The following is a 46,419-nucleotide window of genomic DNA, read 5'->3' as shown; positions in this document are numbered from 1 at the left end:
GAATCAGCGCCATCGCCACCTTCGGATGCTGATAAGGGGCAAACAGGGTGTAGAAGATATGGTCGCGCAGACGCACCGGGATCATTTTGGCGTTATAGGTCTGGTTTTGCTTCAGGCTAAAGACCTGCGAGGTCCCGGACTTCGCCGCGATCTGATACGGCGCAGTATGAAACAGCTTATAGCCGGTGCCGTTGGGCTGATTCGCCATCCCATACATGCCGTTGCGCACAATGCCCCAGTACGGGGATTTCGGGTCACCCACCTGCGGCAGGTTCGCCGGCTGCTGATAACGTTCCACATGGTTGCCCTGCTTCATCGAATAGAGCAGATGCGGATCCTGTACTTTACCATTGTTCAGCAGAGTGGTAAGCGCCTTCACCATCTGGATCGGGGTGGCGATCCAGTACCCCTGGCCGATGCCGACCGAGATGGTGTCCCCCTGATACCAGGGCTTTTTATGCACCCGCTGTTTCCACTCCCGGCTGGGCAGCACCCCGGCGTACTCCTCATTAAGGTCGATGCCGGTGGACTGGCCGTAGCCGAACTTGCTCAGCCACTCATGGATCCGGTCGATGCCCATCTCGAAGGCGACCTGATAGAAAAAAGTGTCTGCTGACTCTTCGATGGCTTTAGTCACGTTGAGCATGCCGTGGCCGGTTTTCAGCCAGTCGCGGTAGCGGCGTTGTGTGCCCGGCAGCGTCCACGTCGGCGCCCCGAAGAAGGTGGTGTTCGGGGTGATGACCCCAGCGGAGAGCGCCGACAGCGCCATATAGGGTTTGACCGTCGAAGCCGGAGGATATAGCCCCTGGGTGACGCGGTTGATCAGCGGCCGGTCCGGATTCTCCAGCAGCGATTTATAGGCCTGATAGCCGATACCTTTGACGAACGGATTAGGATCGTAGCTGGGACTGGAGACCATCGCCAGCACGCCGCCATCCCGCGGGTCGACCACCACCACCGCCGCCCGCTGTCCCTTCAGCACCGACTCAATATACTGCTGGAGATGAAGGTCGAGAGTCAGATAGATGTTTTTTCCGGCCACCGGCGGCACCTCTTTCAGTAGACGCACCACCCGGCCGTGGTTATCCACCTCCACTTCCTGATAGCCGGTGGTGCCGTGGAGCGCTTTTTCATAATAGCCCTCGATGCCCTGCTTACCGATATTGCGGTCGGCGGCGTAGTTCTCCTCTTCGCCGTTTTTCGCCAGCCGCTGCAGATCGCTGTCGTTGATTTTCGACACATAGCCCACCACGTGCGCCAGCTCTGCGCCGTAGGGGTATTCCCGTTGTTGGTAGCTCTCCACCGTCACGCCGGGGAAACGGAATTCGTTGACCGCGAAGCGGGCCACCTCCACATCGCTGAGGTCTGACTTGAGGGTGACCGCTTTGTAGCGGCTGGTGTGGTGCATATCGTCGCGAAAGCTGGCGATGTCGTCCGGCGTCAGGTCGACGATAGGCGTCAGCTGCTGCAACAGCGCGGCCATATCGGGAATTTTGCTCGGGATCACCTGCAGGCGATACAGGGTGATATTCTGCACCAGCGGAATACCGTTGCGATCGAATATCAGCCCGCGGCTGGGGGCGATGGGCAGCATTTTGATGTCGTTCTGGTTTGACCGGGTCTGGTAAAAATCGTGCTGCTCCACCTGCAGATGGTAGAGGTTAACGATCAGCACGCCAAAGCAGACCACCACCAGCAGAAAAGCAATTGCGGCCCGGCGGATAAACAGCATCTCTTCCGCGGAGTGGTCGCGAATTTCATCTCTCAAAAGGGGCATTAGCGGTACATCACCTGAATCACTGGAAAAGCCAACGGCGTAACGGCCGGGAAGCATAGCCTTATCGCAGCGTCAGCCCTACTGAAAGGTTGCTAATGATCTGGCAGAAATGTTTCAGCATGTTAGAGGGATCGTTATTCTTAACCTTGCCCATGACGCGTCAGGCTATATTCACGATGCCCGACGCGTCGGCGCAGCTCACTGTTCTGCGCGGGCCGACACGTGGGAGGTAGCCGACTTCCCTGAGGTATAGATTAAGTACAGCGCGAGGGCCAGACATATCACCGCCGCCAGTCGCGCCGGCGAGAACACCATCGTGCTGTTGCCCAGCCAGCCAAAGTTGTCGATCAGCAGGCTCATCGTCAGCTGGCCAAAGATCACCGCCACGGTGGCCGTAGCGGTGCCTATCCGCTGCACCGCCAGCACCATAATGACGATGTAGGGCACGCCGCAAAATGCGCCCAGCAGCTGCCACTTAGGCACCTGTATCAGGTTTACCGACGTCGCTGGAGCAAAAAACAGGATCAGCAATCCCGTCACCAGCGCGCCGGTGGCGAAGGTTAAAAAGGCGCTGCGCAGCACCCCCACCTGGCTGCCAAGACGGCCATTTATCGCCGCCTGGACGCTAAGCAATGCGCCGCCGCACAGTGCCAGAATGATCACTATCGTATCCATTTCCCCTCCTTAACCCAGAGCCACCAGCAATAACGCCGCCATAATCAACATCAGCGCCATGGCGCGCCGCGGATCGATTTTGCGCCGTGGGCTGCCGAATAACCCGTAATGGTCGATCGCCAGGCTTTTCGCCACCTGACCCGCCAGGATGCCGATCATGGTCATGGCAATACCAATCACCGGCGTCGCCATGGTCAAGATCACCACGTACCCCGCCCCCAACAGACCGCCGGTGAGTTGCCAGCCGGGCAGAGAAAAGAACGACGGGCTGCTACGCGGGCTGAAAAAGAGCATCAGAAAAAAGGTTAACACTGCGCCAATCCCAAAGATGCTCATGGTTGCCCACAGATCCCCCACCTGGCTCGCCAGCGGCCCCAGCAGGCCGGCCTCGACCGATAATCCCATGCCGCCGGCAATCACTAATAAAATGAATAATAACGCCATTACTGCGCCTCCTCTGTACAACAGGCGGCTGAGGATAAAACAGCGTGCTGATGCGATAAACGGTATAATGCAGAAAACACTATTGCAGGAATTGCACAGATGGCCGATGCCAGCAGCGTCGATTTTCGCGCCCTTCAGCTTTTCATCGCGGTTTACGATAACCAGAGTTTTTCCGTAGTGGCCCGCCGCGAAGGGGTCTCTCCCTCGCTGATCTCGCGAACCATCCAGCAGCTGGAAGATGCCCTCGGGCAGCAGCTGTTCTACCGCAACACCCGTGCCGTGGTACCGACCGAAGCAGGACGCCTTTTCGCAGCGTCCGCCCGGGAACTGCTGGGACAGTACGCCGACGCGCAACGGGCGTTACAGGATCGGGCACAGGTCCCCGGCGGACTGGTGCGGATCAATGCGCCGGTCTATTTTGGTCAGCGGCATATCGCCCCCTGGCTTCCGGAACTGGCGGCCCGGCATCCCAAACTGCAGTTTGACCTGATGCTGACCGACGATTTTATCGATCCCCATCGCGATGCGACGGATATCCTTTTTCGCATCAGCAGCCTGCCGGACGCGGGCTATCACGCCAGAGTGTTTGGCAGCCAGCGCTATTACCTGACCGCCTCCCCGGAGTATGTTTCACGGTACGGCAGCCCGACTTCGCCGGAGGCATTGCATCAACATCGCACGCTGGTGTATGGCGGTTCGCAGGGAGCCAACCGCTGGCTGTTTCGCCAGCGCGAAGAGGCATGGGGGCACTATCCGTTGACCCCGCTCATGACCTCGAACAATGCCGATGCCCTGCTCACTTCAGCCATCGGCGGGATGGGGATCGTGTTATTTCCCGACTGGATGGTCAGCGAAGCGCTGCACAACGGGACATTAGTCACGCTGATGGATCGCTATTCGGCGGCCATCAGCCACACGCCATCGTATATCGCGGCGATTTATCCTTATACCCGCCATCCCTCTCTCAACGTGCGGACAGTGATTGACTATTTTGCCGACGTGTTTGGATCGCCGCCCTACTGGCAGCGCTAATGCGAGTTTCGTAGTAAAACTTGTCATATCTCAAACAATTAGCATTCCTTCGCCCAGCTTGACGCGGATCGTTTCCTTTGCCGCCTCGTTACGGCTATGGTTACTAATGAGGTTAATCTCAATCTCCAGGCCGACACGGTCCCACCAGGGGGTTGCCTAACCCTTCATTGAACGGAAATAGCTATTAAATCCGTAGATTCATTCAAATATCGCTTATTGGTAGCAGTGTATATCGTAACGGCATTCACAAAAGCAAACGGAGCCTGATATGAGCACGTCTAACGACCCATCCAACAATGCATCCGCCGGGAAGTGCCCTTTCCACGCCGAGACGCCAAAACAGAGCGCCGGCAGCGGCACCGCCAACCGCGACTGGTGGCCGAACCAGCTGCGTGTCGATCTGTTAAACCAGCACTCCAATCGCTCCAACCCGTTGGGTGAGAATTTTAACTACAGGGAAGAGTTTAAAAAGCTCGATTACTCCGCGCTGAAGGCTGATCTCAGAGCGCTGCTGACCGATTCGCAAGAGTGGTGGCCGGCAGACTGGGGTAGCTATATTGGCTTGTTTATTCGTATGGCCTGGCACGGCGCCGGCACCTACCGCACCGTTGACGGTCGCGGCGGCGCAGGTCGTGGACAGCAGCGCTTTGCCCCACTGAACTCCTGGCCTGACAACGTCAGCCTCGATAAGGCCCGCCGTCTGCTGTGGCCGGTGAAACAGAAATATGGCCAGAAAATCTCCTGGGCCGACCTTTACATGCTGGCGGGTAACGTCGCTCTGGAAAACGCCGGCTTCCGCACCTTTGGCTTTGGCGCCGGTCGCGAAGACGTCTGGGAACCGGATCTCGACGTCGACTGGGGCGATGAGAAAGAGTGGCTGGCCCACCGTCATCCGGAAAGCCTGGCGAAACAGGCCATCGGCGCCACCGAAATGGGTCTGATTTATGTCAACCCGGAAGGTCCGAACGCCAGCGGCGAGCCGCTGTCCGCCGCGGCGGCCATTCGCGCCACCTTCGGCAATATGGCGATGGACGATGAAGAGATCGTCGCGCTGATCGCCGGCGGCCATACGCTGGGCAAAACCCACGGCGCCGCAGAAACCAGCCACGTCGGCGCCGAGCCGGAAGCCGCGCCGCTGGAAGCGCAGGGTCTGGGCTGGCACTCCAGCTACGGCAGCGGCGCAGGCGCGGACGCCATCACCTCCGGTCTGGAAGTGGTCTGGACGCAGACGCCCACCCAGTGGAGCAACTACTTTTTCGAAAACCTGTTCAAATACGAATGGGTGCAGACCCGCAGCCCGGCTGGCGCGATCCAGTTCGAAGCCAAAGACGCGCCGGAGATTATCCCGGATCCGTTTAACCCGGAGAAAAAGCGCAAACCGACCATGCTGGTCACCGACCTGACCCTGCGCTTCGACCCGGAGTTTGAAAAAATCTCCCGTCGCTTCCTCAACGATCCGCAGGCCTTTAACGAGGCGTTCGCCCGGGCGTGGTTCAAGCTGACCCACCGTGATATGGGGCCAAAATCCCGTTACCTCGGGCCGGAAGTGCCGAAAGAAGATCTGATTTGGCAGGATCCGCTGCCGGCAGCGACCCATCAGCCGAGCGCGGAAGATATCGCCAGCCTGAAAAGCGCCATCGCCGGCGCCGGCCTGTCGGTCAGTGAGCTGGTCTCGGTCGCCTGGGCGTCCGCCTCCACCTTCCGCGGTGGCGATAAACGCGGCGGCGCTAACGGCGCGCGTCTGGCGCTGGCCCCGCAGAAAGACTGGCCGGTTAACGCCATCGCCAGCCGGGTGCTGCCGACCCTGCAGGCGATCCAGCGCGCCTCCGGCAAAGCGTCGCTGGCCGATATTATCGTGCTGGCCGGCGTGGTCGGCGTTGAGCAGGCGGCCGCTGCCGCCGGCGTCAGCGTCAATGTGCCGTTTACCCCAGGCCGCGTCGACGCTCTGCCTGAGCAGACCGACGTCGAGTCGTTTGATCTGCTGCAGCCGCTGGCGGATGGCTTCCGCAACTATCGCCGTATCGAAGGCGGTGTCTCGACGGAAACCCTGCTGATCGATAAAGCGCAGCAGCTGACGCTAACCGCCCCGGAAATGACCGTGCTGGTCGGTGGCTTGCGCGTACTGGGCGCGAACTACGATGGCAGCAAACACGGGGTGTTTACCGACCGCGTCGGCGTGCTCAGCAATGACTTCTTCGTCAATCTGCTGGATATGGCTACCGTCTGGAAAGCGGCCGATGATAACGCGGAGCTGTTTACCGGCAGCGACCGTAAAACCGGCGAAGCGAAGTACAGCGCCACCCGCGTGGACCTGGTGTTTGGCTCCAACTCGGTACTGCGCGCCCTGGCGGAAGTGTACGCCTGCGCCGACGGGCAGCAGAAGCTGGTGCATGACTTCGTTGCCGCCTGGACCAAGGTGATGAACCTCGACCGCTTCGATCTGTAATCCCCTCGCCCCGGCTCCCGCCGGGGCGTTTTTCTTATACCGCCCGCGGCAGCTGTTGCAGGCGACTCCGCGTTCGTTGAATATCCTCCAGTTCCACCCCTGCCACCAGCGTCTCCAGGTCGCAGCGGGTCACCAGCAGCAGGCGGATCTGCTTTTCATACAGCACATCAATCACATTGATAAAGCGCTGCTGGGCCGCCGGCCCCACCGTAGCCAATGGCGGCACCTCGTCCAGTAGCCAGACGGCATAGCTTTCGCAGAGCGTCAGATAGTCCATCACCGCCGTGGCGGCCTGACAAAGCTGGGTAAAGGTGAAGTGCAGCAACGCGGGCGACGCCGCGGCCGCCAGCAGCGTGCGATAGCCTACCGTCAGCGAAACCGGTTCGCCAGGCAGCGACGGCAGGTCATACAGCTGACGCTGTTGTGCATTCGGATTAACCCACATCCGCCCGCTGCAGAAGGCGTTATCCTGGCTCAGATGCCGTTCGCGATAATCCTCCTCGCCGTTCAGCGCCACCACCGTTAGATGGGCGCGGATCAGCGCGATCGACGGTAAAAAGCGATCGTGATACAGCGGATTGGGCAGCAGCATCTCCGGCGGGTAGTTTGAGGTGGCCAGCAGCACGATACCGTGTTGAAAGAGGTGTTCCAGCAAGGCTTTAATCAGCATGGCGTCGCCGGGGTCGTGTAGATGAAATTCGTCGAAGCATAGCAGGCGGCAACCGGATGTCATCTGCCTCATCACCGTCTGCAAGTCGGGCGCTCCGGGGGCATTCAGCCGCTGGTGCAGTTCGCGGAAGAAGTGATGAAAATGGACCCGCCGCCTGGCGGCGAGCGGCAGGCTGGCGAAAAAGTGGTCGAGGATAAAGCTTTTCCCTCGCCCGGTACGTCCCCAGACGTATACCCCCTGCGGGCTGCCTGTCGTGGACACCAACTGCTGACCGAGGGCGTCAAGGCGGGCGATGAGTGACAGCTGATCGTCGTCCAGCGTCAGACGCGCCCGCGCCGCCTGCTCGGCCATCACGCGGGTAAAACGAAAATCAGCCGTCACCTCTGTGGGACCAGATTCCGAGGGTACACACCCATTATTTAACATTCTTATAACCTCCTGCGAGGAGGCCATTCTAGCCGCTTTCCCGCGGGATGGCGAATCGCGCGACGAGCGGCCGTTTCCGCTGCTCCGCCGCCAGCCCCTACGCCTCTCCGACACGCCAGTGCACCGATGTGACGTTCTGCTGAACGCCCATCTGCGCCATAATTTGCGCCAGCGTTTTTTGGTGCTGCTTATGGCTAATCAGCTGCGCGCAAATCTCCAGATGGTCCGCGGTGTCCGCCGCCGCCGACTGCAATCCCTGCAGGGTAAACCGCTGCTGCTGCGCAATATTCAGCAACAGCTGACGCACGGCATTTTCATGTTCGCGCAGACAGGTGACGCGTAAGACATAGCGTTTCTCTTCGTCACCGGCCCCCGGCAAGGCATGAATGCGCTGCGCCGCCTCGCGCAGCAGGATATTGGCGCACAGAATAATCAGCGTAGCCGCCGTCGCGTTCCAGAACTGTCCCAGGCCGCAGAGTACGCCGATCCCGGCCGAACACCACAGCGTGGCGGCGGTATTGAGGCCGCGGACGTTCATGCCATCGCGCATAATCACCCCTGCCCCAAGGAAGCCGATACCGGAGACGATCTGCGCCGCAATACGCCCCGGGCTGTCCGGCGAGGCCGACATCGCGCTGAGAATAAACACCGCCGCGCCGGTGGCCACCAGGGCATTGGTGCGTAAACCGGCCATACGTTGCCGCCACTGTCGTTCCGCGCCGATCAGCGCCCCCAACAACATTGCCGCGAGTAAATGAGTCATATAAGGAAATACCATCGCGCCTTCCTCCAGAAAACAGAAAGCCAAAAATTACAGATGTAGCGCTCAGCCGCGCCGGGCGATTAGCCGGTGGATGATGGTGGAGGAAATAAGGGTCTGGAAAACATAAACATAACGCTGCCTCTCGCGCTCAATGGCGCATAAATTATTGAGGGAGGCAATCCGGAACTGAGAGATTGCTGCCCGCCGGGACGGCAAGCAGCGAAATGATCGCGTTAGCTTGCCGGAAAATCGCAATAAGGGTGACTGTCCAACGTATGACTCCTGAATAAAAGTGGGCACATTATAGCCCGGGGTAATGATGGGTAAAGCACGAAAACGCCGCCGGTGACGATTCGTTTAGTTTGTCTTTCGCGGGTCCTGCGTAGCGTGACATCGCCAGGCGACTAAAATGCCGTCAGCGGTGATTTACTTCAATTCCGTCGCTGGGATGCGGCGAAAACCAGCATGAATATCAACTTTATGTCTCCCCAGCGCGATCTTACGCTAAAGAATGTCGCTAAGGCTAAGGATTAAAAATTTAAAACTATTAACAATCAATTAACATTAGCAGGCAAACCATTCTTCCTGAGGAACACAACACCATGTCTACCACCCAGGTTCTCGGCGAAACGCCCTATGCTTCGCCAGGACAACCGCACGCCAGCTTAACCGGACGCATTGATGCGCTGCCCGCCTCATTTGGGTTATGGTCGTTTATTACCCTGCTCTCACTTGGCGGCTTCTTTGAGCTCTACGATCTCTTCCAGACCGGGTATATCAGCGCGGGCCTGCTGGCGGAGGGCATTTTCCACACCGGACAGGCGGGCATCTTCGGCATCGCCGACCAGGCGGCCTTCGCCTCCGCCACCTTTATGGGGCTGTTTATCGGCGCCAGTCTGCTGGCGCCGCTGGCGGACAAACTGGGCCGCCGCCTGACCTTTATGGTGGCGCTCGCCTGGTACGGTCTTTTTTCGCTGCTGATGGCGACGCAGAGTAGCGCGGAAGGGGTGATCTTCTTCCGCTTTCTGGTGGGGATCGGCCTCGGCATTGAGCTGGTGACCATTGATACCTACCTCAGCGAATGGGTGCCAACCCATCTGCGCAATAAAGCCTTTGCCTTTGCCTTCTTCATCCAGTTCCTCTCGGTTCCGGCGGTGGCGCTGATGTCCTGGATGCTGGTGCCGACCACCCTGTTCGGCCTCAGCGGCTGGCGCTGGGTGATCATCTTTGGCGCACTGTTCTCGCTGGCGATCTGGTTTATCCGCAAAAAGCTACCGGAGTCAGCCCGCTGGCTGGAAAGCAAAGGGCGGCATGATGACGCGCATACGGTGATGTGTGAGATGGAAGCCCGCTGCGGCCTGACGCCGTCGCCAAAGCATGCGCATGCGGCACAGAGCGTCGTCAAACGCGGCACCTTCCGCGAAATCTGGGCGCCGCAGTATCGGCAGCGCACCCTGATGCTGATGGTGATGAACTTCTTCCAGGCGATCGGTTTCTTCGGCTTTGGCAACTGGCTGCCGGCGCTGCTCTCCGGTCAGGGCGCCAGCATCACCCATAGCCTGCTGTACGCCTTCTTTATCACCCTCGCCTATCCGCTGGGCTGCCTGTTCTGCACCCGCTTCGTGCATCGCTTTGAAAACAAGTGGCAGATTGTCCTCTCCGCGCTGATGACCGTTATCTTCGGCACCCTGTTCGCCCTGCAAAACAACCCGATTCTGCTGGTGATTTGCGGGTTTATGATCACCTGGTCCAACGCCTGGCTGACCATCAGCTATCACGCCTACCAGGCCGAGGTCTTCCCGACCCATATTCGCGCCCGCGCCGTCGGCTTCTGCTACTCGTTCAGCCGGCTCTCGACCGCGGTGACCAGCATCCTGATCGGCATTATTCTGCAATACGCCGGCACGCCGGGGGTGATTAGCTTTATCGTCGTCAGTATGCTGATGGTGATGCTGTCGGTAGGGATCTTCGGCCCGAGAACGCGAGGCATTCGTCTGGAGAATATCTGATGGCGGTCGCCGCCGAAGGTGCCGGCGGCGACATATTTTATCAGTTGCGATGTTGCAGCTGGCGCTGAACCTCAATAAGCTCCGCGATCAACTCCCGCGCGAGCATAGAGGTCATTATATGATCCTGGGCATGTACCAGAATAAGATTAACCGGTACTTTGCCACAGCCCTCATCCATACCGATAAGCATGGTTTGTACATCATGCGCGCGTTTTGCGGCATCTGCGGCGTCCTGCATCAGCCTATCAACGTCCTGCCACACTCCTTTTCTGGCGGCTTGCAGCGCCTGCATCGCCAGACTGCGGGACTCACCGGCGTTAATGATGAGTTCCATGACGGTTGCTTCCATATCCATACGGTTTCCCTACTTGTTAAGTGAAGGTTCATCCAGCAGCGCCAGCGCCGCAGCAAGAATTTTATCGCCACGCATCATGCCGTAATCCATGCTATCGATAACGGCGACTCTCTTGCCCACCGCAGCGGCCTTTTTGTTAAATTCTTCGAATTTATATTTAATCTGCGGCCCTAAAAGACAGCAATCGTAATTTGGTAACGTGCGATCAAAATCATCCATTGAAACAGCAATAATATCGACAGCAATGCCTTGCGCCGCGGCCGCTTGTTTCATTTTATTCATTACCATGCTCGTTGACATGCCGGCAGCGCAGCACAAAAATATTTTTTTCATCTTATTTACCTGTTCCTGTAACGTATTATTGATGCTTATCTTTGAGATTTTGGTCTAAAAAATTAATAATAATTTTTGATACTTCAGGCTGATACCACATCAAACCTGCGTGATCCGCCCCTTTCACCACGTAATGGGTGGACGGTATTTTTTTCGCTACCAGCGCCTCGTGTAAAAGCGTTGACTGGCTGGGTGAAACCACATTGTCGGCATCGCCGTTCATTAGCAGAAAAGGCGGCGTTTTATTCGAAATCCAGGTGATAGGATTAGCCCGTTTCGCCTTTTCGGGATAGGCGGAGATCGCGCCACCGCCTTGCCAGGGAATACCATTAACCAGCATCGCCTCTGGTATGGCCGGTGACTGATGCGCTTTTTGAATGTCCGCGGAAAAGTCAGCCCCGACTTTCGTCAGATCGGACAGACCATAGAGATCAACCACCGCCTGCACATCGCTGCTTTGATTTGAATACTCTCCCTGGTCGAATTCCTTATGGCCGCTGGTGGTACCCACCATGGCGGCTAAATACCCACCCGCCGACTCGCCCATCACAGCGATATGGTTGGGATCGATGCCTAATTTTTCAGCATTGGCGCGTAAAAATCTGACCGCCGTTTTCGCATCTTCAACCATGCCCGGGAAAGTCACATTGGGTACGACCCGATAGGTAATGCTGGCGACGACGTAACCGGCCCGGGCAATATCGACCCGCTGACCGATGAATTTTGATTTGGGCGCATCGAGAAAGCCGCCGCCGGTAATAAATACTACTGCGGGTAACGGTTTATCAGCATAAGGCTTGAGCAAATCCATCGTTAACTGGAGCGGTCGTCCCATGATATTTTGCGTAAATGAATAGGCAATATCAGGCACCATCTCGACGGCCAGAGCGCTGGGTTTAATAACGATAGTTTTGCTGTCTGTTAAAGGTGTTTGCGCAAAAGCAGACGGAATAATAAGCATCGTCAGCATAGCAGCGACGTGTTTGTTCATAGGGTAATATCCTGTAGTGATGTAGTAATGATTCAGAACCAGACTTCCATTCGATACCCGACTCGCCACTCCGAGTCTTCCGGCAATAACGTGACCTCTTTGTCCCCGCCTGCGTAGGTAACCGTCAAACTGAGAATCGGCGCGACATACGGTAAAACATCCAGTTGCAGGGCCGGGCCGGCGGCAATTTTGTAGCCGACGCCGCTGGCACCTTCGACGCCATTTTTATTGATAGTGTTATTCACCATGACTTCATACAACATGGAGAGATTTTGGTGATGAATATTTTGTTTAACGTTTACGCCGGTAAAGATCCCGGTTTCATTTGCGGAACCATAGGTCATGTCCCCCCCTGAATAACCTGTATCAGGTATAAAGGTGGTTCGGTCAGCAGTTTTTTCACGCTTGGTATATTCATAGATGAAAGCCGGCGAGACGGCAAAATCATCAAATAACGTCAAGTTTCCGTCGGTGGAAAAACGCATTGAAGAATCGCCCTCTTCGCTAAGGACGGTAATACGACTGGTGTTCAGATAAGGAGCAATAACCCCTTTACCATACTGTAATTTGACTGTCGATTGTCCCTTTGCCACTCCCCAAAAAGACGGCATGCTGTATTTCGCGGAAAAACTAATTGCTTTCTGCTTGCCAGTGCCCAATGGGTCATCAATTTCTTTAACATAGGTCATACCCAGCTCTGTCTGATCGATACGATAAGCCATATCAACGATGCGCCGCGAGCCTTCTATCGCCTGCGGCGCGGTATCGCTGGACCAGTCGATCTGGTCGGTACCAACGTTCAAATCAAAATTCTTACTGTTATAACCGAGGCCGGAATCAATATGTACTTCTTTGGTATTGTAAGCGAAGATATTAATACGTTGATCGAGGTAACGACGCCCAGCCCAAATGTTTGCGCCCTCGGGAAGAAAAGAGAGCCCACCAAAGCGCCCATAATTCTGTGCCGTTTCTACCGTTTTATCGCCGTACCCCACCATTTCATAGGTGTAATCAGCCCATTGCTCGGGAGAAGCCAGCCCCTGCCATTTTTTAGTGATAGCCAGCGATGTCCAGTAATCGTGCCAGAAACTGTTTCCCAAATCGCCCATTTTGCCACGAGGATCCTGATTAGGCCCGGTGGGATCGGTATGCAACGACATGTTTTTGGGACGGTTTAGTTCGCTCTGAAAATCTCCAGCCACCATGCCATATCCATTTAACTGGAAGCTGCCGTCGTCGCTTAGATTGGCCGCATGGCATAAGGTCGCAGGCAGAAAACATGAGATAACACCTGAAATAATAATTCTGGGGTTCATTCTTCAGACTCCATCGGGTAAGAGATATAAAATAAATAAAATTATTATTTTTATTGCTTATCTGATTTTATTTAAAGAATGCCACCCGTGTTATAACCCAGCTTGCCTTTTTATATATCGGTTGTTGCCGATTTTACTTATTACAAAAACATGCAATAGCATGAACGCTGTGAGCCAACTTACTATTCAGGAGTTCAGATCACGATACTCCTTAATACTCATATTATATTTCTCTTTAAATACCTTATAACAATGCGAGGCGTTTTCATAACCCGTCATATTAATAACATCAATAATAGAGTGATTAGTATGCTTAAGGAGATGGATCAACACATCCAGGCGTTTTTCAACCAACAAATCGCTAAAGTTCTTACCAGTGAAGTCTTTTATCAGTTTACTCACCTTATAATTAGGCTGATTTAAACGACAGGAGATCTCTTTCAGGCTGGCAGTTTTATAATCTGTATCAATATATCTCAACACGGCCATAGCAAGTGATTCATTGTAACTGCCGTTGATATGATAATCGCTGGCTTGCACATTCGAGAGCAGTTCGGTCATCAACAGTCCCACCAGGAAATTGACGCGTATCTCTTTTAAGTGGTTATTACTGTAGATCTCGCTAATGATGACATGCATAATGTTTTGAATTGCGTCGATTTCCCCCACTTTAAAGTGAATATGTTCTCCATGTTTTTTTCTGCCATTAATTGCTGAAAGGATAAAACGGGAAATGATGTTATTTTCGTCAAAAAGTGACATGAGTCGACCGAAAAATTCGGTCTTAATAATAAAATTGATGATAATATCATTCTGCCCTGCGGCTTCAATTTCGTGTCTGGCAAACTGGTTGATAAGCAGGATCTCACCCTTACCTAAAGTGAGACTTTCTTCATTAATCTTCTGATGCATTTTACCCTGATATATATAAATAAGCTCGATAAAGCCATGAGAATGCAACGGAATTTTAGTAAATCGGGTCTGCTTTTCAATATGAATGTAGTTGTCTTTGAAAAACCTTCGCTCCATATGGCTTTTGAATTTATGACACAGTTGATAGTTAGCGCGAAGCAGTTCGAGTTCTCTATCGGTATAAGCCAGTAGCTTTTCATGAATATCATGGTGTAACATAAAAGTACCTAACTGGAGCGAACGTTTGGGTATGCACTATCATTACAATAGTACTTTTATCTCACCTGCATCGGTAATGTCATAAAAGTGATGATAGGTATCACAGTCTATCGGCGCAGGTAATTGTTTATTAAGTTGATACACTTTTGGTAATTTAAGGGTGCATTTTTTGAGGTTAAATGGCACTTTGATGACTAATTCAATGCCTTTTTTATAGCGCCGCCAGCGACACTCAATACGCCCTCTGATGGTTTGATGCCAGCAATCCACAAAGTTAATCGTGTCAGTAAAGGATGGACTGATTAAAATAACATCAGCACCAACCGCCTCCTCAGCGACGGTAATGCCGCCCAAAGCCTGAAACAGCCAACTGGAATAAGAACTGAACATCGCATGATTATTCGAACCATTCAGGTTATCACCGAAAAATTCCTTCAATGTGCTGGCATCATTTTTAAGCATTTTCTTGAATCCGGCTTCGACTCTTAACCATTCAAGGATTAATTCATTATGACCATAGCGATGAAATATTTCATAGGCAAAACTTTGGCCAAAAATCCCACAAGTGATAACATTTTGCTCTTTTTTGATGAGATCGATCAATGCATTCAATGAACTCTCGATATCATCACACAAATCGAAGTAGATTGCAAAAACAAAGCTGGTCTGACTGCGATCGGCAAAGCTGCCATCCGTATTCTTATAGAGTGATAAAATTTTCTCTCTAATTTTATTGGCCTTGCCAATATATTTTAGCCATTTTTCTTTAAAGCCAAGATCATCACATATTTTTGCGATAATTAACAAATGATAATAATAGAAACAAGCACTGGTGAAATGGAGAGCTGGCGAGCCATTTTTGTAATTACGCATATCATGAACGCGGCTTCCCCAGTCACCCAGGCAGCAGGTCACCAGGTCATCAAAGTCGCGCATTTCCAGGGAGAGGATCTGCTTCTCAAGAAATGGCAAGCTTTCGGCCAGCAGATTGACATTGCCATAATGTCGATAGTGAATGGCTATCAAATAAGGTAATACCAGTTGCCAGCCCAGGGGGCCCGTTTCCCCGCCGACTCCATTAGTCTTAATTCCCATAAATGGCGCAGTTTCCGTCACACCACCACAGGGACGAATATCATTGATAAAATCAAAGATAGTTTTCTTATAAATAGCGGCAGAGTCAAACTGATACACTTGCGACCGGGCCAACGCGACAATGTCTCCACCATAGGCGAAACGTTCGCGGGCACAATCCCCGAAGACCGAATGAATGTTATTCAGTTTGGTTCTTTTAGCAACCTCAAAGAGCTTATTTATGTAAGGATCTGAGCAGTAAAAGCCCCCGTTTTCCCTTAGTACAGTATGTACTGAAAGCGCCTGAACGTTGTTTAATTGTTCAATATTAATACCGCTTAACTGCACATAGCGAAACGAATGACAGGTAAAGGCATTGATAAAATGATTCTTCCCACTGCGGCATTCAAAGGCATCCTTCTGTTCCGCCCTCGCCGGTGCTCCAATTCCGCCGTCAATAATCACACCTTCAGTAACCTGTTTGCCGACAAATCCCGCAAGGGTGGAGTCAGTGTTTAGTTCGTAGTTTTCATCAACGTCTTCGCTATAGAGCAGTTCCACACGTTGATTCTCAGACGCGGTAATGGATAAATCGATAAATCCGGTGACGATGGCACCGAAATCAATAATGAATGTCTCTTCGTCTACGACGTGGATATGCTCTGCCCCGAGGGACAACGTATGGTTAATTTTCGGAATAAAACTCGAGACCAGACGGCCTTCAGGCCCGTTGCTCAGCACCACATTTTTCCAGTCAGGCATCAGCAAATCGGTGGTGTTGTCTCCGCGAAACAGTTTCATATCCAGGCGCTCGCCCAAATAGATATTATTGAAGGTATAAGCGCCTTCGCAATATTGCCAGTCGGCATCACTACCGATGACATTTCGCGATCTGCAAACCTCATATAAATGTCAGCGATGACCTGTGGTTCACCGATGGTTAAGGTCTCTCTCAGGTTATATTTACCAAATAATTTAAGCGGTGCTGGATTAAACCAGCCATCGGCTAGCTCAACAATGACTTCATTTTTCGGCTGATTAATAAACGGCTTTATATTGTAAGTATCATAATAAATAATTTTAGCATAATTTGTCCAGTCAGTATTGAGCTCACCGCGTGTGACCTCTTTACCGTTGATATACAATTTATAAAAACCAAGACCAACAATACTGATATAGGCATCGAGGAGGTCTTCGTCGAGATAAATTGTTTTTCTCATCACCACATTACGTTTACCGCGATAGTAATGAATATCATTAGTGAAGTGATGCCCACCGCTCACCCAGCGGCCAGAAAAATGGCCAAGATTACTGGTTGTAAAACTGTTTCTAAAAACGTTGTTCTCACCATTGTCACCGTGGGTAAGGACTTCTATGGTATAAGAAGTAAAGCTTTGTAACGATATTGCATCGAGAGTGACAATTGTATTATTACCCTCTCTTGCGATAAGAGATACCAGTTCGGCACCTTTATACACTTTTATCGAAAATGACTTTTGAGGATAATTGGTAGACCAGCACACCATAATTGGCAGATGATCGACAATAATGTTTTCCGTTTGGTAATTGATACTTAACATCTTTCCCACCATGGCTAAATTGGCGTTGCTGGCATTTTTTTAAGGAGCATTCAAATGGTATCCGTCTGATTTTCTTCCCGGCAAGCGACAAGATCGGCAGTCTTGAAGAAGAAATACCATCCTGCAAATCGCGCAAAAAGTCCTATAAATTGGAAAGCGGCAATTTTCCAGCTCCCCTGCATAAAACCAGAAATAATGATCGGCATGCCGGCCGGGGTACTCACCCCAGCGACGCGAGGCAATACGCCAATGACCGTTAGATACCATGCAATGCCGAGCATGATGCCATTGATAAAAATATAAGGAATCGCCAGAGTAAAATTCATTACCAGCGGCACGCCATAAGCCATCGGTTCGCCAATGGTGAAGATAGCTGGCGGCAAGGCGATCTTACCGAGCGTTTTATAGCGTGCGCTCTTCGCGAAAAAAGCGAGCATTATAGCCAGCGGCAATAAATCTCCAGCAGCGCCATAAGTCATAAAGAACGCAAAGCCGGTGATGTTGGGTAAGTCGACGCCTGCAGCATACGCAGCAAGCTGCTGGGCATCCATGGCAAACCAGATCGGCGCTACGATACCGAGGGTGATAGCGTGGCCATGCAGCCCAAAAAACCATAGCAATTGCGCAACAACAGCAACAAAGATGAGTGACCAGATTCCGGATCCAAGTGATGTTAGCGGAACCTGGATTAATTTATAAATAATTTCGTGAATGCTCCCATAACCAACGCTGGTAATGACTGCGGAGATAATTGTAAACAGCGTCAGGATGGCGATTCCTGGAATCAATGAAGAGAACGATTTGGAGATAAATTCAGGGACATTTTCTGGCATTTTGATAATCAACCCCTTGCGAGTTATCGCCACGAATATTCGTGTTGAAATTATCGCCACCAGAATGGCGGTAAACAGCCCCATGGGCCCCAGCCATTGGCCAGGGATTGAAAATGATTGCCCTAACGGCCCTATTTCACCGAGATCATACGGCGTTAAAATAAAGAAAGAGATCATTGAAATCAGGCCTGACATGAAGCCATCAACATCGAAATTTTTCGCTAGCGTATAGGCAACGGAGAAAGCGACAATCACGGCTAAAAAATTATTCGTGAAGGTAATCGGGATATCAAAGAAGCGAGTTAAGTTGTGTCGTAACAAAAAATCCTGATATGGAGCAAACGGAAACACTTTAACCAAAGTCGCCACAGAACTCATGATCGTTACTGGCAATATGAGCATCATACCGCTCATGATTGACTTAAGGTAGGTATTTTGACCAATGCTTTGCATCAGTTGCAAAGCCTTTTCTTGTACAATGTTGGTATGAGATGACATGTAAACAGTCCGTGATATTATTAGTTTTCAGACATATTCATTTAAGAATTCATATGCCGGCATGACATTAATGCATCATAATCTAACCAGGAAGTCAGCCTAATATATCATTATGGAGTAATACATATCGGTTGTTGTTAACTTAAATGACGGCTGTTGCCATAGTTAATATTTCAATCGATTCCCGGTAATACATCCCCTTGGTCAGAAAGCCAAGGGGCAGCGTCGCCAGCGTCTCCCATCCCGGCGTCCCGGCGCTGAAGTCGAAATGGCGTTTATCGTGCAGGAGCCCCATCCGGGTTTGCGGCAAGCGAGCAATCTTGAACTGACCTTCATCCAGATGCTGCAGATAACAGATCCCCAGATCCAGCTGATTACGGCTGACGCCATCGATAATCTGCTCCGAGGTCATCGACAACAGGCTGAACTGCAGCGCCGGATATTTCTCCGCCAGGGGTTTAATCAACTGCATCGGATTGAGGCTCGCCAGCGGCACCATACCGACCCGCAGCTGGCCGACCATCTGCCCGCGACAGATGGCCGCCTCTGCCGCCAGGCCGTCATGAGCGGCCAGCACCGCCCGCGCCCAGGCCAGGATCCGCTCTCCCTCCGGGGTAAACCCCTCAAAGCGTTGGCCGCGCTGGATCAGCGTCAGGTTCAGCTCCTCTTCCAGGTTACGAATGCGCATGGAGAGCGTCGGCTGGGTAATATGACAGGCCGCCGCCGCCTGGCCAAAATGGCGCGTCTGATCGAGCGCGATCAAATACTTGAGTTGCTTAATATCCATTCTCTTTCCCGTTTGAACCCCGCCGTTCACCCCCGGGGCCGCGCACAGGTTACCAGAATGTTAGTTTCGCTAGCGATAAATTCAAGCGAGGACACCACGAGGTGCTGCGGGGCGCAGGACGGCGCGACGCCGCTCTGCGCTATACCTTTTTAGCGCCCGCCGGCCAGCGGACGGATCTCTTTCGAGCGCAGCGTCAGGCGAACGGGAACCGACTTATACGAAGGGGTGCCGCTCTCTTCATCGAGATAGTTCAGCGGCACCAGCACGTTGGCTTCCGGATAATAGGCGCCGACGGTGCCCGGCGCAATGCCGTAGGCCACCACCGTGATATCTTCCAGCGTCAGCGCGCTTCCCGGCAGCGCGGTATGGATATCCACCCGATCGCCATGCTCCAGACCCTGGGCGGCCATATCCTGCTCGTTCATAAACAGCACGTCTCGGCGGCCAAAGACGCCACGGTAGCGGTCATCCATCGCGTAGATGGTGGTGTTGTACTGGTCATGACTGCGCAGCGTCACCAGGCGCATCACGTCCTCACCCTCCACCACCACGTTCTCATGCACCCCTTTAAATACCGAGAACATGGCTTTACCAGTGGCGGTAGGCCAGATGCGCTCGGTCGGCGGCAGCGGCATGCGGAAGCCTCCAGGATGGCGAATGCGCTGGTTATAATTCTCGAACCCTGGAATGGTCTGTTCGATCAGATCGCGAATGCGATCGTAGTCTTCCACGAGGTACTGCCAGTCCACTTTGCTGGCGGGCAAGGTGGCCTTCGCCAGACCGGCGACAATCGCCGGCTCCGAGCGCAGCATCGGCGAGGCGGGCTTAAGCTTGCCCGACGAAGCATGCACCATCGACATCGAATCCTCGACGGTGATCGACTGCCGGCCGCTGGCCTGCAGGTCAAGCTCGGTGCGGCCCAGACACGGCAGAATAAAGGTCTCTTTCGCCGTCAGGAGATGTGAGCGGTTGAGCTTGGTGCCGACGTGAACGCTGAGCTCAAGGCCACGCATCGCCGGGAAGGCGCGTTCGTGGTCCGGCATCGCCACGGCGAAGTTGCCCCCAAGGCAGATCAGCGCTTTGGCATCGCCGGCGATCATGGCCTCCAGGGCTTTTACCGCATCGTGGCCATGATGCCGCGGCGGCGTAATCCCCATCACCCGCTGCAGGCTGTCGAGGAAAGCCGCGGAGGGTTTTTCGCTGATCCCGACAGTGCGGTTACCCTGGACGTTCGAGTGACCGCGCAAAGGACAGATCCCGGCCCCTGGCTTGCCGATATTGCCGCGCATCAGCAGCAGGTCGGCAATCAGACGCACGTTGGAGGTGCCTTTGTTATGCTGGGTGATGCCCATACCGTAGGTGACGATGGTGGCCCTGGATTTGGCGTAAGCCGCCGCAACCTGGGTCAGGGATTCGCGCGTCAGGCCAGACTCCTGCTCGATATCCTGCCAGCGGGTGGCGTGGAGGTCATCGGCGAAGGCGGTGAATCCCTGGGTATGTTGGGCAATAAACGCGTGGTCGAGCACATTGCCCTGCTCCTCCTCCAGCTGCAGCAGCGCTTTGGCGATCCCTTTCAGCGCCGCCGCGTCGCCGCCGGCCCGTACCTGGTAGTAGGTCGAGGCGATCGGCGTCGAGCGCCGGGTCGCCATCTCCATCACGTTCTGCGGATCGGCAAAACGCTCCAGCGCCCGTTCACGCAGCGGATTGAAAACGATAATCGGCACGCCGCGGCGGGATAGCTCATGCAGGGTGCCCATCATCCGCGGGTGGTTGGTGCCCGGATTATGGCCGATGGAGATCACCAGCTCGGTCTGGTCAAAATCGTCGAGGGAGACGGTGCCTTTACCAATGCCGATCGACTGTGGCAGGCCCACGCTGGTGGATTCATGACACATGTTGGAGCAATCGGGGAAGTTGTTAGTGCCATACTCGCGGGCAAACAGCTGGAACAGCCACGCCGCTTCGTTGGAGGCTCGGCCAGAGGTGTAGAATTCAACCTCATCCGGCTGTAGGCCGCGGAGGATCTCGCCGATACGGGCGAAGGCTTGCTCCCACGCCACCGGGCGCAGGGTATCGCTGTCCCGGTCGTAAACCAAAGGATGGGTTAAGCGGCCGTAGCCCTCCAGTTCAAAATCGCTTTTTGCCAGCAGGGAAGAAACGGTATTTGCCGCGAGGAATGCGGGCGTCACCCGTTTGGTGGTCGCCTCCCAGGTCACGGCTTTGGCGCCGTTTTCGCAAAACTGGAAGGTCGATTTATGTTCTTTATCCGGCCAGGCGCAGCCCGGGCAGTCAAAACCGTCCGGCTGGTTGGTACGCAGCAGCGTGGCGGGCGCCTCAAAGGCATCCATCTGGGTGCGCACGGCGATGGCCGTGGCCTTCAACGCGCCCCACCCGCCTGCCGGACCGTCATAGGGGTGAACACCGGGAACCGCGCGTCTTTTATTGGTCATCTCTTTACTCCTGCTGCTCTGTTCTGGCTGTCGCTAGCCGAAAAAGGCGTACAACAACCCCGGCGACGAAGCGTGAATCGCATGGCGTCACCTGAAAAGAATGCTGTTTCTCAAGGATAGTACGATGGGAAAGCGTAGGTACTGCGTTTGTTAACTGAATAATAACATACACCACAATTCTGTATAATTGATGTTATCTATCAGGTGTTAAATTTAACTTATTTGCAAATTTTGCGGTTTTCACCGCGGTGCTGTGACGGATAAATTACTACGGAAAGTGATGACCGGGCAGCGGAAACCGCCCGGTGGGCCAGGCTCAGGTCAGATTGAAGTAACGGTCCGGACGCAGCGTCTCCGGCAGCGGATGCTGACCGGTCATGTCGAGCAGATTGCGCTCGATGGTATTGCACATCGCGTTCAGCGGCAGGTCGTTGGCTGCGGTGCCGAACGGATCTTCCAGCTCTTCCGCCAGCGAATCCCACGATAAAAAGGTGTAAGAGATAAAGACCGAGACAAACGGCGTCATGTAGTGCAGATCGCCGACCAGGGCGAACGGCAGCAGCGTACAGAACAGGTAGACGGTACGCTGCAGGATCAGGGTATAGGCGAAAGGCACTGGGGTGGTGGCCAGCCTTTCACAACCGCCCAGCACGTGCGCCAGCTCGTCGAGTTTGTTGTCCATCAGCCCGTAAGTGATGTCGCTGAGCTTGCCCGCCTCCCGCAGCTGGCCAATTTCGTTGCCGGCCAGCAGCAGGATCCGGTTGGTGGGCATTGAGCTGGCGAGGATCTCCGTCACCCTCTCCTCCGGTAGCAACCGCCGCAGGTCAGCCGTCGGATCGGTTTTGCGCAGCTGGTGCTTCAGGCTCCAGCTAAAGGCCACCAGATAGCTGACGATGCGGCGATGGGCATCGTGTTCCGCCGGCAGGATATTGCGCAGCTGACGCACCAGCGTGCGTTCGGCGATAAGCACCGTCCCCCACAGATTGCGCGCCTCGACGAAGCGGCTGTAGCTGGCGCTGTTGCGAAAGCCGAGGAAAATCGCAATCGCAATCCCCAGCAGGCTGAACGGCGCCACGGTTAAGTGGATCCCCAGCTGTTCGTACCATTGATAGCTGATAATGGCAATGATCGACATCAGCACATTTAGCAGCAGGCGAAAGATGATTTTCGACAGCACGGAGCCGTGCCAGTCAAATAGGCGAAGAAACCAGTGTTGTTCTGGCCGAATGATCATTGTCTGACTTCCTGAATTACCGCTCTGGTCATTATCTCTGAATACAGAATAGAGATTATCTATGAGCCGATTGGTTTATTTTATCGTTAACTGCGATGGGCAGATCTGCGCCATTATTTAGCGATGGTAATGGCGTTTTTAGTATGGGCCTTTTTTATATTTCAGGCAATCAATGCGCCAGCAATAATGGCTCAGAAGAAAAAATAACCGCTGAGCCAATTCATTTTTCCGCTTATGCTACCGGGTGTATCAGACCGCTTTCGTCAACCCCTGCGCTTCGCAGGGATCGAGATGCACCATCACATTAAGCACCGGATGCTGCGCCAGCACCCGCTCCCGCGCGTGACGGGCAATCTGATGCCCTTCGGCTACCGACATCTCGCCAGCCACCTCGAGATGGACATCCACCAGCACCAGATCCCCCGCCTTACGGGTTTTCAGATCGTGGAGGCCCGCCACGCCCGGCGTGGTTCGCAGCGTATCGGCGATCGCCTGCTGCATCTCTTCATCAACCGCACGGTCCATTAAATCATGCAGCGCGCTGACGGCGAAACGATAGCCCATGCGCGCAATCAGCAGCCCCACCGCCAGCGCGGCGAGCGGGTCGAACCAGGCGAACCCGGCCAGATTACCGATAATCCCCAGGGCCACCACCAGGGAGGATGCGGCGTCAGAGCGGGCATGCCAGGCATTGGCGATAAGCAGCGACGAATTCAGCCGCCTGGCGGCCGCCAGCATATAGCGAAACAGCCCCTCCTTGACGGCCAGCGCCACCAGCGCCATCCACAGCGCCGCGCTGTGCACCGGCGGAATAGTTTGCGGTTGCGCGAGATGGCCCGCCGCGGACCATAGCATGCCACCCCCGACGAGCAGCAGCATCGCGCCGATGATTAGGGAGGCGCCGTTCTCATAGCGCCAGTGGCCATAGTGGTGATCGTGGTCAGACGGTCGACGGCTCTTTTTATTCGCCATCAATACCACGCCATCGGCGACCAGATCGGAAAAAGAGTGCATTCCGTCGGCAATTAATCCCTGAGAGCCGGAAAATATTCCCACGACTACCTGTAAGGCAGAAAGGAAAATATTAACCACCACGCTAACAAGGGTACTCTTTCGCGCCTGCACCGAACGCTCATGATATTTATTATCATTTTCAAAATTATGTTGTGTCATTATTTCTCTCCCTTTGTGAGCGGGAAGAATAAACTGACAAACTGAGTTTATGCTTAACAATATAAAAGCCATTGCCTTGCCGTTTAACGATATCGCGGCGGTCGGTAATGACTATTTACTGTATGTGCCGTTGGAACGCTGCAACCTTGCGCCTATGAACTATCTTTTGAAGGGTGGCCACAGGTCGGGCCACTTTAGCTTAGCCACCACAGGAGTCAGCGATGTCACATAACAAACCATCCCGGCTGCGTTTCGCCATTAATCTGGGCAATGCGGTCCTGGCCCATCTCGGGGAGACAGGAAAGCCCGCGGGCATCACCGTCGAGCTCAGCCATCGGCTGGCGACGCGCTGGGGCGTCAGCGCCGAATTCGTTCCCTATCCTGCCGCGGGTAAAGTGGTGGCTGACGCCGGTGGCGAGCACTGGGATATTGCCTTTCTGGCCATCGATCCGGCGCGGGAAGCCACCCTGCGCTTTACCTCGCCCTATATCACCATCCAGGGCACCGCGCTGGTCAGCGTTGATTCGCCCTGCCAGAGCGTGGCCGACATGGATCGCCCGGCAACCACCATTAACGTCGGACAAAACGCCGCATACGATCTATGGCTAACCCGCCATCTGCAGCACGCCAGCCTGCATCGCCTTCCCTCTTCGCAGGAGGCAATCGACGCCTTCCTCGCCGGTGAAGGGGATATGGTCGCCGGTATCCGCCAGCCGCTGGAGGCGACAGCCCGTCAGCACGCCGGGGTGCGGGTACTGGCGGATAATTTTACCGAGATCCAGCAGGCCATCTGCGTCGCCCGGGCGGACGTGGACCGTTTTCACGCGGTAAACGACGCGCTTAGCGAGTGGCGGGCGGATGGCAGTCTGCAGGCGCTGATTGCCGGTCACCTGGGCCAAGCGAACTGAATCACGCCTCCGTCATCCGGCGCATGGCGCAATGCCAGGCGCCGTTGCGTACCGAGGCGCGCAGTACGCGGGCCACGCCATGCACCATCAGGCGCGTCGTGCGCCGCTGCAGCGGCGTGAGCGACAATCCCAGCATCTCCTGCGCCCATTCCGGCAGGAGGTCAATTCCTGCGTTCATCATCACCCGGCCGACCGGCTGGCTCATCCGCCCCGGCAGACGGGTGGAGAGCAGCACCTCGGCTACCTCCCGGGTACGTTCGTCGCAGCGCAGTCGCGGGCGCATCGCCTCGAGATAGTCCGCCACCTCCTGCGGTGTCTGAGGGATATCCCGAGCCCCCAGCCGCCGGGCGATTTCCGCCGACTCACGAAAATAGTCCTCCTGGCGCTCGGGACTGACCACCGTCCGCTTGTAGCGCAGGTGGGAGGCCATAAAGCAACTGCACTCGGCGACGTGCACCCAGGTTAACAGCGCCGGGTCGCTCGCCTGATACGGGGTTCCGTCCTTATCCACCCCGGCGATCCGCTGATGGATCCCCTGTACTTTGGCGATTAGCCGTTCGGCGTCGGGGGTAGTGGCAAAAGTGGTGGCAGAAATAAACTGGCTGGTGCGGCGCAGGCGGCCCAAAATATCCTCGCGAAAACGAGAGTGATCCCAGACGCCGGCCAGCGCCAGAGGATGCAGCATCTGCAGCAACAGCGCGCTAATGCCGCCGCAGAGCATCGAGGTAAAATCGCCGTGCACCTGCCAGATGGCCGACTGGGGACCAAACAGCCCCGGCTCTCCTTTGGGTCGTTCAAAGTCGATCTCTTTTAGCGCCATGCCGGTCAGGCCGAGCACCTGCGCCTCGATCATCCGGCGAATGCCGATCATGATGGTATCCCTTACGTGCAACTAAAGGACAAAAGATACCACTGTTGGACAGTATTGGGAGAGATATTGCGGAAAGAGTGCCCGCAGCACGCGGGCACGACGGCTTACGGATTCAGCTGGTAATCGAGGGTAATGTTGGCCTTCAGCACCTGCGATACCGGGCAGCCTGCTTTCGCTTTCTGGATGATCTCATCGAACACCGCCGGAGACACGTCCGGCAGGACGATCTGGCTTTGCAGCGCGATATCGGTAATCGCAAAGCCGCCGTCGGTTTTATTGAGGGTGACCACTGCGGTAGTGTCAATGGACGTTGCGGTATATCCCTCTTCGCTGAGCATCAGCGACAGGGCCATCGAAAAGCAGGCGGCATGTGCAGCGCCGATCAGCTCCTCAGGGTTGGTGCCCTTCACCCCCTCAAAACGGGTGTTAAATCCGTAGGGCTGCTGGCTCAGCGCCCCGCTTTCTGTCGACACGGTGCCTTTGCCATGCTTCAGGTCGCCTTCCCAGTGCGCTAGCCCTTTCTTATGAATCGCCATTTGATTCCTCCTGTAGTGATGTCGAACAAAAAGTATAGTGCGTGATGCCGAAGCTGCGTCTTTTCGCAGCCTCTGGCCCCCACGTTCCCCTGGTTTTCGTGTCGTTGGTGACGCAGGGCGACGCTATCGGCCATCCTGCGGATGCCAGGGATCGGATTTGTCATCCTTGCTGTCGTCCCGTTTACGCGGAACTTCGCCCTGCTCCCCGGGCGCCTCACGGGCAGGTTGCTTACCGCGCTCTTCGTCTTGCGAGTGAGAAAAGGTGCTCATATCGACGTGCTCCGCTTACTTAGGCGACTGCTTGAGCAGACGATCGATTCGCACGACCGGCGGCGTCATTTTGCGATCCAGACTGCCGTTGATATTGACCAGATCGTCTGGCTCTACGTGTTGTTCGTTAAACGCGGCGACCGGGATAATAACGGTGATGGTGCCGCTTTTATCACGAAACTGATAACGGTCATCTCCCTGCCGCTTGAGCAGATTGCCGCGCAGCGAAACGGTCGCGCCATCGTGCATGGTTTTCGCCTGCTCAACGGTCATGATCCGGCCATCCTCGACGCCGCGATAGCCGTCATCGAGTTTGTGCGGCGGCGGCGGCGCGGCATCCTGACTAAACCCTCCCTTATCGTCCGCCTGCGCGACACCTACGGCAAACAGACAGGCCATGGCCAATGCTAGTTTTTTCATCATGCCTCCGTTTTTTGCTGACGATGAGAATAAAGCCTGGCTGAGGCTGGCCATTTTTACAAAGTCAATTGTTCTGATATCGTCTAATATAAGAATGTCCTTATCGTTACGCTCCTGGCGAAACGAAACGCGGGGAAAATATTAATGATTAAGAATCAACAGCCTTGTCCTATCGTCGATGAGAATGAACGCTCCTTACGCTTTGAATATCGCTTCCGCCGCTATGGGATAATTGTTTTGAGTCTCATCATTCTTACCGCGTTAAGCGGCCTGTGGTCCTCCGGTTATTTCAGTGAAGCACACCGGGAAACCGGCGGAGGCGAATTAAGCGTAGATTATCAGCGCTATGCCAGGCTGATGAGTGAAACCGAGCTTAATATTCAGATTAAACCGGATACGGCCAGTGACACCATTATCAGCTTCGCCGCCCCGTTATTAACCCGCTACCAGATCGGTGATATCCGTCCGCAGCCGGATAAAATGTATAGCGCCGAGGGGAAATTACATCTCGTCTATCAGCGGTCGAACCCCTCTTCACCGATATCTGTGTGGTTAGCCGTTACCCCAAAAACGGCCGGTAATATCTCTCTGCAGGCGGTAGTTAACGATCGCTATTCTGTAACCTGGCAGCAGTTTGTCTATCCGTAGGAGTCGCTATGGAAATGGTCCTTAGAGCCGCAGCAATCTATCTGATCCTGTTGATTATTTTTAAGATTGCCGGCAGAAGAACCCTGATGCAATTAACCAACTTTGACCTGATACTGTTGCTGATTATCAGCGAAGCCACCCAGCAGGCGATGCTCAGCACAGACTATTCGGTTACCGGGTCGATGCTGACTATCGTCACCCTGGTTAGTATTGATATTTTGTTCGGCTATATTAAGAAAAAATTTGCTCAGGCAGAAAATTTTCTCGATGGTACGCCGGTTATCGTGGTGGAAAATGGTGCTGTCATCGACGAGAAGATTAAGCTCGTCAATATCTCTGTCGATGATATCCTGCTGGCGGCCAGGCAGCACCATGGCATTTATGAATTGAAAGCGATCAAATTCGCTATTCTCGAGCGTAACGGCCAGATATCCATTATTCCTGAGCAGGAATAGTATCGGCTTCGCTATTTATCACGCTCCGGTTGTTTATCACCTGATTCCGGAGCGCGAGTGGCGTCATCCTCTTCTTTTTCACCGTTAACAACGTTCAACATTAACATTTTTCCTCCTCGCTGGTTGTCAGGGATCCTACAAATTATAGAACGCCTTCGCCGAAGTATGTAGGATCTGCCGAAACTAACCAGGAGATGCCACCTGATTCACATTGCGCTTATTCCAGGATATTTCCCACCTCGTCATTGCCATTGGTGAGAAATAATTAACCGATCCGTACAGTCAATATTGTGAAAGCCAAAACATAATGAGGTCACTATGTCTGTGATGGTTATTACCGGTGGAACCGCGGGAGCGGGCAAAGCTACCGCGCTGCGTTTCGCCCGCGCTGGATATCACGTGGCGCTGATCGCCCGAGACGAAACGGGTTTGCAGGAGACGCGACAGGCCTGTGAACGGTTTGGCATTAAAACGCTGGCTATTAGCGCCGATGTCGTCGATGCCGGGGCGCTGCAGCGCGCCGCCGCCGAGGTGGAAACCACCCTCGGGGCAATCGACGTCTGGATCAACAACGCCATGACCACCGTGCTGGCGCCCTTTCGTCAGATGAGCGAGGAGGAGTTTCGCCGGGTGACGGAGGTGACCTATCTCGGGTACGTGAACGGCACCCGCGCGGCGCTGGAGGTCATGATCCCCCGGGATCGGGGGGTGATTATTCAGGCCGGCTCGGCGCTGGCCTGGCGTTCAATCCCACTGCAGTCGGCTTACTGCGGAGCGAAAGCGGCGATCCGCGGCTTTACCGATGCCGTGCGAACCGAACTGATGCATGAGAAAAGCCACATCCAGTTGACCATGGTGCAACTGCCGGGGATGAACACCGCCCAGTTTGGCTGGGCGCGAAACAAAATGGATCAGGCCATGCAGCCGGTGCCCCCGGTCTATCAGCCGGAAGTCGCCGCCGAGGCTATTTACAGCGTCATCCAGCGCCCGGTCAACGAGCTGTGGGTCGGAAAAAGCACCATCCAGTCGATCCTCGGCCAGGTCTTCTTCCCTCGCCTGCTCGATCGGCTGATGGTGAAAAAAGCGTGGGAGGGACAGTTTACCGGTCAGCCAAAGTCGTCAGACCAACAGGACGACCTGTTCACGCCGGTGCGCGGCAATCATCCGGGCCACGGCCCCTTTAACGATGGCGCACGGCGTAAAGCAGTCACCATCAGCGCCGATCTCCCGGGTAAAGTCGCCGCCGGCGTCGGGGTAGCGGTGGCGACGATGGCGCTGCGGGCGTTGTTCCGTCGTTCCGGAAAACGGCGCTAACTCAGGCTGCGGCTGAACCAACGGTAACCATACCCGGAGAGTGCCAGCCGCGCATCTTTCCCGCCGTGCAGCCCATCCTGATAGAGCTTATCTTCCAGAATTGGGCTCCAGTAGCCCTCGGCCGGCGGCGGGAGCAGGACCTCTACCGCCTGCTGGCTGCAGTTGGCCAGCATCAGTACCTCCCGCGATTCGCTGCGATAGAGCAAGCCCAGCACCGCGTCAGGCTTTAGGGTAAGGAGAGTAAAAGGGAGGGATCCCGGTTCAGTATATTCCGTGCGCGCCAATACCATATTGCGTACCCGATGCAGCAGCGACCTGGGATGGCGCAGCGCCGTTTCAACATTGATCCGTTGGTAGCGGAACCGCCCGCTGGCCACCGGTTTTACCGGCAAATCATCCCGCGCCGCCCGGGAAAAGCCGGCGTTGGCCGCGGCCGACCACTGCATCGGCGTTCTGACCGCGTAGCGCTCCGGTAAGGAGAGATCGTCACCCATGCCAATCTCGTCGCCATAGCGCATCACCGGCACGCCGGGCAGCGCCAGCAGGATAGCATGGGCTAACGCTATGCGTCGGGTATCGCCGTCCAGCATCGGCGCCAGTCTTCGGCGTACGCCGCGCTGGTAAACGGACATCGATTTATCAGGGGCAAAGGTGCGGATAACCTGGCGCTTGTTGCGCTCGCCAATCCCCTCAAGATCCAGTTCATCATGGTTGCGCAGCCAGTTGACGAAGCAGCACCCGTCCGGCGGGGTCACCATCGCCTGCAGGGCCTTCACCACCGGCGCGGCGCGCTGCTGCGCCAGGCTGAGGTAGAGGTATTTGTTAAGCCAGAAATTAAGCACCATCTGCAGCCGATCGCCCTGGCCGAAATAATGACGGTAATCTTCTACCGCGACGTCCACTTCACCCAGGAGTATCGCATCGGGATTGAGGCGCTGTACAACCTGCCGGAGATGGGTCAGCAGCGGGTAGCCGCGCGTCTCGTCGCCCTTTCCGGCCTGCTTGACCAGATGTGACGCGGCATCGAGACGAAAGCCAGACACCCCAGCCTGCAGCCAGAAGGTGATAATGTTTTCGATTTCAGCGATCACCGGCGGATGGGCGAGATTCAGGTCGGGCTCGTGGTGATAAAACATGTGGCGATAATATTGCCCAGCCTGTTCGTCCCAGCGCCAGACGCTCTCCTCAACGCCGGGAAACATGGGAGGATCGTCGTTTTCCGGCGGCCGATCGGCCCACAGATAATACGGCCGCCACGGCGACCGGGGATCGCGTCGCGCCGCCTGGAACCACGGGTGCTGCGCGGAGGTGTGCTGGATCACCAGCTCAACGATCACCCGCAGTCCCAGCTCGCGGGCGCGGGCAATCAGCTCAATCACGTCAGCGATAGTGCCGAACCGCGGATCGGGCTGCAGATGATCGCTGATATCATAGCCATCATCCTGCAGAGGAGTGAGATAGAACGGAGTCAGCCAGAGCACCGTCGCTCCGAGGCTGCGAATGTAGTGTAGCTTTTGGCGAATGCCCGCGAGATCGCCAAAACCATCGCCATTGGCATCATAAAAGAGCGAACTGTCAACCTGATAGATGACCGCTCTGTGAAACCACTCTTCCCATTGCATCACTCTCACCTCGCGTTCTGCCCGTCCCTGTCAGCCGCCTCAGCGCGATCCGGACCCCGCCCTGGCCTTCGCGCGCGGTTTGCCGACAGGCGATACGGGATTGCGTTCCGCTGGTAGCATCCTGTTCGCTACCGCGTCCACCAGCGCCTGCTGCCTGGCGGTTAATACCAGCGGAACCTGTTCCTCGGCGGCGAGGAGCGCGATGGTTTGCCGTTTGACCATAGCGTTCTCCGGCGGCTTAATGCCCGGCCTCAACGCCAGGCATATCGGTATCCATAAGATATTGCCCGGTCAGCGCTGGCAGATAATGGAGCAGCCAATCAGCCATTCCTCTCTCTTCAGCCAGGATACCCTCCAGTGTGTGCATCGCGCTGTGGTCGCCTACTCTTTTCGCCGCCGTTAATAAAGCGGTATAGCAGGCGACCTCAAAATGGGCAAAAACGTAGGCAGTGATAATCACTTTAATAACCTCATCACCGGGCAGCATGATGCCAATGGTCTGTCCTAACGCCGCCACCCGGCTCATCGCATCCTTCAGCGCAGAGCGGGAAATATGGTTGCGGGCGATGATATCCTGCAGGGCGGACAATTGCCGTCGGGTTTCATAGAGATGTTGTTCAAGGCGGGTGCGTAACTGCGGTTCATTATCGAGGCGTCTGATGGTGGCCACCAGCAGCGACTCAGCCTGTTTTTCCATGGCATGCGCATCGCGAAGCCAGTTGTGATAATTTTCAATATCCGTCATATACACCTCTGATCATTAACCTTTTATTTTGACGTGGAATCTTCACTCTCTTCCGCCGCCTGGTCAGCTCGCGCTGCGCTATATCCGGATAAATGGCCAACAATATTGGCATAAATACTGATGAGAATGACCCACAGTACGCTGTCTTTCCACCAGATCAACGAGGGTATCGCCAGACCCACCCACATAACGGCGGCGACAAGATGACAGCGCTTAATAAACACTGGCGTCAACTTCATTTTATTACCTTAGGACCGAACAATATTGAGCGACCATTTTATCGACGCTCTGACCGCAGCGTCAGGCGCTAAACCTTACGCTGAAAATGTCTTTCTTTTGCCTAAGCATAAAAAAGAAAACAGCGTTGCGTATTGTCCCGTTCCGTTATTTTCTGTCTTTACCGTCCGGCTAATTTATTGCCGCTGCGGCCTTCTTTTATTGCTAGTGATGCGGCGATTTCCTCCTCACCTTTTAGTTCCCCCGCATCGCGGATAATGAATGTCGTTATAGAGAAATAAACCCTGAATATGCAGAAACCTGCGGACCATCTGGCCCACAGGTTTTGTCTCAACGCCGATTTGTCGACGTCACAGCTCATCAGTCGCTAGCTGTCACCGGATTTACGGCCGCCGCCATGACTGTTCTTACCACCCTTCTTACCGGCTTCGGATGCACGTTCAGGATCATTTTTAAAGTTCCCGCCGCTGTGCTGTCCGCCTTTACGCCCGGCTTCGGATGCTTTCTCACGATCTTCTGCAAAATTACCTGAACCGCCTCTATGCTCTGCCATAATTTTCACCTTTGGTTTGATCAATATCGGTTGGTAAATGGAAAATGACCCTGTTACAAATCATCGCCCTCGATATCTAACACTAGAGGAATGCCTGCAGGAGTCAAATTAATTTCAGATACCCATCCGCGCACTGACAAAATAAAGCTTTACTAACGAAGCGGTAAGATAAAATATACCTCACACAACTCCTTTATTTGACGTAGGTTATGTTCACCGGCGGGTAAAACAGAAACGTCCAACGGCCGTTTGTAAAAAAATGCAAACAATTTAATGAATAAATATTTCTTTATCTCGCGGAACACAATATCCAGAAATATTACCCCTAAAGAGGTATTACCTTATAGACCATGGTTTGCTAATGAACATCTTCATCGTTTATTCAGGCAGCACCTTCATCGTAACTTGAGAAAAAGATCATGCGCGTTACGAAAATAGCCCTCGGTCCTTGATTAAGGATGGAATAATCCTAATTTAACGTCAGCAATAATAACGCAACGCTATCCCCCGAAATACGCCAAGGATCAGTCGGTTAAGGCATACCGTTACGCCTACGGTTGGCCATTGACTGCGATGTTGCGAGTCATTCAGGGGCTTTCGCCAGGAGAAGCTGACCTATTCTTAGAGCTGGCCCGTTCTGTCTGAAGGAGATGACTATGCAAGATGAAAAACCGCCAATGAAGAAGTTACCCACCTCCATGTTGCCAGAAGAGACGGCTCCACGTCCGGAGTTCCCGGAGCAAGAACAAACCCCGCCGGGTCTGGATGCGGAAATGGAGCCATCCCCGGACCACGGTGAAACCAGCTACACCGGCTCCGGGCGACTGGCCGGTAAGAAAGCGTTAATTACCGGCGGCGACTCCGGTATTGGCCGTGCGGTGGCGATCGCCTTTGCCCGCGAAGGGGCCGACGTCGCGATAAACTATCTGCCCGAAGAGCAAAAGGATGCGGATGAAGTTATCGCCCTGATCAAAGCCGAAGGGCGCACCGCGGTCGCCCTCCCGGGTGATATTCGCTCAGAATCCTTCTGCCAGTCGCTGGTGGCCGACGCGGTGGAACAACTGGGAGGTCTGAGCATCCTGGTTAATAACGCCGGACGTCAGCAATACTGCGAAACCCTTGAGGAACTCACCACCGAAGATTTCGACGCTACCTTCAAAACCAACGTCTACGCGCCGTTCTGGATCACCCGCGCCGCACTGCCTCACCTCCAGGCCGGAAGCGCGATTATCAATACCACCTCGGTGCAGGCGTATAAACCCAGCCCGATCCTGCTCGATTATGCGCAGACCAAAGCCTGTCTCGCGATCTTCACTAAATCGCTGGCTAAACAGGTGGCGAAACGAGGTATTCGCGTGAACGCCGTAGCGCCTGGCCCTTACTGGACGGTGCTGCAATCCAGCGGCGGCCAGCCGGACGAGAAGGTGAAACAGTTTGGCAAAGACACGCCGATGGGGCGCCCGGGACAACCGGTAGAGATCGCCCCGCTGTATGTCACCCTGGCATCCGATGCCTGCTCATATACCTCCGGACAGGTGTGGTGTTCTGACGGCGGGGATGGTGTGGTCTAAGCCTCCCGGCATACCGACGCGCGCCAGCGCGCGCCGGTATTTTCCCGGCCAACCCTTGCGGCTATATACTGGCCCCTCGCCTCCCGGTTGCGGCAATTTTTTCTTTCCTCCACTCCGTTACTCTGGCCGCATGCTATGATGTCCGCCCGCCGCTGTGCGCTAACCCTGGCCCCGACGCCACCCCTGAGGACGACAGATGAGTAATGACATCCCCCTGAAATTTTATGACATCGTGGACGAATACGAGACCGAAGCGGCTGCGCCGGTAAAGGATGAAGAACGCGATGCGCTGGCGCGCTATTTCCAACTGCTGATTGCGCGGTTAACTAATAACGAAGAGATTGACGAAGAGGCGCAGCGAGAAATGGCCCGCGAGGCGGCCATTAACGAAGACCGCATTGACGATATCGCTAATTTCCTTAATCAGTGGGGCAACGAATAAAGCTCAACGTCAGCCTACCGGCGGAATTGCCTTCCGCCGGTGCTGTCGGGGCGCGAAGCGCCAAGACTCAGCCGTGGCCAGTCTCCTCTCCCAGACGCCTCTGCAGCTCATCAAGAAATAGCGGTAATCCGTCAGGTTGGTAGTCGCGGGAAAGATAGATGCCGTAAACGCTCAACGCCTTCGGCGTCCACTCCGGAAGCACCACCTCCAGCGTGCCGCTGGCAATCGCGCCCCGGGCCTCCAGTTCGGGAAGCATCGCAATGCCGCACCCGGCAACCGCCGCCTCCAGCAGCAATGAAGATATCCCTGCGCTCAGATTACCGTTCACCGCCACCGACGCTTCCCGCCCCTGCGCATCGCTGAACTGCCAGTGCTGGCTGGCGAAATGGCTGTATAGCAGGCAGTTATGTCGTTGCAGATCGTCGGGCGTCGTCAATGGGCCATGCTGGCGCATCCAGCCCGGCGCGGCGCAGAGCAGCGAACGGCACACTCCGAGGCGACGAGCGATGGCCCCCGCCTCCGGGTTGTCGGTAATGCGAATGGCCACGTCGATACGCTCGCCGATCAGGCTGACCGGATGGTTATTGATATCCAGCTCCAGGCGCAGTAGTGGATAGCGGGCGAGAAAGTCCGGCAGCAGCGGAGAGATCAGCTGCATGGCGGTAAAGTGCGCGCAGGCGACGCGCAGTGTGCCGCTGGGATCGGCCCGCTGACGCTCGCCGGCGATTTCATCGGCGATCCGCGTCAAACCGCGGGTCTTGAGCAATACCTTCTCCCCGGCCGGGGTCAGCGTCAGCCGCCGGGTTGAGCGATGGATCAGCCGGGCGCCGGCCCAGCTCTCCATCTGTTCCAGATAGCGGCTCACCATCGGGCGCGACATACCCAGCGCCCGCGCCGCGGCGCTAAGACTTCCCAGCTCGCAGATGCGCAGATACACCTGCGCAGCAATCACCCTGTCCATCACTCCCCCTGATCTGCACGTTTTATGAAACTCAGCATCTCTTGTTTCAGGAATTTTATCAAATAGCGAAATCCGTACAATGGAACGCATTCACCTGTTACTGAGAATAAATCATGAAATTATCTGCCCTTGCTGTTGCTACCGCCCTGTTCAGCGGCGCGGTCTTCGCGGCGCCTCTGACGCTGCAAACTTACAACCCGCAGGAAAAAGGACTTTTTGCCGTCAACTCGACCCTCGTTTCCGGTCCGCATGAAGCGGTACTTTTCGACGCGCAGTTCAGCGTCAAAGATGGGGAAAAGCTGGTGGAGATGATCAAGAAAAACGGCAAACCGCTATCGCGGATTGTGATCACCTCTGGCGATCCGGATTTCTATTTTGGTCTTGAGCCGCTGGTAAAAGCCTTCCCGCAGGCGGAGGTGGTCGCCACGCCGGAGGTCGTCAAACATATTGCAGCCACCAAAGCGGCCAAACTGGCGTACTGGGGCCCGCAAATGAAAGACGGCGCGCCGACGCAGGTGTATGTCCCGCAGGCGCTGGAGGCCAACAGCTTTACCATCGATGGCGAGAAAGTGACCATCATGCAGCCGCATGACTACGCGGCGTTCGTCTGGATCCGGGCGAACAAAACGATCCTCGGCGGCACCGGCGTGGCGTGGGGTATGCATCTCTGGACCGCCGACACCCAGACGCCGGCCAGTCGTCAGCAATGGCGTAATACGCTGGACCAGATGATCGCCCTGCACCCGCAGCGGGTGATCCCGGGCCATTATCTCGGCACCCCGCCGGAGGGAGACAGCGCAGTGCGCTTTACAAAAACTTATCTCCAGCAGTTCGAGCAGGCGCTGAAGACGCATTCGGATTCGGCCGGGGTGATCAAGGCGATGGAGGCACAGTGGCCGGGCCTGGCGGAGACCAGCTCGCTGGAGTTAAGCGCCAAAGTTAATACCGGTGAGATGAAGTGGTGACCCCTGCGGCGCGCAAGGAGGACTGTTCTTAATCTGGCTACCCAGGGTTGCTATTACCGAGAAAATGGACCACCCTACCTGTGGCCGCACAAAAAACGCGCGGCCGACTTTGGGTTACATTTCATCCGGTCATTACCGGGTTTGCCCTTGAAACCAGAACAGGATAAAGGAGTCAGAATGAAATCGAACCATCAGGCACGTCATCTTCTCGGTCTGAACTATAAGCTTTCCCGGCAGAAAAAAGTGGTGCTGGAAGGCGATGAAGAAACCACCATCAACCACATCCATGCTACCGGCCGCAAACGCCGCGGTGGTTAATTTTCAGCCTGAGTGATGATAAACAACACCGTCCTGTTGCCAGGATGGTGTTTTTTTATGGCAATTGACTGCTTGTTTACCCGCTTGAAGACCTTCTGCTCTATACTCTGCCCGCTGCTTTCCACCCGCCCTTCGCTTATCGCCGCGCCGGGACTGTGGTCATGATCAAGGAGTTAGTGCGATGCAATTTACCCATAAGAAAAACCGTTCCCTGTACATCCCCTACGCGGGTCCCGTTCTGCTTGAATTCCCCCTGCTCAACAAGGGAAGCGCCTTCAGTATGGAAGAGCGCAGCAATTTCAATCTGCTCGGCCTGCTGCCGGAAGTGGTTGAAACTATCGAAGAGCAAGCGGAACGCGCCTGGATCCAGTATCAGGGATTCAAAACTGAAATCGACAAACATATTTATCTGCGTAACATCCAGGACACCAACGAAACCCTGTTTTATCGCCTGATCGGCAACCACCTTGAAGAGATGATGCCGGTTATCTATACCCCGACGGTAGGCGCGGCCTGCGAACGGTTCTCCGAGATCTATCGTCGCGCCCGCGGCGTCTTTATCTCCTACCAGAATCGCCATAACCTTGACGACATCCTGCAGAACGTCCCGAACCACAACGTGAAAGTGATTGTGGTCACCGATGGCGAGCGCATTCTCGGCCTCGGCGACCAGGGGATCGGCGGAATGGGGATCCCGATCGGTAAACTGTCGCTGTACACCACCTGCGGCGGCATCAGCCCGGCTTACACCCTGCCTATCGTGCTGGACGTCGGAACAAACAACCAGCAGCTGCTCGACGATCCGCTGTATATGGGCTGGCGCCATCCACGCATTACCGACGACGAGTACTATCAGTTCGTTGACGACGTGATCCAGGCGATTAAGGCCCGCTGGCCGGACGTGCTGCTGCAGTTTGAAGATTTTGCGCAAAAGAACGCCATGCCGCTGCTCAACCGCTACCGCAATGAAATCTGCTCGTTTAACGACGATATTCAGGGCACCGCGGCGGTGACCGTCGGGACGCTGATCGCCGCCAGCCGCGGCGCCGGTAGCCAGCTGAGCGAGCAAAAAATCGTCTTTCTCGGCGCGGGTTCGGCCGGCTGCGGTATCGCTGAACAGATTATCGCCCAGATCGTCCGCGAAGGACTCAGTGAAGAAGAGGCCCGCCAGCGCGTGTTTATGGTTGACCGCTTCGGCCTGTTAACCGACGGCATGCCTAATCTGCTACCGTTCCAGAACAAGCTGGTGCAAAAGCGTGAGCAGCTGCAGAGCTGGGATACCACCAGCGAGGCGCTGTCCCTGCTGGACGTAGTGCGCAACGTGAAGCCGAACATCCTGATCGGCGTCTCGGGTCAGCCGGGACTGTTCACGGAAGAGATTATCCGCGAGATGCACAAGCACTGCCCGCGGCCGATCGTGATGCCGCTCTCCAACCCAACCTCACGGGTGGAAGCGACGCCGCAGAATATCCTGAGCTGGACCGACGGCGAGGCGCTGGTCGCCACCGGCAGTCCATTCTCCCCGGTTACCGTGAAAGGCAAGCAGTATCCCATCGCCCAGTGCAATAACTCCTATATCTTCCCGGGTATTGGACTGGGGGTGATCGCCTCCGGCGCGTCGCGGGTCACAGACGAGATGCTGATGGCTGCCAGCGAAACCCTGGCGCAGCACTCGCCGCTGGTCAACAACGGCGAAGGTCCGGTGCTGCCGGAGCTGAAGGATATCCAGACCGTCTCACGGGCAATTGCCTTCGCGGTCGGCAAGGTGGCCCAGGAGCAAGGCGTGGCGGTGAAAACCTCCGCCGAAGCGCTGCTGCAAGCGATCAGCGATAATTTCTGGCTACCGGAATATCGCAATTATCGCCGCACCTCGATTTAATCGCTGTCACCGGGTCGACATATCGGCCCGGTTATTAATAACGTCAGAATAATACCTCCAGCCACAGAAACGTTTTTTCCGCCTATATACATTCATCGTAAAAATATAAAACGGATAGCATTTGCCGCGCGCCCTCCGCTGTGCAAAATAGTTGTTTCTCACCCCCTCACAACGGAATGTGAAATGCTAAAATTAACCCCTGGCGCGAATAAAGCGAATGCGATTCTGATCCGTATTGTCTTGTTTCTTATCGGCGGTATCGCCATCATCACCGGAATGTGCCTCTTCAGCGGTGATATGTGGATGCTCACCCCGCGGGCGGAACAGTATCAGCCCGCCACCGGCGATCTGGTGGATGTCGTCATCTATGAACCGAGTAAATTTTTCTTCGCTCTGCTCTACGTGTTTATTATTACCCTGGTCTGGCTGTTGGCGGTACGTAAAATCCCCTGGCGGCCGATACAGCATCCTATATTACCGCTGATGGTACTGATTGCCGCCGGGATATTTATTTTCCTCCACCCGGAGGTCACCCCGGGTCGGGATGCCAGTATTCAGTACGGTAAACACAACATTTCTTACACTGCCATTTTCTGGAGCAAAACGAATTCAGATCGACATGTCACTCAACCCTCTAAATATGAAATTTTTGTTGAAGCGAAAGATCCCCGCTGGCTTATCGACAGAAACAATCTTGGCCGCGCCTGGCGCTGTGAAGTCAAGCGGCATACCCAGTTTTACACCCTGTCATTCAATGAGGGCTGGTTTCCGGACGGCGATTCGCAGGTCATGGCCCGCCAGTGTACTCAGGTAAGCGATCTGAATGCGCTCAGTGAAACGGCAATCATGATTGCCCGCCCGATCGCCACCGTCCCTGTGGAGGCACCGTAAATGAGCCAGCAAAAAAATGGTTCTGCAACCATGTTCTGGCAAACACATAAGCCCTCTGCGCCAACCCGGCATCGTAGACAAAGGCGGCGCAGGTGACAGCTGGCGGGTCCCCCCTGCCAGTTTTGTCACTGGCGCGCTTTCCCTTTCCCCACTACACTGCCATCACCCATCCACTTACTGAATAAAAAAGGAGGCCCCCCATGCTGTATTGTGAAATGTTTATTGTTTCACATGCCTTAGGCAATTGCGCCAGCTCAAGCGTTATCGGTATCGTGCTGCGATAACTATGGCTTGAGCGAAGACTCTTCACGCAACCCCTTCTCTCCGGCTTACCGGGTTATCGTCAGCGAGTTTTGACGAGGCATTTGCATGCCTGTAACTCTTGAGTAAGTTGACTATGAGTACATTACTAACTGCCCATGCGCTCCACGTGGAGACGGCTTTTGGGCCGCTGTTTAACTCCCTCTCCTTCACCCTGAAGAAAGGCGACCGGATCGGTCTCATCGGCCATAACGGTTGCGGCAAAAGCACCCTGCTGCAGGTGCTGGACGGCACCCTCGCGCCCACCTCGGGCAGCGTCTCGCTCGCCGGTCAGTGTCTGATGGCCCGCGTTGAACAGCATCTGCCGGAGGCGCTGCATACGCAGTCGCTGCTGCAGGCGGTGCTGGCCCCATTACCCGCCGACGCGCGGGAAGCACAGCGCTGGCTGGCCGAGCGCCTGCTGGCGCAAATGGGCTTTACCCCGGCGGTGATGGAGCAGCAGACCGCCACCCTGAGCGGCGGCCAGCACACGCGTCTGCTGCTGGCCCGGGCGCTGATCCGCCAGCCTGATCTGCTCTTGTTGGATGAGCCGGGCAACCATCTCGATCTGCCCACCCTGCTGTGGCTGGAAAGCTTCCTGCAAACCTGGCAGGGGAGCTTCGTGCTGGTGTCACACGACAACACCTTACTGGATGCTGTAACTAATGCGAGTTGGATCCTCCGTGACCAGACGCTACATTGCTTCGCCTTGCCCTGCAGCGCTGCCCGTCAGGCACTGCAGGAGCAGGATGAAAGCGCCGCGTTACGTCATAAGGCGGAGCAAAAAGAGATCGACCGGGTCAGCGCCAGCGCCCGGCGGCTGGCCACCTGGGGTCGGGTCTATGACAATGAAGATCTCGCCCGCAAAGCCAAACAGATGGAGAAGCAGGTCGCCCGCCTGAAAGACGAGCAGACCGAGCTCAGCGTCGGCCCGCCGTGGCGCCTGGTGTTACAGGGGGACGCCCTGCCGGCCGACCGCCTTTTGGAGATGGACACCCTTCCCGTCTCGCCCGCGCCGGGTCAGCCATCCCTCTTCACCACCGGCGTGGCGCGCCTGCGCAGCGGCGATCGCGTGGCCATCATGGGACGTAATGGCGGCGGCAAATCGTCCCTGCTGCGCCTGCTGTGGCAGCAGATGAACAACGCATCGCCTCTCCCGGGGCTGCGCCTGCATCCCCGGCTGCACCCCGGCTACTATGACCAGACGCTGGCGCAGTTGCCGGACGAGGCCAGCCTGCTCGAGGCCCTGACGCCGTTTGCCCCGTCGGCGGACACCCGTAAACGGGCGCTGATCGCCGCCGGGTTTGGCTGGGCGAGACATAGCCAGAAGGTCAGCACCCTCAGCGGCGGCGAGCGATCGCGGCTGCTGTTCGTTGGCCTGTCGCTGGCGCGCTACAGTCTGCTGCTGCTGGATGAACCCACCAACCATCTTGATATGGAGGGTAAAGCGGCGCTGGCGCAGACGCTGCGCGATTACCCCGGCGGCGTGCTGCTGGTCAGTCATGACCGCCAGCTGATTAGCGAAAGCTGTAACCGCTTCTGGCTGATTGACAGCGCCGGGCTAACGGAGTGGCACAGCCTGGAGGAGGTTTATGCCCGTCTGCAGGCCGTGGCGCCCGCCCCGGACAGTCGGCTCGCTTTGCAGAGTACACCCGCCGGGGCTGACGATGATGAGGAGGCGCTGCTGGCGCGGCTGATTGACCTGGAGCAGTGGCTGGCTGACGACATGGCCCGCAAGCCAAAACATCAAAAGCCGTCACTGCAGGCACAGTGGCAAGAGGAGATTGCCCGCCTGCTTAACCAACTGACGTAATCTCCATGTCCCCCCACCGGCTAAGGCGCAACACCCTTAGCCGATGTTTCCGGACCGGGTAAACTGCTGCTCGGTCATTACCTTTCCCCACTGCTCCCCCTGCCATTCGCGGATTAACGTGAAGCCAAAGGATTCATACAGTTTGCGGGCCGCGTCCAGCCCTTTAAAGGTCCACAGCTGCACCGCGCTAAACTGGCGACTATCGCAGAAAGCCATCGCCTCGCTGAGGAGCCGCCTGCCAATGCCGGTTCCCCGGCAGCTGTCATCGAGAATGAACCAGCGCAAATGCGCCTCCTGCTGGCCGAGGTCCTCGCCATCGATAGCCAGCGAGCCGACGATTTTCCCTTCGCGGATCGCCAGCCAGATCTGGTTGGCCGGGGAGGAGAGCCGGGTGGCAAATTCCGCTACGCCGCTGGCGACCTTGCCTTCAAAAAAAGCGCCAAAGTCATGATGACGGGCGTAATACTCCCCGTGCATCTGGGCTATCCGGCCGATCATCCCCGGCTGGTAGCCGGTCATCAGCGAAATTTGCGGAGCCGTATCCGCAAGCGCGCTATCCCGACACTGCGCCAGCGCCCGGGCATAGGCCGCCAGTCCAGTGGCGACAGTTTGCTGCTGCGTCTCATCCAGATGGTCTAACGCCTCCACCACCTGACGGGTCCCCCAGGCGTTAATTTTCGCCACCGTATCGTGCCCCTTTGCCGTCAGGGCGAGTGATTTCGCGCGCGCATCCTCCGCGCAAGGACGCTCCTCCAGCTCACCAGCCGCCAGCAGACGAGAGACCATCCGGCTGACGCTTGATTTTTCCAGTCCCAGCAACGTGACCAGCTGCGCGGCCGTCATCTCCCCCCTCATCGATACCTCAAGCAGGGTGTGCACCGCCGAAGGTGAATAATGGGTGGCGGCCAGCGTGGTGCTCATAAAGCCCAGCTCGCGCACCATTAACCGCGAGGCGGTACGAATCTGTTGGATTAAGGGGGTATCAGGCATGGCGGCGGGTCCAGAAAATGAAATGGTTGTACAATACAACCATCGCCTTCATCCTGCGTCAAGATGCAATATGGTGGGATAAGCGTTGTCGTGTGACGTGTGATTTTGCCGCCATAGGGATCGTGAAAGCGAATGCCGCGGGCGCCGGACAGCGCCCGCGATGAATATTATTGCGGGTTCTTCGCCTTCCAGGCCTCCCAGGCCGATTTGATCTCCTGCTTCGCGGCCGCGGCGTCATTAAAGCCGGCCAGCTCGACCTTTTTACGCCCCTCCGGCAGTTCTTTATAGACCCGGAAGAAGGCCTCCAGCCGCTGCTGTTCTATTTTCGGCAGATCGGAGATGGTCTTGATGTCGTCGTAGGTCGGGTCAATTTTACTGGCCGGTACGGCGATGATTTTGTCGTCTTTCTCACCGCCGTCTATCATCTTCAGCACACCAATTGCCCGCAGCTTAATCAGCGTGCCCGGGGCCATCGGCGCGCGGGTATAAAACACCACGTCCAGCGGGTCGCCATCCCCGGCCAGCGACTGGGTCAGCGAGCCGTAGTTCGCCGGGTAGGCCACCGGCATCGACTGAAAGCGGTCGGCGACGATAAACCCCGTTTTAGCATCGGTTTCGTACTTAACGATCCCGCCCGTCGGGATCTCAGTGACGGCGTAAAATTCTTCCGGGTTGTTTTCCGGCTGGGGAAATTCCAGCACATTGTGGGCCTGGGCGGCGGCGGACAAAAGCAGACCGGCGGTGAGGATGGTTTTTACCAGATGCATTGTTGTATCACTCTGTTGTTATAAGAAATTGATGCGCAAAACAATAGATTCGAGTGATGACAAAAACATGACCATTCAGCGTCAATATTATTACCTACCAAATATAGCGATATTGTCTGAATTTTGTGCTATCTCTGTAGCAAAAAGCCACATTCTGTACTAAGCGCCTTGTATTTTACCGCTCAGCGTCTAATCCTTATTGGGTACTATTGCATTAATTAAGTTAATCAATTCCCCCACAAGGAGACAGGCATGAAGGCAGCTGTTGTTACCCACGACCATCAGGTTAACGTCACGGAAAAAACGCTGCGCCCGCTGGAATACGGCGAAGCGCTGTTGAAAATGGAATGCTGCGGCGTGTGTCATACTGACCTGCACGTGAAAAACGGCGATTTTGGCGATAAAACCGGCGTCATTCTCGGCCATGAAGGGATCGGGGTGGTACAAAAAGTCGGCCCGGGCGTCACCTCCCTGAAGCCGGGCGACCGCGCCAGCGTGGCGTGGTTCTTCGAAGGCTGCGGCCACTGCGATTACTGTAACAGCGGCAACGAGACGCTCTGCCGCTCGGTGAAAAACGCCGGCTATACCGTCGATGGCGGCATGGCGGAAGAGTGCATCGTCACCGCCAACTACGCGGTAAAAGTTCCGGACGGCCTCGACTCCGCCGCCGCCAGCAGCATCACCTGCGCGGGCGTCACCACCTACAAAGCGGTCAAGGTCTCCCACATCAAACCGGGCCAGTGGATCGCCATCTACGGCCTCGGCGGGCTGGGTAACCTCGCGCTGCAGTATGCGAAGAATGTGTTTAACGCCAAAGTGATCGCTATCGACGTCAACGACGGACAGCTGGAGCTGGCGGCCTCGATGGGCGCCGACCTGACCATCAACTCCCGCAATGAAGATGCGGCGAAAGTGATTCAGGAAAAAACCGGCGGCGCCCACGCTGCGGTAGTAACCGCGGTGGCTAAAGCGGCCTTTAACTCGGCGGTGGATGCCGTTCGCGCCGGTGGCCGCGTGGTCGCGGTGGGCCTGCCGCCGGAGGCGATGAGCCTCGATATTCCGCGTCTGGTGCTGGACGGCATCGAAGTGGTCGGTTCGCTGGTCGGCACCCGTCAGGATCTGGTGGAAGCCTTCCAGTTTGCCGCCGAAGGCAAAGTGGTGCCGAAAGTCACCCTGCGTCCGCTGGAAGATATCAACGCTATCTTCAAAGAGATGGAGCAAGGTCAGATCCGCGGCCGTATGGTTATCGATCTGCGTAGCTAATCACCCGCGCCTCTCCCGTCCGGGAGAGGCGATCCCCCTGGCACGTCCTCTCGCTTCCCAACCCGGGAAGTAAATGCAATTTCCGCAAATGCTTAGCGCAATTCCTTGGTTCCTTTGTTTTTAGCCGCGCCCGATGATGGCAACACAATAGATAACAAAGGAATTCACCATGCATCGTCATTTTCGCCTGCCCGCGCTGGCCGCGCTGTTTCTCACCGGCGCCTTTTCCGTCTGGGCCGCCGACACGCCGGTTAAAGGCGGCACCTTAATTTATCTGGAGCAGCAACCGCACACCAATCTCTATCCGCCCGCCGGCGGCTTTTACCCGAATGGCGGGATTCTCAATCAGATAACCGACAAGCTCACCTGGCAGAACCCGAAAACGCTGGAGATTGAGCCGTGGATCGCCGAGAGCTGGACCAGCAATGCCGATAAAACCGAGTACACCTTCCACCTGCGCAAAGGGGTCACTTTCTCAGATGGCACACCGCTGGACGCCGCCGCCGTCGCCAAAAACTTCGATACCTATGGTCTGGGAGATAAAGCCCATCGTCTGCCCGTCTCGGAGGTCATCAATAACTACCAGCGCAGCGAAGTGATCGACCCGCTGACGGTAAAATTCTACTTCAACAAGCCGTCGCCGGGCTTCCTGCAGGGAACCGCCACCATCGGCTCCGGTCTGGTATCTCTCAGCACCCTGCAGCGTAATTTTGAAGAGCTGGGCGATGCCCGACATATTATCGGCTCCGGCCCCTTCGTCGTGCAGGATGAAAAACCAGGCCGCGAGCTGACGCTGGTGGCGCGCAAGGATTACCAGTGGGGGCCGAAAAACATTGCCCAGCAGGGGCCCGCTAACCTCGACGGCATCACCTATATTGTGACGCCGGAAGACAGCGTGCGTATCGGCGCGCTGCTGGCAGGTCAGGCGGGCTTTATTCGCCAGGTGCAGGCCTACGATGAAAAGCAGGCTACCGATCAGGGATTTAAGATCTACGCTGCCCCTACCCGCGGGGTCAACGACAGCCTGAGCTTCCGCCCGGATAACCCACTGGTCGCCGATCTGCGGGTGCGTCAGGCCCTGCTCCATGCCACCAACGCCAGGCAGGTGGTGGAGACGCTGTTCTCCGCTAACTACCCGCAAGCCACCTCCGTGCTGGCCAGCTCTGCCGCCGGCTATGTCAATCTCAGCGATAAACTCACCTTCGACCAGGCCAAAGCCCGGCAATTGCTGGATGACGCCGGCTGGAAGCCCGCCGCCGACGGTATTCGCAGCAAAGACGGTCAGCGGCTGGCGCTGACCGTCTATGAGTCGCTGCCGCAGCCGCAGAATAAGGAAGTGCTGCAGCTGATCGCCCAGCAGTGGCGCCAGGTGGGTGTGGCGTTGACGGTCAAAGCCGGGGATGCCGGTAGCCGTACGCTGGATAACCTCGACCCGCAGAAAACCCCGCTCACCGTCTCAGAAGTGGGCCGCGCCGACCCGGATGTGGTGAAAAGTATGTTCTTCCCCAACAACCGCGATGCGCTGCTGCAGAAAGGCGGCTCCAGCGATAAAGTGCAGCGCTTCCGCGATGATAAGCTCAATGACCTGCTGACCGGTATCTCCGCGGCGGTAGAGCCGCAGCAGCGCTTGCAGTTAACCGGCGACGCCCAGCGCTATCTGATCGATAACGCCTATGTGATCCC

The 46,419-nt window shown here is 55.7% G+C and carries 42 protein-coding genes and 6 pseudogenes; 18 read left to right on the top strand and 30 right to left on the bottom strand.

The genetic code is table 11. The features are described from left to right. The 3 genes from mrdA to KHQ28_RS08110 all read right to left on the bottom strand — a co-directional run. Positions 1–1,777: penicillin-binding protein 2 (mrdA, locus tag KHQ28_RS08120; RefSeq protein WP_211777583.1), on the bottom strand; the 1,777-nt coding region annotated here is incomplete at its 3' end. 198 nt (positions 1,778–1,975) lie between these two features. After that, the gene (locus KHQ28_RS08115; protein WP_032418923.1) at positions 1,976–2,452 is read right to left on the bottom strand and encodes a DMT family transporter; all 477 of its coding nucleotides are present in this window, start codon (positions 2,450–2,452) and stop codon (positions 1,976–1,978) included. Between the two features lie 9 nt (positions 2,453–2,461). Continuing rightward, the gene (locus tag KHQ28_RS08110) at positions 2,462–2,896 is read right to left on the bottom strand and encodes a DMT family transporter (protein ID WP_004143693.1); all 435 of its coding nucleotides are present in this window, start codon (positions 2,894–2,896) and stop codon (positions 2,462–2,464) included. Positions 2,897–2,995: 99 nt separating this feature from the next. Between KHQ28_RS08110 and KHQ28_RS08105 the strand changes: the two genes are divergently transcribed. Continuing rightward, positions 2,996–3,928 carry a LysR family transcriptional regulator gene (locus KHQ28_RS08105; RefSeq protein ID WP_032418922.1) on the top strand — a complete coding sequence of 311 codons (933 nt, stop codon included), beginning with the start codon at positions 2,996–2,998 and terminating at the stop codon, positions 3,926–3,928. 268 nt (positions 3,929–4,196) lie between these two features. Further along, positions 4,197–6,374: a catalase/peroxidase HPI gene (katG, locus tag KHQ28_RS08100; RefSeq protein ID WP_004180028.1), complete on the top strand. Its 2,178-nt coding sequence runs from the start codon at positions 4,197–4,199 to the stop codon at positions 6,372–6,374. Between the two features lie 34 nt (positions 6,375–6,408). On the opposite strand, the gene zapE is transcribed toward katG, so the two are convergent. Next, positions 6,409–7,470, bottom strand: a complete 1,062-nt coding sequence (gene zapE, locus KHQ28_RS08095; protein WP_023325230.1) for a cell division protein ZapE — start codon at positions 7,468–7,470, stop codon at positions 6,409–6,411. Positions 7,471–7,567: 97 nt separating this feature from the next. Continuing rightward, positions 7,568–8,248 (bottom strand): MgtC family protein, encoded by a 681-nt coding sequence (locus KHQ28_RS08090; protein WP_002906011.1) that lies wholly within the window; start codon positions 8,246–8,248, stop codon positions 7,568–7,570. A 587-nt stretch (positions 8,249–8,835) separates the two neighbouring features. Between KHQ28_RS08090 and KHQ28_RS08085 the strand changes: the two genes are divergently transcribed. Beyond that, positions 8,836–10,242 carry an MFS transporter gene (locus tag KHQ28_RS08085; protein WP_004180040.1) on the top strand — a complete coding sequence of 469 codons (1,407 nt, stop codon included), beginning with the start codon at positions 8,836–8,838 and terminating at the stop codon, positions 10,240–10,242. A gap of 40 nt (positions 10,243–10,282) precedes the next feature. Here the strand turns inward: KHQ28_RS08085 and KHQ28_RS08080 are convergent, their stop codons facing one another. From KHQ28_RS08080 to KHQ28_RS08030, 11 genes and pseudogenes are all read right to left on the bottom strand, one after another. Beyond that, complete coding sequence (locus KHQ28_RS08080; RefSeq protein WP_004180041.1) at positions 10,283–10,597, bottom strand: PTS lactose/cellobiose transporter subunit IIA; 315 nt, start codon at positions 10,595–10,597, stop codon at positions 10,283–10,285. Between the two features lie 9 nt (positions 10,598–10,606). Then, positions 10,607–10,930 (bottom strand): PTS sugar transporter subunit IIB, encoded by a 324-nt coding sequence (locus tag KHQ28_RS08075; RefSeq protein WP_004180042.1) that lies wholly within the window; start codon positions 10,928–10,930, stop codon positions 10,607–10,609. A 35-nt stretch (positions 10,931–10,965) separates the two neighbouring features. After that, positions 10,966–11,921, bottom strand: a pseudogene (locus tag KHQ28_RS08070) (alpha/beta hydrolase fold domain-containing protein). 32 nt (positions 11,922–11,953) lie between these two features. After that, positions 11,954–13,237 (bottom strand): carbohydrate porin, encoded by a 1,284-nt coding sequence (locus KHQ28_RS08065; protein WP_032418921.1) that lies wholly within the window; start codon positions 13,235–13,237, stop codon positions 11,954–11,956. Positions 13,238–13,423: 186 nt separating this feature from the next. Then, positions 13,424–14,368: a helix-turn-helix transcriptional regulator gene (locus tag KHQ28_RS08060; protein WP_004180047.1), complete on the bottom strand. Its 945-nt coding sequence runs from the start codon at positions 14,366–14,368 to the stop codon at positions 13,424–13,426. A 42-nt stretch (positions 14,369–14,410) separates the two neighbouring features. Beyond that, positions 14,411–17,022: pseudogene (locus KHQ28_RS08055) on the bottom strand (family 78 glycoside hydrolase catalytic domain). Between the two features lie 50 nt (positions 17,023–17,072). Beyond that, positions 17,073–18,308 carry a PTS sugar transporter subunit IIC gene (locus tag KHQ28_RS08050; RefSeq protein ID WP_014343100.1) on the bottom strand — a complete coding sequence of 412 codons (1,236 nt, stop codon included), beginning with the start codon at positions 18,306–18,308 and terminating at the stop codon, positions 17,073–17,075. A gap of 214 nt (positions 18,309–18,522) precedes the next feature. After that, positions 18,523–19,140 (bottom strand): annotated as a pseudogene (locus KHQ28_RS08045) (LysR family transcriptional regulator); the annotation flags it as partial. Between the two features lie 149 nt (positions 19,141–19,289). Continuing rightward, entirely contained in the window at positions 19,290–21,590 is a 2,301-nt protein-coding gene (locus KHQ28_RS08040) for an FdhF/YdeP family oxidoreductase (protein ID WP_004200021.1), read from the bottom strand. A gap of 316 nt (positions 21,591–21,906) precedes the next feature. Continuing rightward, the gene (locus KHQ28_RS08035; RefSeq protein WP_004148478.1) at positions 21,907–22,824 is read right to left on the bottom strand and encodes a bestrophin family protein; all 918 of its coding nucleotides are present in this window, start codon (positions 22,822–22,824) and stop codon (positions 21,907–21,909) included. 249 nt (positions 22,825–23,073) lie between these two features. Beyond that, on the bottom strand, positions 23,074–23,997 hold the full coding sequence (locus KHQ28_RS08030; protein ID WP_004151892.1) for a cation diffusion facilitator family transporter: 924 nt from the start codon (positions 23,995–23,997) through the stop codon (positions 23,074–23,076). A 49-nt stretch (positions 23,998–24,046) separates the two neighbouring features. Here KHQ28_RS08030 and KHQ28_RS08025 point away from each other — a divergent pair, with 49 nt between their 5' ends. Continuing rightward, positions 24,047–24,229, top strand: coding sequence for a hypothetical protein (locus tag KHQ28_RS08025; RefSeq protein WP_004143707.1), 183 nt, complete (start codon positions 24,047–24,049; stop codon positions 24,227–24,229). Continuing rightward, positions 24,219–24,905 carry an ABC transporter substrate-binding protein gene (locus tag KHQ28_RS08020; protein WP_004184165.1) on the top strand — a complete coding sequence of 229 codons (687 nt, stop codon included), beginning with the start codon at positions 24,219–24,221 and terminating at the stop codon, positions 24,903–24,905. Before KHQ28_RS08025 ends, KHQ28_RS08020 begins: the two co-directional genes overlap by 11 nt. A 1-nt stretch (position 24,906) precedes the next feature. On the opposite strand, the gene KHQ28_RS08015 is transcribed toward KHQ28_RS08020, so the two are convergent. The 4 genes from KHQ28_RS08015 to KHQ28_RS08000 all read right to left on the bottom strand — a co-directional run bounded on the left by KHQ28_RS08015 (position 24,907) and on the right by KHQ28_RS08000 (position 27,002). Next, positions 24,907–25,776 (bottom strand): oxygenase MpaB family protein, encoded by an 870-nt coding sequence (locus KHQ28_RS08015; protein ID WP_004176040.1) that lies wholly within the window; start codon positions 25,774–25,776, stop codon positions 24,907–24,909. 104 nt (positions 25,777–25,880) lie between these two features. Then, on the bottom strand, positions 25,881–26,312 hold the full coding sequence (locus KHQ28_RS08010) for an OsmC family protein (protein WP_032418919.1): 432 nt from the start codon (positions 26,310–26,312) through the stop codon (positions 25,881–25,883). A 123-nt stretch (positions 26,313–26,435) separates the two neighbouring features. Beyond that, entirely contained in the window at positions 26,436–26,582 is a 147-nt protein-coding gene (locus KHQ28_RS08005) for a hypothetical protein (protein WP_002906033.1), read from the bottom strand. A 15-nt stretch (positions 26,583–26,597) separates the two neighbouring features. Then, complete coding sequence (locus KHQ28_RS08000) at positions 26,598–27,002, bottom strand: YdeI family stress tolerance OB fold protein (RefSeq protein WP_002906035.1); 405 nt, start codon at positions 27,000–27,002, stop codon at positions 26,598–26,600. Positions 27,003–27,146: 144 nt separating this feature from the next. Between KHQ28_RS08000 and KHQ28_RS07995 the strand changes: the two genes are divergently transcribed. From KHQ28_RS07995 to KHQ28_RS07985, 3 genes are all read left to right on the top strand, one after another. Next, entirely contained in the window at positions 27,147–27,650 is a 504-nt protein-coding gene (locus tag KHQ28_RS07995) for a hypothetical protein (protein ID WP_015958469.1), read from the top strand. 8 nt (positions 27,651–27,658) lie between these two features. Beyond that, entirely contained in the window at positions 27,659–28,105 is a 447-nt protein-coding gene (locus tag KHQ28_RS07990; RefSeq protein ID WP_004148482.1) for a DUF421 domain-containing protein, read from the top strand. Between the two features lie 318 nt (positions 28,106–28,423). After that, positions 28,424–29,419, top strand: coding sequence for an SDR family oxidoreductase (locus tag KHQ28_RS07985; protein WP_004151245.1), 996 nt, complete (start codon positions 28,424–28,426; stop codon positions 29,417–29,419). On the opposite strand, the gene KHQ28_RS07980 is transcribed toward KHQ28_RS07985, so the two are convergent. The 5 genes from KHQ28_RS07980 to KHQ28_RS07960 all read right to left on the bottom strand — a co-directional run bounded on the left by KHQ28_RS07980 (position 29,416) and on the right by KHQ28_RS07960 (position 32,576). Next, positions 29,416–31,041, bottom strand: coding sequence for an alpha-amylase family protein (locus KHQ28_RS07980; protein ID WP_032418918.1), 1,626 nt, complete (start codon positions 31,039–31,041; stop codon positions 29,416–29,418). The genes KHQ28_RS07985 and KHQ28_RS07980 overlap by 4 nt on opposite strands. 39 nt (positions 31,042–31,080) lie before the next feature. After that, positions 31,081–31,263, bottom strand: a complete 183-nt coding sequence (locus tag KHQ28_RS07975) for a hypothetical protein (RefSeq protein ID WP_004143715.1) — start codon at positions 31,261–31,263, stop codon at positions 31,081–31,083. 16 nt (positions 31,264–31,279) lie between these two features. Next, a complete protein-coding gene (locus KHQ28_RS07970) occupies positions 31,280–31,786 on the bottom strand; it encodes a ferritin-like domain-containing protein (RefSeq protein WP_004151243.1) in 507 nt (168 codons plus the stop codon). Between the two features lie 23 nt (positions 31,787–31,809). Continuing rightward, positions 31,810–32,025: a hypothetical protein gene (locus tag KHQ28_RS07965; RefSeq protein ID WP_004143717.1), complete on the bottom strand. Its 216-nt coding sequence runs from the start codon at positions 32,023–32,025 to the stop codon at positions 31,810–31,812. A 365-nt stretch (positions 32,026–32,390) separates the two neighbouring features. Then, positions 32,391–32,576: a general stress protein gene (locus tag KHQ28_RS07960; RefSeq protein WP_004143718.1), complete on the bottom strand. Its 186-nt coding sequence runs from the start codon at positions 32,574–32,576 to the stop codon at positions 32,391–32,393. Between the two features lie 656 nt (positions 32,577–33,232). On the opposite strand from KHQ28_RS07960, the gene KHQ28_RS07955 reads away from it, so the two are divergent. Together KHQ28_RS07955 and KHQ28_RS07950 are read left to right on the top strand one after the other, a co-directional pair. Next, a complete protein-coding gene (locus KHQ28_RS07955; protein ID WP_004151242.1) occupies positions 33,233–34,147 on the top strand; it encodes an SDR family oxidoreductase in 915 nt (304 codons plus the stop codon). Positions 34,148–34,343: 196 nt separating this feature from the next. Beyond that, positions 34,344–34,589, top strand: coding sequence for a YmjA family protein (locus KHQ28_RS07950; RefSeq protein WP_002906114.1), 246 nt, complete (start codon positions 34,344–34,346; stop codon positions 34,587–34,589). Positions 34,590–34,656: 67 nt separating this feature from the next. On the opposite strand, the gene KHQ28_RS07945 is transcribed toward KHQ28_RS07950, so the two are convergent. Next, positions 34,657–35,550, bottom strand: coding sequence for a LysR family transcriptional regulator (locus KHQ28_RS07945; protein ID WP_032418917.1), 894 nt, complete (start codon positions 35,548–35,550; stop codon positions 34,657–34,659). 113 nt (positions 35,551–35,663) lie between these two features. Here KHQ28_RS07945 and KHQ28_RS07940 point away from each other — a divergent pair, with 113 nt between their 5' ends. Together KHQ28_RS07940 and sra are read left to right on the top strand one after the other, a co-directional pair. Then, positions 35,664–36,515: a Vmh family MBL fold metallo-hydrolase gene (locus KHQ28_RS07940; protein ID WP_004189881.1), complete on the top strand. Its 852-nt coding sequence runs from the start codon at positions 35,664–35,666 to the stop codon at positions 36,513–36,515. Between the two features lie 177 nt (positions 36,516–36,692). Continuing rightward, entirely contained in the window at positions 36,693–36,833 is a 141-nt protein-coding gene (gene sra, locus KHQ28_RS07935) for a stationary-phase-induced ribosome-associated protein (protein ID WP_004143727.1), read from the top strand. Here the strand turns inward: sra and KHQ28_RS07930 are convergent. Next, positions 36,830–36,958 (bottom strand): hypothetical protein, encoded by a 129-nt coding sequence (locus KHQ28_RS07930; RefSeq protein WP_002906122.1) that lies wholly within the window; start codon positions 36,956–36,958, stop codon positions 36,830–36,832. The two genes, sra and KHQ28_RS07930, sit on opposite strands and share 4 nt — an antisense overlap. 56 nt (positions 36,959–37,014) lie before the next feature. Between KHQ28_RS07930 and KHQ28_RS07925 the strand changes: the two genes are divergently transcribed. The 3 genes from KHQ28_RS07925 (at position 37,015) to KHQ28_RS07915 (ending at position 41,716) form a co-directional block, all read left to right on the top strand. Further along, a complete protein-coding gene (locus tag KHQ28_RS07925; protein WP_002906125.1) occupies positions 37,015–38,712 on the top strand; it encodes an NAD-dependent malic enzyme in 1,698 nt (565 codons plus the stop codon). 183 nt (positions 38,713–38,895) lie between these two features. After that, complete coding sequence (locus tag KHQ28_RS07920) at positions 38,896–39,603, top strand: hypothetical protein (protein ID WP_032418916.1); 708 nt, start codon at positions 38,896–38,898, stop codon at positions 39,601–39,603. Between the two features lie 397 nt (positions 39,604–40,000). After that, on the top strand, positions 40,001–41,716 hold the full coding sequence (locus tag KHQ28_RS07915; protein ID WP_032411550.1) for an ABC-F family ATP-binding cassette domain-containing protein: 1,716 nt from the start codon (positions 40,001–40,003) through the stop codon (positions 41,714–41,716). 36 nt (positions 41,717–41,752) lie between these two features. Here KHQ28_RS07915 and KHQ28_RS29145 read toward each other — a convergent pair. After that, positions 41,753–42,079 (bottom strand): annotated as a pseudogene (locus tag KHQ28_RS29145) (GNAT family N-acetyltransferase); the annotation flags it as partial. Here KHQ28_RS29145 and KHQ28_RS29140 point away from each other — a divergent pair. Further along, positions 42,011–42,154 (top strand): annotated as a pseudogene (locus KHQ28_RS29140) (hypothetical protein); the annotation flags it as partial. The pseudogenes KHQ28_RS29145 and KHQ28_RS29140 sit on opposite strands and share 69 nt — an antisense overlap. Positions 42,155–42,421: 267 nt before the next feature. On the opposite strand, the pseudogene KHQ28_RS29135 reads toward KHQ28_RS29140, so the two are convergent. Next, a pseudogene (locus KHQ28_RS29135) lies at positions 42,422–42,637 on the bottom strand (MarR family transcriptional regulator); the annotation flags it as partial. A gap of 236 nt (positions 42,638–42,873) precedes the next feature. After that, positions 42,874–43,473 carry an inorganic diphosphatase gene (locus KHQ28_RS07905; RefSeq protein WP_004176015.1) on the bottom strand — a complete coding sequence of 200 codons (600 nt, stop codon included), beginning with the start codon at positions 43,471–43,473 and terminating at the stop codon, positions 42,874–42,876. 252 nt (positions 43,474–43,725) lie between these two features. Here KHQ28_RS07905 and adhP point away from each other — a divergent pair, with 252 nt between their 5' ends. Then, complete coding sequence (gene adhP, locus KHQ28_RS07900) at positions 43,726–44,736, top strand: alcohol dehydrogenase AdhP (RefSeq protein WP_002906221.1); 1,011 nt, start codon at positions 43,726–43,728, stop codon at positions 44,734–44,736. A 169-nt stretch (positions 44,737–44,905) separates the two neighbouring features. Beyond that, positions 44,906–46,419 (top strand): TIGR04028 family ABC transporter substrate-binding protein (locus tag KHQ28_RS07895; RefSeq protein ID WP_211777582.1); only part of this gene is annotated, 1,514 nt, incomplete at its 3' end.

Origin of the sequence: Klebsiella sp. 28 (genome assembly GCF_018223905.1) — a bacterium.
GTDB lineage: Bacteria > Pseudomonadota > Gammaproteobacteria > Enterobacterales > Enterobacteriaceae > Klebsiella > Klebsiella pneumoniae.
The sequence above is the reverse complement of the archived record's forward strand: the minus strand, read 5'-3'. Positions and strand labels throughout refer to the sequence as shown.

Bases quoted from the DNA above. Each gene is read 5' to 3' on its own strand.
- KHQ28_RS08115 (WP_032418923.1), bottom strand. From the start codon at position 2,452: ATGGATACGATAGTGATCATTCTGGCACTGTGCGGCGGCGCATTGCTT.
- KHQ28_RS08110 (WP_004143693.1), bottom strand. From the start codon at position 2,896: ATGGCGTTATTATTCATTTTATTAGTGATTGCCGGCGGCATGGGATTA.
- KHQ28_RS08105 (WP_032418922.1), top strand. From the start codon at position 2,996: ATGGCCGATGCCAGCAGCGTCGATTTTCGCGCCCTTCAGCTTTTCATC.
- katG (WP_004180028.1), top strand. From the start codon at position 4,197: ATGAGCACGTCTAACGACCCATCCAACAATGCATCCGCCGGGAAGTGC.
- zapE (WP_023325230.1), bottom strand. From the start codon at position 7,470: ATGTTAAATAATGGGTGTGTACCCTCGGAATCTGGTCCCACAGAGGTG.
- KHQ28_RS08090 (WP_002906011.1), bottom strand. From the start codon at position 8,248: ATGGTATTTCCTTATATGACTCATTTACTCGCGGCAATGTTGTTGGGG.
- KHQ28_RS08085 (WP_004180040.1), top strand. From the start codon at position 8,836: ATGTCTACCACCCAGGTTCTCGGCGAAACGCCCTATGCTTCGCCAGGA.
- KHQ28_RS08080 (WP_004180041.1), bottom strand. From the start codon at position 10,597: ATGGATATGGAAGCAACCGTCATGGAACTCATCATTAACGCCGGTGAG.
- KHQ28_RS08075 (WP_004180042.1), bottom strand. From the start codon at position 10,930: ATGAAAAAAATATTTTTGTGCTGCGCTGCCGGCATGTCAACGAGCATG.
- KHQ28_RS08065 (WP_032418921.1), bottom strand. From the start codon at position 13,237: ATGAACCCCAGAATTATTATTTCAGGTGTTATCTCATGTTTTCTGCCT.
- KHQ28_RS08060 (WP_004180047.1), bottom strand. From the start codon at position 14,368: ATGTTACACCATGATATTCATGAAAAGCTACTGGCTTATACCGATAGA.
- KHQ28_RS08050 (WP_014343100.1), bottom strand. From the start codon at position 18,308: ATGCAAAGCATTGGTCAAAATACCTACCTTAAGTCAATCATGAGCGGT.
- KHQ28_RS08040 (WP_004200021.1), bottom strand. From the start codon at position 21,590: ATGACCAATAAAAGACGCGCGGTTCCCGGTGTTCACCCCTATGACGGT.
- KHQ28_RS08035 (WP_004148478.1), bottom strand. From the start codon at position 22,824: ATGATCATTCGGCCAGAACAACACTGGTTTCTTCGCCTATTTGACTGG.
- KHQ28_RS08030 (WP_004151892.1), bottom strand. From the start codon at position 23,997: ATGACACAACATAATTTTGAAAATGATAATAAATATCATGAGCGTTCG.
- KHQ28_RS08025 (WP_004143707.1), top strand. From the start codon at position 24,047: ATGCTTAACAATATAAAAGCCATTGCCTTGCCGTTTAACGATATCGCG.
- KHQ28_RS08020 (WP_004184165.1), top strand. From the start codon at position 24,219: ATGTCACATAACAAACCATCCCGGCTGCGTTTCGCCATTAATCTGGGC.
- KHQ28_RS08015 (WP_004176040.1), bottom strand. From the start codon at position 25,776: ATGATCGGCATTCGCCGGATGATCGAGGCGCAGGTGCTCGGCCTGACC.
- KHQ28_RS08010 (WP_032418919.1), bottom strand. From the start codon at position 26,312: ATGGCGATTCATAAGAAAGGGCTAGCGCACTGGGAAGGCGACCTGAAG.
- KHQ28_RS08005 (WP_002906033.1), bottom strand. From the start codon at position 26,582: ATGAGCACCTTTTCTCACTCGCAAGACGAAGAGCGCGGTAAGCAACCT.
- KHQ28_RS08000 (WP_002906035.1), bottom strand. From the start codon at position 27,002: ATGAAAAAACTAGCATTGGCCATGGCCTGTCTGTTTGCCGTAGGTGTC.
- KHQ28_RS07995 (WP_015958469.1), top strand. From the start codon at position 27,147: ATGATTAAGAATCAACAGCCTTGTCCTATCGTCGATGAGAATGAACGC.
- KHQ28_RS07990 (WP_004148482.1), top strand. From the start codon at position 27,659: ATGGAAATGGTCCTTAGAGCCGCAGCAATCTATCTGATCCTGTTGATT.
- KHQ28_RS07985 (WP_004151245.1), top strand. From the start codon at position 28,424: ATGTCTGTGATGGTTATTACCGGTGGAACCGCGGGAGCGGGCAAAGCT.
- KHQ28_RS07980 (WP_032418918.1), bottom strand. From the start codon at position 31,041: ATGCAATGGGAAGAGTGGTTTCACAGAGCGGTCATCTATCAGGTTGAC.
- KHQ28_RS07975 (WP_004143715.1), bottom strand. From the start codon at position 31,263: ATGGTCAAACGGCAAACCATCGCGCTCCTCGCCGCCGAGGAACAGGTT.
- KHQ28_RS07970 (WP_004151243.1), bottom strand. From the start codon at position 31,786: ATGACGGATATTGAAAATTATCACAACTGGCTTCGCGATGCGCATGCC.
- KHQ28_RS07965 (WP_004143717.1), bottom strand. From the start codon at position 32,025: ATGAAGTTGACGCCAGTGTTTATTAAGCGCTGTCATCTTGTCGCCGCC.
- KHQ28_RS07960 (WP_004143718.1), bottom strand. From the start codon at position 32,576: ATGGCAGAGCATAGAGGCGGTTCAGGTAATTTTGCAGAAGATCGTGAG.
- KHQ28_RS07955 (WP_004151242.1), top strand. From the start codon at position 33,233: ATGCAAGATGAAAAACCGCCAATGAAGAAGTTACCCACCTCCATGTTG.
- KHQ28_RS07950 (WP_002906114.1), top strand. From the start codon at position 34,344: ATGAGTAATGACATCCCCCTGAAATTTTATGACATCGTGGACGAATAC.
- KHQ28_RS07945 (WP_032418917.1), bottom strand. From the start codon at position 35,550: ATGGACAGGGTGATTGCTGCGCAGGTGTATCTGCGCATCTGCGAGCTG.
- KHQ28_RS07940 (WP_004189881.1), top strand. From the start codon at position 35,664: ATGAAATTATCTGCCCTTGCTGTTGCTACCGCCCTGTTCAGCGGCGCG.
- sra (WP_004143727.1), top strand. From the start codon at position 36,693: ATGAAATCGAACCATCAGGCACGTCATCTTCTCGGTCTGAACTATAAG.
- KHQ28_RS07925 (WP_002906125.1), top strand. From the start codon at position 37,015: ATGCAATTTACCCATAAGAAAAACCGTTCCCTGTACATCCCCTACGCG.
- KHQ28_RS07920 (WP_032418916.1), top strand. From the start codon at position 38,896: ATGCTAAAATTAACCCCTGGCGCGAATAAAGCGAATGCGATTCTGATC.
- KHQ28_RS07915 (WP_032411550.1), top strand. From the start codon at position 40,001: ATGAGTACATTACTAACTGCCCATGCGCTCCACGTGGAGACGGCTTTT.
- KHQ28_RS07905 (WP_004176015.1), bottom strand. From the start codon at position 43,473: ATGCATCTGGTAAAAACCATCCTCACCGCCGGTCTGCTTTTGTCCGCC.
- adhP (WP_002906221.1), top strand. From the start codon at position 43,726: ATGAAGGCAGCTGTTGTTACCCACGACCATCAGGTTAACGTCACGGAA.